The organism is Parabacteroides caecihominis (assembly GCF_023656785.1).
Classification (GTDB): Bacteria; Bacteroidota; Bacteroidia; order Bacteroidales; family Tannerellaceae; genus Parabacteroides; species Parabacteroides segnis.
In genome coordinates this window covers 115,344-173,014 of sequence record NZ_JAMOKS010000012.1, presented here as the reverse complement: position 1 = coordinate 173,014, position 57,671 = coordinate 115,344, and the positions used below count along the sequence as shown (strand labels likewise).

The window sequence follows — 57,671 nt, the reverse complement described above, 5'->3', positions numbered from 1 at the left end:
GCTCCATTATCCCTAATGAATTCTTCAGCAATCTTGTCGAGTTGAAGAGTTGTAACCCCGGGAGCAATATGCTTTGCCAATTCTCCCAGTGTCCGACCTACCAATTGATTGGCCGAACGCATCAACTCGATTTCTTCATCTGTTTTTAAATAGATCATCCTATTAATAAGCGGCAACTGAGCCTGTACGGCCTTTAATTCTTCCTGACTTCAACAAACCGTCATAATGACGCATCAACAAATGACTTTCTACTTGCTGCAATGTATCCAACACTACACCAACCAAAATCAACAAAGATGTTCCTCCAAAGAACTGAGAGAACTCCATACTCACACCAGCGATTCTTGCAAAAGCAGGCATAATAGCTACCAATGCCAAGAAGAATGCACCCGGAAGAGTAATGCGGTCCATGATTGTATCCAGATAGTCTTTGGTACTTTTTCCCGGTTTAACACCCGGAATAAATCCATTGTTTCTCTTCAAATCATCAGCCATCTGGGTCGGATTGATCGTGATAGCTGTATAGAAATAAGTAAAGAGGATAATCAATACTGCAAAGACAAAATTATACCAGAAACCGGTATTATCCATAAATGCAGCCCAAAAACCACTCTGATCACCAGTACTAGAAAATCCTACAATAGAAATAGGAATAAACATAATTGCCTGGGCAAAGATGATAGGCATTACGTTAGCAGCATTCACTTTTAAAGGAATATACTGACGAGCGCCACCATATTGTTTGTTACCTATAATTCTCTTAGCGTACTGTACGGGTACTTTACGAGTTCCCTGAACCAATAAAATAGCACCGGCAATAACAAGTAAAAGAAACAGCATTTCAAACAAGAACATAACCAGACCACCAGTTTTTTCACTTGTTCTTGAAATAAATTCCTGGAACAATGAATGCGGCAGACGGGCTATGATACCAATCAAAATGATAAATGAAATACCATTTCCAACACCTTTATCTGTAATTCTTTCACCTAGCCATAAGATAAACATACTTCCTGCAGCCAGAATAATAGTAGAAGATACAGTAAACAGAATACCCGGAGGTAAAGCTGCACCAGCGGCCTTCAACTGAACACTTAAGTTCACCAGATATGTCGGTCCCTGGAATAACAGGATAGCTACTGTAAGGTAGCGAGTCCATTGATTGATCTTTCTACGACCACTCTCCCCTTCTCTCTGCAATTTCTGGAAAGAAGGAACTGCAATGGCTAACAACTGCATAACAATTGAAGCGGAAATATAAGGCATAATACCCAATGCAAAAATAGAAGCATTAGAGAATGCACCACCTGAAAACATATCCAACAGTGCAAGCAATCCGCCTCTTGTCTGCGCCTGTAAAGCGGTTAACGCTTGAGGATCAATACCAGGAAGTACTACATACGTTCCGAAGCGATATATAGCCACCAATAAAAGAGTGGTGAGGATCCGATTTCTCAGATCCTCAATCTTCCAGATATTTTTTATTGTTTCAACTGCTCTCATGACTTAGAGTTTAACAACAGTTCCACCTACGGCCTGGATAGCTGCTTCTGCACTTTTAGAGAAAGCGTGAGCTTCAACTTCTAATTTAACAGTCAGGCTACCATTACCAAGAATCTTAACCATTTGAGATGATGAAATAAAACCAGCTTCGATCAATTCGTTAACACCTATTTTAGTTAAGTTCTGAGATTCAGCCATTAACTGTAATGTAGCGATATTGATAGCTTTATATTCAACACGATTAATATTCTTGAAACCAAATTTAGGCAAACGTCTCTGAATAGGCATCTGACCGCCTTCAAATCCGATCTTTTTTGAATAACCAGATCTTGACTTTGCTCCTTTATGACCTCTTGTTGAAGTTCCTCCTAATCCTGAACCCGGACCACGGCCGATTCTTTTTCTGGTCTTAGTAGATCCTTCAGCAGGTTTTAAATTTGATAAGTTCATATCTTATAATTTATTTTTTCAACCAATTATTACTTTTCTACTGAAACCAAATGTTTCACTTTCTCAACCATGCCTAAAATAGCCGGAGTAGCTTCATGCTCTACTACACGGTTCAACTTTGTCAGGCCCAGTGCATCAAGTGTTCTTTTTTGGTCTTTCGGGCACTTAATTCTACTCTTAACTTGTTTAATTTTAATAGTTGCCATAATTTTTCCTCCCTAATTAACCTCTAAACACTTTTTCTACAGATACACCTCTGTTCTGAGCTACAATAAACGGACTTCTCAATTCACCCAGCGCAGCAATAGTAGCTTTTACCAAGTTGTGAGGGTTTGATGATCCTTTTGATTTAGCCAAAACGTCAGTAATACCAACACTCTCCAATACAGCACGCATAGCACCACCGGCTTTTACACCAGTACCATGAGATGCCGGTCTGATCAGCACCTGTGCGCCACCGAATTTAGCAAGCTGTTCGTGAGGAATAGTACCTTTATGAACAGGAACCTTGATCAAATTCTTTTTAGCAGCTTCTACACCTTTAGCGATAGCTGTCGTTACTTCACCAGCTTTACCTAAGCCCCAACCGATGATACCGTCTTCGTTTCCTACTACGACAATAGCAGCAAAACTAAAAGTACGTCCACCTTTCGTTACTTTAGTTACGCGGTTGATTGCAACTAATCTGTCCTTCAACTCTAAGTCGTTGGTCGATTTAACTCTATTATTAACTCCTGCCATCTTCATTAAAATTTAAGGCCGCCGTTACGTGCAGCATCTGCTAATTCTTTAATTCTACCGTGATACAGATAACCATTACGGTCGAAAACAACAGCCTGAACGCCAGCTTCCTGAGCGCCTTTAGCGATCAATTCACCAACCTTGGCAGCGATTTCTTTTTTGGGAGCCTTAACATCTAATTTCAAAGATGAAGCAGCAGCCAAAGTTTTACCTGTAGTATCATCTATAACCTGTGCATAGATCTGCTTGTTGCTTCTAAACACAGTAAGGCGTGGACATTCAGTTGTTCCTGAAACTTTGCCACGTATTCCTCGTTTTATTTTTAATCTTCTTTCTTCCTTCGTTGTCATGATAATTTCAGTTTACGTAGATTACTTACCTGCTGATTTACCAGACTTTCTGCGAATTTCTTCACCCACAAACTTAATACCTTTACCTTTATACGGTTCCGGCATTCTGAATGAACGAATCTTAGCACAAATCTGACCCAGTAATTGTTTATCAGCTGATTCAAGGATAATAAGAGGATTCTTATTTCTCTCAGTCTTCGTTTCAACCTTCACCTCTTTAGGTAACTGCAAATAGATGTTGTGAGTATAACCTAAAGAAAGATCCAACAGCTGTCCTGTGTTAGTAACACGGTAACCAACACCGACAAGTTCCAGTTCTTTTTTGTATCCTTCAGATACACCGATCACCATATTGTTGATCAGAGAACGATACAAACCATGTAATGCACGATGGTTCTTATCATCTGTCGGTCTTGCTAAATGAATAACTCCATCTTCCAGAGTTACATTAATATCAGGATTAACAGCCTGAGTCATTTCGCCCTTAGGACCTTTTACAGTCACCACGCTATCCTTAATCGTAACCGTTACACCGGCCGGCACATGAATTGGTAATTTTCCTATTCTTGACATTCTTCTTTCCTCCTAATTAATAAACATAACATAATACTTCACCACCGATCTTCAGATCGCGGGCTTCTTTGTCTGTCATCACACCCTTAGAAGTCGAAAGAACGGCAATACCTAAACCATTCAATACTCTCGGCATTTCTTTGTAACCAGTGTACTTACGCAAACCTGGAGTAGAAACTCTCTCAAGTTTCTTGATTGCATTCACTTTGTTTACCAGGTCATACTTCAAGGCAATCTTGATTGTTCCCTGAGGACCTTCTTCTACAAACTTAAAATTAAGGATGTAGCCCTTTTCGAAAAGGATCTTAGTGATCTCTTTCTTTAAATTTGACGCCGGCACTTCAACAACTCTGTGCTTCGCTTTAATTGCATTACGCAATCTTGTCAAATAATCTGCAATAGGATCTGTCATATATAAATGAATTAAATTGATCCGGCCACCCGGACAATATTTAAATAAAAAAACTTACCAACTTGCTTTCTTTACACCCGGGATTAAACCATTGGATGCCATTTCACGGAATTGAATACGTGAAATGCCGAACTGGCGTACATACCCTTTCGGACGACCTGTAATTTTGCAACGGTTGTGCAAACGTACAGGAGAAGCATTTTTAGGTAAAGCCTGCAAAGCTTCGTAGTCACCAGCAGCTTTCAGTTCAGCTCTTTTAGCGGCGTATTTAGCTACTAGTTTTGCTCTTTTAACCTCGCGGGCTTTCATTGATTCCTTAGCCATAACTTAGTCTTTTTTTGCATTTTTAAAAGGCAACCCAAATTCTCTCAACAGAGCATACCCTTCTTCATCTGTTTTCGCAGAGGTCACAAAGGTAATATTCATTCCTAATATTTTAGTAATATTATCGATATTTATTTCAGGAAAAATAATTTGTTCCTGAATACCCATGGTATAATTACCTCTACCATCTAACTTACTTTCAATACCTTTAAAGTCACGAATACGCGGAAGAGCGATACGAACTAATCTTTCCAAAAATTCGTACATCTGCTCACGACGCAATGTTACCATCACGCCGATAGGCATTTTTTTACGCAACTTAAAGTTTGAGATATCCTTTTTAGATACTGTCGCAACGGCCTTTTGACCAGTAATTGTAGACAATTCGCTGATTGCGATATCGATGATCTTCTTGTCGGCAGCAGCCATACCCAAACCTTGATTGATTACAATCTTCTTCAATACGGGTACCTGCATTACAGATTTATATCCGAACTCTTTTGTCAAAGCAGGAACAATTCTGTCCTGATATTCTTTTTTAAGACTGGCAGTATTGCTCATTACTTAATTTCCTCCCCAGATTTTTTAGAATAACGAACTAAAGCACCTTCTGCATTTTCTTTACGTCCGATACGTGTCGGTTTTCCTGATTTCGGGTCAACCACGTTCAGGTTTGAAATATGAATAGGAGCTTCCTTCTTTTCAATTCCTCCTTGCGGATTCTTTGCATTAGGCTTGGTATGCTTTGATACCATATTAACACCTTCAACAATAGCACGGTTCTCGTCTACGAGCACCTGTAAAACACGGCCTGTTTTACCTTTGTCTTCGCCGGCATTAACAAAAACAATATCGCCTTTTTTGATATGTAATTTACTCATTACCTTAAATTTTACGAATTAAAGTACTTCAGGTGCAAGTGAAACAATTTTCATATTTGTTGCACGAAGTTCTCTGGCAACCGGACCGAAGATACGGCTTCCACGAATATCACCACCGGCATTCAACAATACGCAAGCGTTATCATCGAAACGGATGTATGAACCATCCGGGCGACGGATTTCCTTTTTAGTGCGAACAATGATAGCCTTAGAAACAGCACCCTTCTTCACATCACTTGACGGGATTACACTCTTAATTGCTACTACAATTACATCCCCAACAGAAGCGTAACGTTTTCTGGTTCCGCCTAATACACGGATACATAAACATTCTTTTGCGCCACTGTTATCTGCTACTACTAGTCTTGATTCTTGTTGTATCATGTTACTTAGCTCTTTCGATTATTTGAACTAATCTCCATCTCTTTGTTTTGCTCAAAGGACGAGTTTCCATAATTTTTACGGTATCACCGATATTGCACTCATTCTTTTCGTCGTGAGCATGATATTTCTTCGTTTTGTTAACGAACTTACCATAAATGGGGTGCTTTTCCTTCCATTTAATAGCAACAGTGATGCTTTTATCCATCTTGTTGCTAGTAACCACGCCCGTTCTTTCTTTTCTTAAATTTCTAGTTTCCATCAGGCTCAATTATTTGTTGTTAAGTTCTCTCTGGCGCAATTCTGTTCTCATGCGCGCAATCATCCTGCGTTGTTGTTTAATCTGTGCAGGGTTGTCTGTCGGAGAGATAGTGTGGTTAATAACCTTCTGATCGTAGGCAGCAACCTCAGCATCTACTCTTTCAAGCAATTCTTTTGTGCTTAATTCTCTAATTTCTGCAATCTTCATAACAATTACGCATTTTGATTAGCCATATCATAATCACGTCTCACAACAAATTTCGTTGTTACCGGAAGCTTCTGTGCTGCTAAGCGCAAAGCTTCTTTCGCAATATCAAAGGGAACACCTTCAATTTCGAAAATCAGACGACCTGGAGTAACAGGCGCAACAAAGCCTTCCGGGTTACCTTTACCTTTACCCATACGTACTTCGGCCGGTTTCTTTGTAATAGGTTTATCCGGGAAAATCCGAACCCAAACCTGACCCTGACGTTGCATATAACGAGTTACCGCGATACGGGCAGCTTCAATCTGGCGACCGGTAATCCATTTATTCTCTAACGCTTTTATACCGAACGAACCGAATGCCAGCTGGTTGCCACGTTGAGCTTCACCCTTCATGCGACCTTTCTGCTGTCTTCTGAACTTGGTTTTCTTTGGTTGTAACATCTCTTCTTAATTCTAACGTTTAACGATTAGCTTTTTTTCTCTTGAAGTTCTTATCTCCTCTGTTGCCACCGGCATTGTCATTTCTGCGGCCTGAATCTTTAGAGGCTGTGAATGAAGGAGCAAGATCTCTCTTACCATAAACTTCACCACGGCAGATCCATACCTTGATACCCAGCAAGCCAACTTTCGTCAACGCTTCAGCCAAAGCGTAATCGATATCTGCTCTCAGAGTGTGTAACGGAGTTCTTCCTTCTTTGTACATTTCAGAACGAGCCATTTCAGCACCGTTCAAACGACCAGATACTTGCACTTTAATACCTTCTGCACCCATTCTCATGGTAGAGGCGATAGCCATCTTAATAGCACGACGGTAAGCAATTTTTCCTTCAAGTTGACGAGCAATATTGTTTGCAACAATGACTGCGTCTAATTCGGGTCTTTTTACCTCAAAGATGTTGATCTGAACTTCTTTGTCGGTAATTTTTTTCAACTCTTCTTTCAATTTATCAACTTCCTGACCACCTTTACCGATGATGATGCCCGGACGTGATGTGCAAACTGTTATTGTGATCAACTTAAGCGTACGTTCAATAACGATACGAGATACACTAGCTTTAGCAAGACGAGCATTCAAGTATTTACGGATCTTGCTATCTTCCAGCAAAGTATCTCCGTAATTTTTGCCGCCATACCAATTGGAATCCCAACCACGGATGATTCCTAAACGATTACTAACCGGATTAACTTTTTGTCCCATCTACAATTAATTTTGACTATCGTTTTTACTAAGTGTATCAACAAACAAGGTTACATGGTTCGAACGTTTACGAACTCTGTATCCTCTACCCTGGGGAGCCGGACGCATTCTCTTCAATGTTGTAGCGCAATCTACGCTGATTGAAGAAACAAACAACTCACCAGTTTCTGCTTTACGTTCATTTTTCTGCTCCCAATTGGCAATTGCTGAACGAAGCAATTTTTCTACTCTTGCTGCAGCTTCCTTGTTAGAAAACTTCAAAACACCAAGTGCACGGAATACTTCCATACCACGGATCATGTCTACAACGAGACGCATCTTACGCGGAGAAGTAGGTACGTTACGCAACTTTGCGAAGTACATGGTCTTTTGGGCTTCTTTTCTTGCTTCAGCTGATATTCTTTTTCTAGCACCCATTTTTATTGATTCTTTTTATTTTCAGATTCCTGAATTCCTGTTACTACCGATAATTATTTTTTCTTGTTACCGGCGTGACCACGGAACGTACGAGTTGGTGAAAATTCTCCCAACTTGTGACCTACCATATTTTCGGTTACAAAAACAGGAATAAATTTATTTCCATTGTGAACTGCAATAGTATGGCCTACAAAGTCAGGCGAAATCATTGAAGCTCTTGCCCATGTCTTAACTACGGCTTTCTTTCCTGACTCATTCATAGTCAAGACTTTCTTTTCCAGCTTTACGTTAATATACGGGCCTTTTTTTAGTGAACGACTCATAGTTTACTTAATTAATCAGATTATTTCTTTCTTCTTTCAATAATATACTTTGAAGAATGCTTCTTCGGAGCTCTTGTCTTCAAGCCCTTAGCATACAAGCCTGTACGAGATCTTGGATGACCTCCGGAAGCACGACCTTCACCACCACCCATTGGGTGATCAACCGGGTTCATAACAACACCACGGTTGTGAGGACGACGACCTAACCATCTAGAGCGACCGGCTTTACCTGATTTTTCAAGACCATGGTCTGAATTACCTACACTACCAATTGTAGCCTTACATGCAGCAAGAATCTTTCTGGTTTCGCCAGAAGGCATCTTAATAATTGCATAAGCACCTTCTTTAGAAGTCAACTGAGCAAAAGCACCAGCAGAACGTACCATTTTGGCACCCTGTCCGGGACGAAGCTCAATATTATGAATAATAGTACCAACGGGAATATTTGCCATAGGCAAAGTATTACCTACCTCAGGAGCGGCATCGCTACCTGAAACCACTGTCTGGCCAACTTCCAAGCCGTTCGGAGCGATAATATAGCTCTTTGCTCCGTCAGCATAATACAATAAAGCGATACGAGAAGTACGGTTTGGATCGTACTCGATAGACTTTACTGTTGCAGGAATGCCATCTTTATTTCTCTTGAAATCGATAATTCTGTACTTTTGTTTGTGACCGCCACCAAGATAACGCATTGTCATCTTACCTGTGTTGTTACGACCACCAGTACTGCTCTTACCTACCACAAGAGACTTCTCTGGTGTACTTGCAGTGATTTTATCAAATGCACCAATAACTTTGTGTCTCTGCCCCGGTGTTGTGGGCTTTAATTTACGTATTCCCATTTCTTTTTTTAGATATTACTAAAGAAATCAATTGTTTCTCCTTCTTTCAACGTTACGATTGCCTTCTTAAAAGCTGCCTGTTTACCATTGATAATACCTGATTTTGTATAACGGCTTTTCTGCTTGCCGGAGTAGTTGATGGTGTTAACATCAACTACAGTTACATTATACATATCCTGTACAGCTTTTTTGATCTCCAACTTGTTGGCATCAGGAGAAACACGAAAACCATAGCGATTAGCCATTTTTTCAGTAATCGCTGTTTGCTTCTCTGTTACTATAGGTTTAATAATAATTCCCATTTCCTTACTCCTTATGCATTAAAAAGTTTTTCTATAACAGCAACAGAGCTTTCAGTCAAAACCAAATTAGCTGCATCAAGCACTTTGTATGTGTTTAATTCAGAGGCTGTTATAACATTTGTCTTTTCTAAATTACGAGCCGACAAATATACAAAATTATTTTTCTCCGGTAAAACCATAAGTAACTTTTTATCAGCCACTTTCAGGTTTTTAGCAATTGTTACAAATTCTTTAGTTTTCGGAGCTTCCAGAGCGAAATCTTCTACAACTACAATTGCATTATTTTTAGCTTTATAAGCCAATGCAGACTTACGAGCCAGACCCTTTACCTTCTTGTTCAATTTGAACTCATAATCTCTCGGTTTCGGACCGAAAACGCGAGCACCACCAACCAATACAGGAGAGTTGATATCACCACGACGGGCTCCACCACCACCTTTCTGACGGATCAGTTTGCGTGTACTACCAGAGATCTCACTTCTTTCTTTCGATTTGTGAGTACCCTGACGCTGGTTTGCCAAATACTGCTTTACATCCAGGTAAATGGCATGATCATTGGGTTCAATGCCGAAGATAGCATCGTTTAAAGTTACCTTTCTTCCGGTATCTTCACCTTTAATATTAAATACGCTCAGTTCCATTACTTTTCAATTAATACGATTGAACCTTTTGCTCCTGGAACAGATCCTTTAACCAATAAAAGATTATGTTCCGGCATTACCTTGATCACTTCCAGGTTCTGAACTGTTACACGTTCATTACCCATCTGTCCGGCCATACGCATGCCCTTGAATACCTTTGCAGGGTATGAACAAGCACCGATACCACCGGGAGCACGCAAACGGTTATGCTGACCGTGAGTAGTCTGACCTACACCACCGAAACCATGACGTTTTACTACACCCTGGAAACCTTTACCTTTTGATGTACCAACTACATCAACGAAACCTGCATTTTCCAGATAATCCACAGTGATCACATCACCCAGATTGTATGCAGTTTCAAAATTCTTGAACTCGGCCAAGTATCTCTTGGGAGTTACACCGGCTTTCTTGAAGTGGCCCATTTCCGGCTGAGTTGTATGTTTCTCTTTTTTGTCTTCGAAACCCAACTGTACAGCTTCATAGCCATCATTCTCCAAAGTCTTAATCTGTGTAACAACACAAGGACCCACTTCGATAACAGTGCATGGAAGATTTTTTCCCTCGGCACTGAAAACGGATGTCATTCCGATTTTTTTTCCTAATAATCCTGGCATTTCACTTAATTTTTAAATAACTCACACTTTAATTTCTACTTCAACACCGCTGGGTAATTCCAGCTTCATCAAGGCGTCAACTGTTTTTGCAGTTGAGCTGTAAATGTCTATCAATCTTTTGTAAGATGACAGTTCGAACTGCTCACGAGATTTCTTATTAACGAAAGTTGAGCGGTTCACAGTAAAGATACGCTTGTGTGTAGGCAGAGGAATCGGTCCGCTAACAACAGCACCTGTAGCCTTTACCGTCTTCACGATCTTCTCGGCAGACTTGTCTACCAGAGAATAATCGTAAGACTTTAATTTAATTCTGATCTTTTGGCTCATATTGTTATATATGTTTCTAAATTATTTGATCAAATCAGCACGACCCTGTACTTCTGTCAGTACCTGCTTAGCAATAGAAGAGGATACCTGAGCATAGTGAGAGAACTGCATTGAAGATGTTGCACGACCTGAAGTGATAGTACGCAGTGCAGTAACATAACCGAATGTTTCTGCCAGAGGCACCTTAGCTTTAACAACACGTGCACCAGTACGGCTTGTTTCCATGCCTTCTACCTGACCACGACGTTTGTTCAAGTCACCGATAACATCACCCATGCTTTCTTCAGGAGTAACAACTTCCATCTGCATGATCGGTTCCATCAAAGCAGGACCTGCCTTTTCTGATGCACTCTTGAATGCTTGGATAGCACAGATTTCGAATGACAACTGGTCAGAGTCAACCGGGTGGAATGAACCATCGATCAATGTAACTTTCAGTTTATCCAACGGATAACCGGCAAGAATACCGTTCTTCATTGCTTTTTCGAAACCTTTCTGTACTGAAGGAATAAATTCCTTAGGAATGTTACCGCCCTTCACTTCGTCTACAAACTGAAGTGTTCCTTCGAAGTCGGCAGCAGCCGGTTCGATACGAACGATGATATCAGCAAACTTACCACGACCACCAGACTGTTTCTTATAAACTTCGCGAAGTTCAACAGACTTAGTGATAGCTTCTTTATAAGTAACCTGAGGTTTACCCTGATTACATTCAACCTTGAATTCACGACGCAGACGGTCAACAATGATATCCAGGTGAAGCTCACCCATACCGCTAATTACAGTCTGACCTGTTTCTTCGTTAGTCTGAACACGGAATGTAGGATCTTCTTCAGCCAGCTTAGCCAATCCCATACCCAGTTTATCCAGGTCTTTCTGAGTTTTAGGCTCTACTGCGATACCGATAACCGGATCCGGGAATTCCATAGATTCCAGTGTAATCGGATGTGCTTCGTCACAAAGAGTATCACCAGTACGGATATCTTTGAAACCAACACCTGCACCGATATCACCACAACCGATAGCTTCCATCGGATTCTGCTTGTTTGAGTGCATCTGGAACAGACGAGAAATACGTTCTTTCTTGCCTGAACGAGTATTATATACATAAGAACCAGCAGGCAGAGAACCAGAATATACACGGAAGAAGCACAAACGGCCTACATACGGGTCGGTTGCGATCTTAAATGCCAGTGCAGTCAACGGTTCTTCGAACAACGGTTTACGTATGATTACTGTATCCGGATCACGAGGATCTGTACCTTCGATAGCTTCTGTATCAGCAGGGCTAGGCAGATAAGCACAAACAGCGTTCAATAAAGTTTGAACACCTTTGTTCTTGAAAGAAGAACCACAGATCATCGGATTGATCTGCATAGCGATAGTACCTTTACGGATAGCCACTCTGATTTCATCTTCTGTAATAGTTGCAGGATCATCAAAGTATTTTTCCATCAAAGCATCGTCGCATTCAGCCAGAACTTCCAACATCTTGTCTCTCCATTCTTCAGCTTCATCCTTCAGGTCTGCCGGAATTTCTTCAACAGAATATTCAGCACCCATAGTTTCGTCATGCCAAAAGATAGCCTTCATTGTTACCAAGTCAACTACACCTTTGAAAGTTTCCTCTGCACCGATAGGTATCTGAATAGGACAAGGATTAGCACCCAATACAGCCTTCACCTGACGAACTACTTCAAAGAAGTTTGCGCCGGAACGGTCCATTTTATTTACATAACCAATTCTGGGTACATTATATTTGTCAGCCTGACGCCAAACTGTTTCTGACTGGGGTTCAACACCACCAACAGCACAGAATGCAGCAACGGCACCATCCAGAATACGCAGTGAACGTTCTACTTCAACAGTAAAGTCCACGTGTCCCGGGGTGTCAATCAAGTTGATTTTATATTTGTCATTATCGTAATTCCAGAAAGTAGTAGTCGCAGCAGAAGTGATAGTGATACCACGTTCCTGCTCCTGCTCCATCCAGTCCATTGTTGCAGCACCGTCGTGAACCTCACCAATTTTGTGAGTCAGACCTGTGTAGAAAAGGATACGCTCAGAAGTCGTAGTCTTTCCCGCATCGATGTGCGCCATGATACCGATGTTTCTGGTATATTTTAATTGTTCGTCAGCTTTTGTTGCCATCTTTCTTTTATTCTCCTAAATTTGCTAAATTAAAATCTGAAGTGTGCGAATGCACGGTTAGCTTCAGCCATACGATGCATATCTTCTTTTCTTTTGAATGCGCCACCCTGGTTGTTGAAAGCATCTACAATCTCTGCAGACAACTTATCAGACATAGTCTTACCACCTCTCTTGCGTGAGAAGATAATAAGGTTCTTCATAGAAATTGATTCTTTACGATCGGGGCGAATTTCAGTAGGTACCTGGAAAGTAGCACCACCAACACGGCGTGACTTCACTTCGACTTGAGGGGTAATATTGTCGAGTGCAGCTTTCCAAATTTCGAGAGCAGACTTTTCTTCGTTAGGCAATTTAGCCTTAACGTTTTCCAGAGCGGAATAGAAAATTTCGAAGGCAGTATTTTTCTTGCCATCATACATTAAATGGTTTACGAATCTCGTAACCTTTACATCACCGAAAACAGGATCCGGGAGGATCTGTCTTTTCTTTGGTTTTGCTTTTCTCATTTTGTTTTCAAAAATTTCGTTTTTGTCTTTGGTTGCCTTTTAATTTTGTCTTCAACGGTTCCGCTGAACCATTTACTCAACCTTGTAGCCTATCCAAATAACTCAAACCAGCTTTAATACTTAAATTTAAATTCTCAGTTTGAAAGGGTGATTTTTACTTCTTTCCTTTTGCTGGAGCAGCACCCGCTTTTGGACGTTTTGCACCGTATTTAGAACGACGCTGAGTACGACCATTAACGCCAGCTGTATCCAAGGTACCACGTACAATGTGATAACGTACACCAGGAAGGTCCTTCACACGACCACCACGTACTAATACGATTGAGTGTTCCTGCAAGTTGTGTCCTTCTCCCGGAATGTAAGAGTTTACTTCTTTACCATTTGTCAAACGAACTCTCGCTACTTTACGCATTGCAGAGTTAGGCTTTTTCGGGGTTGTAGTATAAACACGTACACAAACGCCACGTCTCTGAGGACAAGCATCCAATGCAGGTGATTTACCTTTTACCACCAAAGTTTCCCTTCCTTTTCTAACTAATTGCTGAATTGTAGGCATTTCTTTTCTTTTTTAAACTTTGAATGTGTTATAATTTTATTTATCTCTTTTTTCTATTTCAGGCTGCAAAGATACGCATTATTTCCGTATAACCAACGAGTTACATCTGTTTTTCTGCATAATCTGCGCTAAAAACGGTGCAAAGTTACATAATAGTTCCCGTTTGTTTCTGTTCTACAACATGTGAATTCAAACTATTTATTATTATTTAACACGAAGCCCCGCCGGCTTAAAACCAACGGGGCTTGTCTTGTGTCTGTTTTCTCTCTTCACAAAGGTACTGGCAGAAGAACTTTATTTTATTACTTTAGTATTATAAACTACCTGTTCACCCTCACGGGATAATTAGCGAAAAAGAACACAGTTTATTCATCTTCTTTCACCACGTAGTTTACTTATTTGATTATAAATAATACCTTATTTAAAGGGCAGTAATCCCACCCTTTAATTTTCGATTATTCTTATTTTACAATTGCTTTAATAGCAGACTCACCATCGACAGCCACAATCACAACACCCTTCGGAGCGTTAAATTCAACTTCGTTAGAAGAAATCACTGTTTTAACAATTTGCTTTCCTAACACATCACAAACAGATACTGATTTACCTGCTGCATTACGGATAATAACCTTTCCGTTATCACCGATGACGGTTACAGCTGTTACATTAGAGTTGATGTCTTCGTTTGCAGTCGGAACGTCAAATGTGATATCAGCGATTACATTACCACCATTCAGTTTAGAGTCACTGGTAGCAATTATACCTTTCGTCGGGATTACACGACCAACACAATCCATACCTGCTGTCAATGCCGGTGTTACCCAAACGTCATAAGTTACATTGTTATGAAGTCCTTTAATTAAAGTACCATCATAAAGGCCAGACATACTTGATTTTGCCAGATCCCATGAAGAAATAAATGCTGTTTCATGTTTAGGAGAGTCAGTATAAGCTACTTCTTCTGCAAAACCAACGCGTCCCCATTCAAGTCCCATATTCCAGATATTTGTATTAGTCCACTGTGCCTGGTCATATTTACCTTGTCTGTAAGGGTCGGTCGTCTCTGTTACTTCCTGACCTGCTGCGATCAGATCATCACGTCTACCCATATGAGTTGCAGATGTTGAGAACTGGAATTGATCCATTGCAACATTACCTTGTTTCAAAGTAACAGTATATAGTGTATTAGACTTAAAGTCATGAGTAAACCATTCTGCTATTGCCCCGTAAGGTTCAACAATATCATATTGCGAAACAATCGGTCTGGTCTCAACTACTTTACCAGATTCTTCGAGAACCAGATAATAGTTAGGAGAAGCGATATCAAATATATCTTTATTCAATTTTGTTGCCGTACCATTGAATAATTCAACAGCCAGAATTCCATTATCAGCATACACTTCAGAGATAAAGATAGAAGAAGATTTCTTATTATACTTAACAAGCCCAACAACAACTTCATGTTCAACTTCACCCTGTTTAAATCCAGGTTTCCATGTCAGATTAGCACGATCACCCTGAATATCGCCAGGTTTGAATGCGTTCAGCTCCGGACCGACTAATACAGTTTGGAATGAAACATTGATTGTGCTGTCTACAGAACAAAGCACCGGAACGTTCACAGTCAGCGATGTTAATGTATCACAAGGAGCAGTTACAGACGGCTTCGCTTTGATTGTAACAGGAACAGTTACATCGCCACCAAGAACAGTCATCAAATCTTTGATACGGTATTTAGCATCTTTTACAGGATAAATATCCTTATTGCTATTTGTAAAGAAGATAGTCGAACTATTTGCTTCATCTACCGGCCAAACAAGATCTTCAAACGGAAGTTCACGACCTACAATATTAATTGTTTTTTCTCCAGTCGTACCAAACACGATCTCACCCATTTGCATTGGCTTCTTGGCCGTATTGATAACTGCACCATTTTCATCAGTAAACAACAGAACCGGTTTCTTAGCATCACCATGAACAACAGAATACAAAGAATCTGCCTGATAAGTATAACCAGCGGCATAGAACAGGTTGGATTCGAAATCGCTTACCTTCTCTACATCATCTCCAAGATTTCCTTGATATTTATCACTTACCTTAATTTTAGCCCCCATCACATCACGTGTGTTGAAAAGGGTATCCTTAACCAGGTAGATCAAATCACCCATACCATAGAATTTCGTATCTTTATGAGCGCTACGTTTTCCAATACCGAATTTCAAATCTTCATAAACGAACTTCCTCAAGACTTCAGCTTTATGTCTAGGTTCATAAATCAATGTATCAATAGCTTTATTATTATCTGTAGGAGCAAATTTCACATTGATCTTTGCATAGATTTCACCGTATTCGTTAGGTACAATAGTCAATAAATGTTTTTTATTATCTACTTTCAATGTACCATAGGCAACAGAAGCTTCATCCTGTGTATAAACAAATGATGCATCCTGATTTGATTTAGTAGAAATCTTAACCGTATCGATCACATTAATACCGGCAATAACAAATGAAGTACTGTCCCCATTAATACAGGTATTGATATAAGAAGTTCCAAAATCGTTCGGGAACTGTTCATCATAAATCTCATCACTACCTGATTTGTCTTCCCATTTCTGGAACTTATACCAATCCTTATAGTTCTGAGCGTAAATATTTGTAACGACACCACGATCTGTTATACCCTTAACTGGTAATACATTATGTCCTTTTGTATCGGCTGTGATAATTTTAAATATCTGTTGTTCACCACCGTTGTAATCAGTTCCTACCCAGTCTTCAGTGTCTGCGATATACTTCATATTGATTTCAAGACCTTTTTCTTTGACAGCCTTAACCATAGCTACATTATTCAGGTCTATTTCAAAATACAAAGTATCGGTGTAAGCACCGCCACGGAAGTTTTCATTGGCAGCAATCTTGGCACCGGTAACAGGGTTCTTGAAGTAAGCAACATCAACTCCGTAAGAATCAGCAGCTTTATAACGGAAGTCGTTAGAAGCTTTGTCGCCGCCTTTCTGATCAATAGCAAACTTCACAATAGCTTTATTATCAACAATCGGCACCAATTCACTAGCATGAATGAAAATAGTATCAACACGTGAAGTACGTGCACTTTCAGGGGCATTAGCCTCAAACGGAGCATAGAAATAACGTTGGTAATGTCCTTTCAAATCACCGTCGTTCAATACTTCACCGTCAGGCAATTGCATAGCTTCTGCAACTGAACCGTTAGATCCATAAGTAAACCATACGTACTGATTATTACCGGTTACGTTCAGGTCATTCGGATAAATAGCACCTAATTTCTTTTCAGCCAGATCTTTACCTGTATAATCATTTGCATCGATATTACCTTCAAATTTCAAGGCTCTGTTCAAACCAAATACTTCCTGGAAATCAACAGATTGTTCAAGATCAGTTGAAACGTTTCCTCTTTCGTATTTAACGGCAAGCGTAATTGTCTTATACTTTTCAGTATTCAAATTTCCGGAATTAGTCAGGAATGTTTCGTCAAACTGGTCATTTTTTACAAAATCCTTTGCATCAGACTTTCCATCATTATTTATATCGATCAATTTACCATCCTTATCATAAGCATAGTAACCAACGGCTTCACATTTTGGCTGTAATGGTTTTTCGCTATTTTTTGTTAAGTTAGCGATCCAATCCACATCATTTGTATATTTAGGTAGGTTCTTCACTTCCAACCCAGCTTCTTTTGTCTGGTTATATTCATCAAATGCCATTGTTGAAGGTTTAATGATAAATGAAGGAACAGAAGTACCATCCAACTGAGCTTCAGCCAAAGAAGCATCACGTGCTACAATTTCAGCATTGATATATTTAGATGCATCGAAATCTTTTACCTGCTTCGGAGCAAATTTGAAATCGAATGTAGCAGTTATATATTTCTTGTTACCATTCTTTCCGTCAAATGTTTTATCCAGAGTGAACAAACCGTCAGTGGCACCACCAGCTGTTAGTTTTGTATTATCAATTTTGATCCAATAAGTAGCGACAGAGCCTTCTTTCAGAACATCAGGAACATCTGAATCCAAAATAAAATCTGCCAATTTATCTGTGTTCAATTCAAACGGATAAGCTACCGACAACTTATAAACAGATAATACATCTAAATCCAAATTAGCTGCAGTAAGGTCTATATCTTCAGCCGGGTTGAAATACTCGATACGAGTATACAATTTATTAGATACTTCATAACCAGCACCTGCATTGGCCTCCTCTGTATAAATAGCCGGGGTCACAAATTCGTCGATTTTTCCAGTTGTAGAGAAAAGAACTTCAGGACGTTGATAAGTAAAGTTCAAACCTTTGATAACTGTAACAGGTTCGTTTTTATCCTGTGCTTCATTATCGTCAGCTTCCGATGCTTTTGCATTAGTAATTTGGAATACAATTACTTTATTAGCCAAACTATTTTTACCGCCATTTGCATTTTCATTCAAACGGATGGTATATTTAGAGCCAGCCAAAATACCAGCATTGTCTGCTGTATATTCTATAGACTCTGTTGCATCAAGCTGTTGTCCGGAAGCTGTTACAGCTGCAATATTCAGATCTGCTGCATCACCCGCGCCATCCAAAGCATAAGACTTAGCCGTAATTGCCCATTTAATATTACGGTTGGGAGTCTTACCTTCATTAACTTTAGCAGCATAAATATCAAATTCAATACTTGTCGGGTTAGACAATCCTTGTGTGTTAAGAGTCAGAAAAACTTCCCCCCTGTTCTGCATGCCAGGAATAATACCCAAACCACCATCAAAAGAACCGTAGACAGGTGTAATCTTTTCCCAACCTGCTGCACCTTCTGCCAATTTTGTACCGGCAACAACATTAGCTGTAGGTGCCCCATTTTTATCATCTGTATCAAATGCTACAGAAATACCAGGAACAAGGCTGTTCAAGTTGTTACTGAATTTATAACGATCAGTTCCGGCAGCTGTAACGTTATCCTTATTCAAACTAAAACCTGGAACCTTTCCTTTAACGGCAAAATCAGCAGTCTCAGGCCATGCAAAATCGGCTTGAGAGGCTTTATACCATTTAGGAAGATCTTGTGCATTTACTGAGAACGCAGTTCCCAGCAAAAGACATCCTACAAGAGTAGAAAACTTTTTGTTCATAATTCTAAATTTAATATTAATACTAATGTTCGTAATAGTTCAGTTTGAGAACGTCTTCAAATGTTAATGACTAGCTAAAACGTTCCTTTTTTTTAGTCATTTTTCTGTGGTTCGTGAGAAATAAAAGGTATTTCGTACAAACTTTGCTATTCGGTTGATAAGAAAGGATATAGGAAATAAAAAAAATAGCAAAAAAGGATTGCGCTTTCAAAAGTTATAATTAATTTTGTTGACTAGAAAAAAGGAACGTTTAAATTAGTCATTCATTTTAAGACCTTAAAGCGTACTATATAACTATATATCAAATAATTATATCGTACATATTTATAATATAGTCAAATGTTAAATCAGCATTTAATAATATATTAATGTACGTGTACATATATAATACAACAAATCACCTTTCAGGTTTCAGCCGATATATCACGCTGACTATCAAGCCAAAACAATGAAAGATGATTTATCAAGAATCTTTCTCTTATCCAACCTCATTTTCCCCATTTTTCAGAGTCAAATGTTAATTGGCCCTTTTTCCGCCTTAAAAGACCATTTTACACCAGTGCTACCACCCTATAAAAATTACCGGATTCGGTATGTTTCCGTTCAATCCCCAGTGAAGAAAGGAACTTTCCGAAATTACCTGCCGATACCGAGCGCATAGCTGCCGGATTATACTTTTTCAACCGCTGGAAAATCTCCGCAGCAGAAAGCATCAATGCCTTCTCACCATATCCGGCCGGACGAAAACAACTCCTAAACACATCTTCTTCGACAGGATGCTTGTAATACGATTCGTTGGCCGCCATGATCTCCGCTTCCTCTTCAGAAGTGAACCAATACCGTTCGCCCGCCAGTAATTCGGCTTTCAGTTGAGCATAAAGCTGACGATAATCAAGCGGAGAACAGTCTATTTTATTTTCTATTTCAACACACAGGAACCGACGACTTCCGGTTGGATCGGTCAGCAACTCTTTCTGATTCGACGTTGCGATGAAAGATGCGACACGGGGTAACGGACGGTAATTTTTCTGGTGTGCTTTGCGAACACATGGATTGACAACCTGCATCAGGTTCTTCAACAATGCCATCTTGCGAGGAGTAAACTTATCAAATTCATCCATATTGATCAAGCCGAATTCCGTTAGCTTACATTCTGCCGCTGATTGGGCGGACAGATCGTAGCTGTCCGTATAATACCTCTGCAACTCACGGGGAAGCAATAATTTACAAAACGTAGACTTCTGTTTTCCCTGTGTACGACTGACTAACACCGGCGATACACTGTTTGCATGCAGACGGTCTGTCTCCAACCATTGCGCCGCCATCCCCAACAACCAGCGATGAAAACATTTTACCCGCAACGGAACAGAAGAAACCCTGCGTGCCAGACTATCGATCCGGTCAGTCCTATCCCAGTCCGGTAACTCATCCATATATAGGCGGAACGGATGATATTCAGGAATGCTATCAGAAAACACATAACGCGACACATCCCTGTCCCAACAATCTATCCCTTGCTTTCGTGCTTCTATACAGAAACTGTTCAACTCGCGCTGCCCCACAGGCTGGAAGCAGGTTCCGGAAAGATTCCGTTTCCTGAATTCCGTCTCCGACGTCAGCTTGTTGAAACGGAGATCGTACTGTTCACCCAGAAATTGCTCCATCGCCATCATCGTCCGGGTCGTTTTTTGCAAAGAGGTATCCGTTGCTGCAAGGGGCACAACATTACCTGCATTATTCACAACCGGCACTTCCGGTATCATTGCCGGTTGTTTTTCCGGTAGCTCTTTTGTTGCCACTACCGGCATCACCTCCGATACTGCATTTGCTATCACTTCCGTTTCATCCGAAAACCGTCCGTGCATCACCAGGTCACACAGCTTTTCAATAAGATTTTTAATCGCATTCATATTCGTTTTTTTTAGTTATTTTCAGCGAATATAATACCGTATATCAAGGTTTTACAAATTAACAGACTACTATTTTCCAACAATCTCATCTACCGGAAAAGTAGGCAAAAAGTATTGCTTAAGTCATATACAACTGTTACCTTTGTAGTCATTCAATAATCACTCCACAGTTGTAGGGCGTAAGAACCACATCTGTTAAGCAATAGCCTTACACTTGTGAGTCTTACGCCCTACAATTGTCAAGCGATGAATAGGCAAGCATTTAAACAGGAGTTATTCATTAAACAAGCAAGAATATGTCAGCAGAATACGACTTCTATAAAAACCCCATACCGAAAGGGAGTAACCGCAAACCACGCCTGCATGCCCGGATTGTGCCACGAGGAGTTATCACTACCGAAATGCTCTCAGAAGAGATACACGATGCCAGCAGCCTGACAACCGGTGATGTAGAAGCAACTATAACCATGTTAAGCAAAGCGATCATCCGCAATCTGAAACAAGGGAAAAGAATACATATCAAAGGACTGGGTTATCTGGAAATGACACTGCAATGTCCGCCTATAAAAGATCCGAAAGAGATACGGGCCGAATCCATCCAGTTCAAGTCGGTGGCGTTCCGTCCGGAAAAAGCGTTAAAAAAGGAATTGAGTACCACCCGGTTTGTCAGGGCAGTACATAAAAATCATTCGAAAAGTCGCTCGGAAACAGAAATTGACAACTTATTAACCATCTATTTCTCAACCCATGAATATATCACCCGCCTGGAGTTCCAGCAAGTTTGCAGATTTACGAAAGGGACAGCCAATCGTCGTCTGACAGAAATGGTAAAAGCCGGGAAATTAAAGAAAGAAGGATTGGATAGATTCCCGATTTATGTACCTGTGCCCGGGAACTACAGAAAATAAGGCTAATCAGCCACCCTTCAGCCAAACATATTGTTTTACAAGGCTGAAAGGTGGCTGAAAGCTGAAATAATCGTTTTATAAATATACGGTAATCACTAAACGACTACATTAAAAACTACGGCATAGGAAGAAAGCCCTCCGTTTTGACTACCCAGCTTCCATCGCAAGGAAATCCCGGAGTTTCACCTGTCGAGCCGTCCCAACCAGCCGCCATCATGGCTACTGCGGTCAGCAAAGCTCCGTTGGAGGGAAGGTAAGGAAATGGGCCGCCTGTTGCCAGTCCATGTTCATCAAATTGAAATCCTCCGGCCGGATGAAGCAGAAAGTCAACAGCCTGCTCCGGTTTGCCACAGCGGGCAGCCGCCATTGCCAGCATAGGGAAATCCCATCCCCATGTACGGTCGAAATTCCAGGTTGAAGTTATTTTATCCAAAGTCCGGGCAAGTATTTCCGCATCCACACCATCACCCGGCAACATTCCGTAAGTACCGATCAACGCCGGATGCTCAAATGCAAAATCCGACCACATATTCCGGATACCTTCATGGGTAACGTATAGTCCGTCTTCCACGGGTAATGATGCCAGTTTTGCCAAAACATCCTCCCACTTCGCATCGACCGGAAGCGACAAACGCTTACGCCATTCGGCAGCCATACGCAATCCGTAACGCCAGTATCCCAGTTCAAATGCAGGATTTATTGTTGTCTCGGGAACCGTATTCTCAGAAACAATGAAAACGGGAGGCCCGAGCACATAACGGTCCTGCGCCTCGTCATAATGAGCATAATCTGCCATAAAATCTGCCGTAGCAGTTATAATCGGTTCCCATTTTTCTAATGTTTCACGGGTTGGATGCAACCGGTAATCAAGATCGGCAAAATAAATTGGATGCGGTTGCTGCCAAATCAAAGTTGCATGTATGATATGAGGCCATTCCCGGTCAAAATCGGCGGTACATTTAGGCCAACGGGCACCTTTATACCCCTGACGCCCGGCACGTTCCCGTGATGTCGACAGATAGTTCTGATAAACAGTCAAACTTTTCTCCAGTAATGGCCACCGATTCCACAATGCATAATGCACGCCATGCCACCATATCATCTCAAAATGGAAACGACCATACCATCCGTTATTCACCAACCCGCTTTCCTGCGGAGGCAACGACCCGGCTTCATTCACTTTCATCAGATACTGCGACAAAACGATCCTGCGCTCCAACTCTTTCCAACGCGGATCTTTACTGCCGGACAAATCGATGACCGCTCCCGACTGCCAGAAACTTTGCCATTCGCGGGCACTTTCATCAAAAACATCAGCGACAACAGGAATATCATCTGCTTTCTTACGGGAGAAAAGACAAGTAAAAGACAGCTTTTCCGTATTTTCCGGACGTAGTTCAAAACGATGGGATGAATCCGCTCCTGATTTTATAAAAGAAGCAGGAGTATCCCAATGCAGGGATGTATAATAAGAGACATCATCCATCTCCCTGGCAATCGATACCGTTTTATCTTTTTGCTCTTTAATGACCGACCTGTGAGCCTCCGGTCTGTCATAAGTTCCCACATAATCATTCATCTGCCCATCTTCTGCATAAGGGAAATCCAGAAAAACGGTAAGTTTTCCTTCCCGGACCAACTGACTCTCAACAGTGACACCAACCGCGTCCAAAGAAGGATGACAAGCTGTTTTAACAGATACGGGTATTCCGTCCAGTATAAAAAAACTGTGAATGATACCTGTCCACATATCTACCTCCTGGCGCGTATCAGACAAATCTTCCGCGACAGCTTCCGAACCGTCCGGACGAAGTAATCTAAAACCAATACGTCCCAGATTAAAACGATGGGGATTAGCTGCCAGCCAATTTGATAATTCAGGTTGCCGGGGATTAGGAATATCGTAAGGCACCGGCTTTCCATAAGTATCGATAACTGGCTTTTCAAAATCTTCAACGTGCATACCGTCAGGCAACGGAAAACTATGCCAACTCCATTGTGCCATCGTATTGAATGGGACAAAGGTCTGTAAACCTGTGATATCCACACCGAACGCAAACTCCCCGTTGCCGACCTGGGCCGGACTAACCGGGTTCGTCTTAGTCGTTACGATACGATGCCGGTCTACCAAGACTTTCCGGTCGATATGCGACTGATTACATGTAGCAAACAGTAAAAGAATTCCCACAAGGGAAAAAAGATGATACATTGGTCTCCACATTGTATTTCAATTTAAGTAAGTGAAACACAAATATAGGAATAAAAATGATATGCCCTTCTTATCTGAACCGTTTCTCCAGTTCTTCGTCAGTCAGCATCGAAATGATCGTCTTTCCGTCGGGGGTCAGGTTGGAATCCGGGCAGGAGAACAAGGTTGCGATCAGGTGATCCATCTCATCGGCAGACAATGTTTTACCCGGACGGATAGCTGCTGCTTTTGCCAGAGACAAAGCGATTGCTTCACAGATCTCTTCATGTACTTCACATCCTGTCTCGATAGCACGGTTGACAATATCCTTTATCAGAACCAGCTGGTCTACATTCTCAAGTCCGGCAGGCAGGCCATTGATCGCATAACTGTTATTTCCCAGATTCGACAAGTCGAAACCGATAAAACGCATATCTTCCAACAGAACAGGCAAGACAGCTGCTTCTGCTGCCGTGAACTCGATAATCTCGGGGAAAAGAACCTGCTGCGATGCACCTTTCTGCTGTCGCATATTATTCAGATACTGGTCGAACAAGATACGCACATGAGCCCTGTACTGGTCGATCAGGGCCAGGCCGGACTTCAGTGAAGTAACGATATAACGACCTTTGTACTGATAGCATGGAGTAGTCGTTTCGGCAAACAGGGCTTCACCTCCAACAACAGAAGCTACCGGTTCCGGCTTCTCATCAGCATCCGTCTCAATCACCTCTCCCATCATTTCCAAATCTTTACGTACGGCATCACGGTCGCTTTCAAACCCCTGATAGAGTTGCGACCAGTCGAACTCCGACTTCCCGGAAGACGAAGGGGATGGCGAAGACGGAGAATAAGAAGACGGGGTAGAAGATGCCTTGAAGGGATTATAACCCGAATCAAGCTGCACGGTCGGTGCTCTAAATCCGTCCGGTTCTTTGACCGGGTTGTAAACGGGGATGTCTATCGCATCTTCCACATCAAAATCAATAGTAGGGATAGCACTCGACTTTGCCAGCGCCTCACGGGTTGCCGCCATCAGTATCTGCCAGATAGGCTGCTCATTCTCAAACTTAATCTCGGTCTTAGTCGGGTGGATATTTACATCGATCGTAGAAGGATCAAGCGTGAAATAGATAAAATAATTGGGTTGTTCGCCGGGAGGGATCAACTGTTCATAAGCCTGCATAACGGCCTTATGAAAATAGGGATGCTTCATGAAACGTCCGTTCACGAAGAAATATTGCAGTGCACCACGCTTCTTGGCAGAGTCCGGGCGACCTACAAAACCGGAAATAGTGACCAGCGAGCTTTGTGCATCCACTGAAAGCAACTTCTGGTTCAGGTTCTTGCCATATACATTTATAATACGCTGGCGGAGACCTGACTCCGGTAAATTAAAGATCTCGGTATCATTGTGGTTCAACACCAGGGCTACCTGCGGGTTGACCAAGGCGATACGTTCAAATTCATTGATTATATTACGGAACTCCGTTTCATTCGATTTCAGGAATTTACGTCGCGCGGGTACGTTAAAGAATAGGTTCTTGATCGAAAAAATACTTCCTTCTGTACAAGCATCGGGGCTAATATCTTCCAATGTGGAACCGGCGATGGATAGCTTCGTACCCAACTCAGTACCTCTCAAACGGGTACGCAGTTCCACATGGGCAACCGCAGCGATAGAAGCCAGCGCCTCTCCGCGAAATCCCATCGTATGGAGGGAAAACAGATCTTCGGCCGAAGAGATCTTGGAAGTAGCATGCCGTTCAAATGCCATGCGGGCATCTGTCTCAGACATACCTTTCCCGTCATCGACCACCTGGATCAATGTACGCCCGGCATCCTTAATGTTCACCTGGATATGTGCGGCTCCGGCATCGATCGCATTCTCAACCAGCTCCTTTACAACGGAAGCAGGCCGTTGAATGACTTCACCGGCCGCTATCTGATTGGCTATACTATCGGGTAATAAATGAATTATATCGCTCATGACCAAAACAAAAACCAGAGTAAAGCACCCAGGACTGCGATCCCCACGATCAGTTTTGCACTCTTATATTTACGGCTACGCGCATCGTCGCCTCTGTCAAGGCTTTTCTTCAGATGCGAAGTACCCTCAATAAAAGTTCCTTTGATCTGCGGCTTGTAATCTTCCAACGATTCTTCCATGCCCATCTCGCGTTTCATTTTACGCACACGTTCTTCCAACGCCTCTTTATGGGGATCCCAATAAATAGGTTTATGATTGAACTGCCGGGGTTTACGTACATTATAAAATGAGAAAAGTGCCATAACTCAACAAATTTAATAATAAATGCTATTGCTCGTGCTTAAACTTATTGCTTCGAACCGGTGCGTCTTCGACTCTCCTCTTCACTACCTGATAAATATCATCTTTATTTTTCGGACGCAAGTAATCAAACCAATAAAAATCTTTCAGTGTTTTCTGTTCCGGCTTCAGATCGGGTATGGGGGTAAGACTTCCCTGCGGACTGGGCCATATCTTCAGCCGTTCCAACGCATTGTCTTTCACCCAAATTGTCAGGAATCCGCTCTTGGTTTCATTCAAACCGATCATCGCACCGTTATCCAACGGATAGAAGATGGATTCCGCATTCCCTTCGACATCGATCTGCCGGACAGCCTGACCTTCAAAATATGCTTTCAGGTCATTCCCTTTCAATTGATTATAATAAGTCGAATCGAGATGCTGCACTGCAAATGCATATTGTATCACATGTGCATAATCGATCGTACTGTCATTCATATAGATAACTATCGTATCACCGGATATCTGGTACTGCTCATTCCACAGAATCGGATCCCTATACATATATAATATGGAATCACGCGTATTAAACTGCATGGAATCGCAAACACCCTGCATATCGGTGCGATAGAAACGCACACCATAAAATGCCTTTATTTCGCGGGCCGTCGAATCGATCGACATCATTTCCAGCGTATCGGCATGCAGATATAACGTGTCGCCCTGCGAATATTCAAGGAAACGGGCACTGTCGGTTGCAAACGCATATTCCGTCCGCTCGTTATAAAAACCGTACTGTCCCTCCAGCATTACTTTCTGAGCCGTATCCTGCAAACACATATTCCCGAAGGCTTCACCGAAACCGGCATCCTGGTCATATGATATAGAATCACCGATCAGGACCCTGTTGCCCGAATAAACTTCGGAACGGTCGAGCAACAGCGAAGTGTTAGCTTCCGTATTGTACCATCCGCGGGAAGAGTGTATCGTTCCGCTGTCTGAAACAATGATGGAAGGCCCCAGTATTGTTGCAATCTTCGATTCGGTATCGTAATGAAGCGTATCCGAATAGAGTGTAAAATTCGGATTCTCCAGACGCACACTATCATTAAATATAGCCAGTTTCGTGCCCGGAGAATATTGACCGTAGAAAGAGGACAACTGATTCAGCGAGTCAACGATCAAACCACCGTCAAAATAATAACCGATATCGGGAATACGCTCATAGTTCAAACTATCGGTAAAAAGCGTTACCTGCCCGTTCTCCATCCGGACATTTTCACGCAGATAAGCAATCTGGGTATCCCCGTCATAAAACAGGTAATTGCCGTATACAAACAAAGTATCTCCTTGTTCCATACGGACATTACTGAAAGCTTCCAGCGAATTAGTCGCCTCAAAAAAGTATGCACTGTCGCAATACATATACGAACTATCGTGCCGGAAACTGACATTTCCCTCCAGAAACTGTGCATCAGCCTTCATCACTTCCTTATCATAGGATACAGTATCGGCATGCAGCAGATAAACCAGTGTCTTTTTAGTCGTGACCGTATCGGCTGTAAGAGTCTCTCCCTGCTTGACGGATATGGAATCCTGCGTTTGTGCAAAAACACAAACAGCCAGCAGACAAAGCAGTCCTGTAAGAAAAAACTTTTTTACAATCTTCATTCTTTAACCCAACCCGGATATTTGAAATCGCAGTTACGCCATCCTTCGGCAATACGGACATACGTAGTTTTTTGCTTTTTCTTAATCCACTCATCCAACAATTCTTCTCTTTTCTGTTGTTCCACCATATTCTTCATTGCCTGGAAGTCATCAGAAAGATTCGCCTTATGTTGATCTGTACGGGATTTCAATTTAACGATGGCAACCACTTCCTTCTGTTTGTTGGAAATCATAGTAAACGGTTTGGAGATCTCCCCCACCTGCATGTTGTAAACCATTTTACCGACTTCCTGAGGAAGTTCCTGCATTTCAAACTTCGGAGTACCGAAATTGTTTCCTTCATGATTCTGGTTAACCATCAACCCTTTGTTGTTACGGGTATCCTTATCATATGAAACGAATGTTGCAGCTTCCTCAAACGAGAATTTGTTTGCCTGCAAGTCAGCATATAATGAGTCCATGCGGGCAGTCGCTTCCGTCAATTCCTTTTCTGACACTTTCGGTCTTAACAGGATATGACGGCAGTTGATACGGTTACCGCGTTTCTCGATCAGCTGGATGATATGATATCCGTATTCTGTCTGTACAACCTGAGATACACGCTTCGGATCAGAAAGGTTGAATGCCACATTGGCAAACTCCGGCACCAGGTCAGTCTTGCTCATAAATCCCATCTCACCGCCACGAGCTGCAGAAGCTGGATCTTCGGAATACAGGCGGGCCAACGTAGAGAACTCCATCTTACCGCTGTTGATCTGTTCTGTAAAATCACGCAGTCGTGCTTTGATAGCATCCGTCACATCAAACGGAATCTTCGGTTCGAAAGTAATGATCTGGACTTCCACTGTTGTCGGGATAGTCGGCAGACTGTCCTTCGACAACTGATTATAAAATTTACGGATTTCAGAAGGAGTCATCTTGATCTCCCCGATCAGTTTGCGCTGCATTTCTGAAACGATCTGCTGTTCACGGAACTTTTCCTTCTGTTCATCCCTGATCTGTGAGATTTTCTTTCCGAAATATTCCTCTACTTTTTCCCTTGATCCGATCTGGTTGATTGCCCAGGTTATCCACTGGTCAGCTTGCTGTATCACCTGGCTTTCGCTGGCCTCGATACTGTCTATCTTCGCCTGGTTCAGGTACAGTTTCTGTATCGCTATCCGTTCCGGAATCACACAATAAGGATCACCATCCAGACGCTCGCCTTCGTTTTGCATATACAAACGCTGCGTTTCTACGTCCGAACGTAAAATAGCATCATCTCCTACCACCCACACAATCTCATCAATCACATTATCCTGTGCCATTGCCGCACAAGATAAGCAGGCAAGAAAGAATACAGTTAAAATCTTTTTCATCATTTCTACTTTATAAGTTACAAATTACGGTTCAGTAAAAAACTTTACATCACCTCCTCTGATTCCATCTTTATATAATTCTTCTTCAAACGTCTTCAAAAAATCTACTTTCCGCTGATTGATCAGCATCTCCGTGATTTGCGAACTCGCATAATCATAGGGAGCCACGCTTCCTTCCGGCAGATACTCTTTGATATTCAGCAGATAACAGTAACTACTATCAGCCACTTCCACAAACTTATTCGCCTTCAGATAAGCGTTTGGGTTGGATACATGAACAGGTATATTATCCATCACCTCGTCAAAATCCACCCATTTGTCGTAAAAGTAGTCATAAATAGTGGCATTTTGCACACTATACTTCTCAATTTTTTCTAAAGAGGCTTCAGAAGTCGATTTGTACCACCCTTTTACCTCCGACAAACCGGGGGCATCCACCGGTATTTTCAGGAAAAGTCCCTTGATCAGGGCTTTATCGAGTGTAAACTTTTTCTGATTCTCCTCATAATAGTTCAGCTTATCGCTTTCGCGGATATCAGCCGACAATTTCTCTTTGATCAGGCGCTCCTGATAACGATAACGAATCAGCGAGTGGCGGTATTCTTCTACCAGCTTGTCGACCTCTTCCTTTTCGTCCCCCAGGTTTCGCTGGGCAACTTCGTAAACAAGGGCATCTTTCACCCATTTCTTTACAAAGCTTTCGGCTAACAACAAACTATCCGCAGAGGACGTCCCCCGCGGAATCAGACTAACCACTTCCGAACGTTTCAACGTCCGGTCCTTCACTCTTACCAGCACATCCGCATCGTCGGTTTGCTGGGTTCGCTTACAAGAACACAGCAAAGATACGAATGCTATAAAAATGAAGCAATACTTCATAACCTTCTCTTTCTTATTTCTTTAGTTTTTTCAACAATTTCCAGTTAATCGTAACAGGATATTCCTTATTCAGCTCCTGCAACCAGGCTTTTTCCAACTCCGGCTGTTCAGCAGCTGGCTTGCTCCACACTTTCTGATTACTGATATTGAACAACAGGATACCATCCCGATATTCCTGCATCAGATGTGTAAATTCAGGATGCTTAGTTTCCAGATTCTTGCGCTCGGTTGTCGTTACAATATCACGAATGAACAGATCGAACACTTCCTGCATAAAATCACCGGCATACGTTTTTGTCGAGAACGGACAACGCTGGATATAATAAGCGAATTCGCTCTGTGGGAAATCCGTATCCACCAGATGGATCAATGTCTTATTCATATCCTTGGCCTTTTCATAGAAGTCCTTGTCGGAAGGAAAATGATCATTGCACAAAGCGACCAGTTCAGCATAAGCCTCCGGATAGAACACATAACCATACTCTTTTTTCATACGTTCATCGAACGCCTTATAATATTCGAAATTACGTTCACCCTGTGCCATCACACGAGACCATGATTTCTTTTTTTCTTCAAAAGATGGGATGCCTCCCTTGTCGAGTAATTTGATAATATGATAACCGAACCGTGTTTTAACGGGTTCAGACACTTCACCCGGAGTATTTAAAGCAAACGCGCCTTTTTCAAAAGGTTCCACCATTTCTCCGACACCAAACCAGGGAAGTTCTCCCCCTTTGCGCGCAGAAGCGGCATCCGAAGAGTTTTCTTCTGCTAACTGTCCGAAGTCTGCTCCATCCTGTATCTTCTGATAAACCTCTTCAGCCAAAGCCAACGTTTCACTATCACTACGGGTTACCGAATCTTTCTGGAAAGGGATCAGAATATGGGCAACACGGCGCATCCCCGGATTGGGTTTGCGGCTATGTAGTTTAATAATATGATATCCCAGCGTAGTACGTACCGGCATGGATAATTCGCCCGGTTTCATAGAATAAGCATAATTCTCGAACGCTTTTATCGTCTGCATAGGCAACAGGCAACGTGCATATTCATATCCGGTCTGTTTGGTAGAATCCTGCTTTGCCAGCTCCTGACCAACGGTTGCCATGTCTTCCCCGTTTTTTATACGTTCATAGACCTTCATCGCCTTTTCATAAACAGCGAGCGTATCCCTTGAAAGAGTCTTCCCCGGCAGACGGAATAAAATATGACTCAATTCCAGTACTTCGCCCAGACGGTCATATTCCACACGGAGAGCTGCTTCTTCCCCGTCTCTGTCAGATAAGTAACTTGATGTCAGCTGAGCGCGGTATCCTTCCAGTTCATTGGTAAAATCTTTTGTCTTGTCAAGACCGGCGGTTTCTGCATCGACAACTTTCAACTTAAAGTTTTTATACAGTTCCACATAATTTTCCAATGATTTACGATCAGATAAATTAACTTCACCATTCTTTCTGGCCATAAAAACAAATTCATCCAGAGATACCTGTTTTCCGGCCACAGTCATCACTACAGAATCAGCCTTATTAGCGGCTTCTCCGGTTAAACAAGCGAATACTAAAGATAATACAAGCAACTTTTTCATCAAAATTCCGTTTATCATACTACGTACACATTACAAAAATAACACTAATCTAACGGATAGCATCCCCAAAAAGTATGCTATCCAATTAAATTAGTGTTTTTTATATAACGGGATTTATGCACATTTATTATTCGCCACGGCTATAATTGGGTGCTTCCTGTGTAATTGCCACGTCATGCGGATGACTTTCCTGTACACCGGCATTGGTAATACGGGTGAATTTAGCCTGATGCAGTTCTTCAATATTATGCGCTCCGCAATATCCCATACCGGCACGCAATCCGCCAACCATCTGGTAGATCACTTCGAATAAAGAACCTTTATAAGGAACACGCGCGGCAATACCTTCCGGCACAAGTTTCTTCACATCATCTTCCACATCCTGGAAATAACGGTCTTTCGATCCTTTCTGCATCGCTTCCAGCGATCCCATACCACGATAGGATTTAAACTTACGTCCGTTGAAAATGATCGTTTCACCCGGTGATTCTTCCACTCCAGCCAGCAAGGAACCCATCATCACGGATGATCCGCCGGCAGCAATCGCCTTCACGATATCACCGGAATAACGCAATCCGCCGTCGGCTATCAGAGGAATACCTGTACCCTTCAATGCTTTTGCAACATCATAGATTGCAGACAACTGGGGGACACCGACTCCGGCAATAACACGGGTCGTACAGATAGAACCCGGTCCGATTCCTACCTTAACGGCATCTGCTCCGGCATCCGCCAGATATCTGGCAGCATCGCCCGTAGCAATATTACCAACCACGCAATCGATACCCGGATACTGTGCCTTAATTTGTTTCAACACATCGACCACACCTTTGGAATGTCCGTGAGCCGTGTCGATAACCAAGGCATCGGCACCAGCCTCTACCAATGCAGCCACACGTTCAAATGTATTGAATGTCACACCCACACCGGCTGCCACACGCAAACGGCCTTTGGCATCTTTGCAGGCAGAAGGTTTATCTTTTGCTTTAGTGATGTCTTTATAGGTAACAAGCCCGATCAACTTATTATGGCTGTCCACCACCGGCAGCTTTTCAATCTTGTGTTGCTGAAGGATCTGGGCTGCCGCTTCCAGGTCTGTAGACTGATCCGTTACGACCAGGTTTTCCTTCGTCATCACCTCATCGATCGAACGGTTCATGTCTCTTTCAAAACGAAGGTCACGGTTGGTAACGATTCCGACCAGATAACCGCCTTCATCCACAACAGGTATACCGCCGATCTTATATTCTGCCATCATAGCCAACGCATCGGCCACACGTTTTCCCTTCGTGATTGTTACGGGATCATAGATCATTCCGTTTTCAGCACGCTTAACGCTTTGAACCTGCTTAGCCTGTTCTGCAATCGTCATGTTCTTATGAATAACACCGATACCACCTTCGCGGGCAATAGCAATTGCCATCTTTGCCTCGGTAACCGTATCCATAGCGGCCGATACCATCGGGATATTCAATGTAATGTTTCGTGAAAACTTTGTCGTAAGGTCGACATTTCGGGGAAGAACTTCTGAGTAAGCGGGGATCAACAATACATCATCGAATGTTAATCCGTCCATAACTAACCTGTCTGCAATAAATGACATAAAACGTATGCTTTAAAAATTATTGCGCGCAAATATACGAATAATATGCCAATAAAACAATATGCCAATGTGCCAATAAAAAAACAACGATATATTATCTCTATTGGCATATTGGCATATTAACCTTATCGGCATATTATTAATTTGCCATTTCCGATAAGAATTTTATACGTACCAGACGGATCTCTTCTTCCGTATAATCACCACCCAACTCTTCGATCGCATCTTCCAGATCATCCGTTTCGGAATCTTTGAAATATTCATAGATATCTTCCACATGATCTTCATCCATCACATCGTTTACAAAGTAATCGATATTGATACGTGTTCCCGAATAAACGATCGCTTCGATCTCATCCAGCAGTTCGTTGAATTCAAGACCGTTTGTCAACGCTATCTCGTCCAAGGCGACTTTGCGGTCGATACGCTGGATAATGGAGACTTTCAGTTTCGACTTGTTTGCAACCGTACGAACACGCAAGTCTTCCGGACGTTCGATCTCATTTTCTTCTACGTGTTTTTTGATCAATGTAATGAATTCCTGTCCGTAACGTTTTGCCTTACCGGCACCGACACCGGGAATATTCTGCAACTCATCCAGAGTCACCGGATAAGTGGTAGCCATCGCCTCAAGCGACGGGTCCTGGAAAATCACAAAAGGAGGAACTTCCAATCGCTTGGACAGCTTCTTACGCAAATCCTTCATCATAGAATAAAGGACCGGGTCAACCGCACAGGTTGCTCCGCCACGTACCGGCACTTCAGATTCTTCCTCTTCCTCAAACTCGTTATCCTTCGTTATTTTGAAAGACACCGGCTTCTTCATGAAATCTTTTCCCTTCGGAGAGATTTTCAGCAGGCCATAGTTCTCGATATCCTTTGTCAGATAACCGGCAATCAGCGCCTGACGGATCACTGCGTTCCAGGTCTTGTCGTCTTCATCCGTTCCCGAACCGAAGACTTCCAGTTCATTGTGTTTGTAAGATTGAATTTCGGAGGTCTCATTACCGACCAACATGTTGACAATATAATCTGCCTTAAATTTTTCTTTCAAAGTACTTATCACTTCAAGTACCGCACTCAATAATTCTTTCGCTTCCACTTGCTTTTTGGGGTTCAAACAATTATCACAATTTCCACAATTTTCTTCCAGGTATTCCTCACCGAAATAATGCAACAAGACTTTGCGCCGGCATACGGAAGTTTCGGCATAAGCTGCTGTTTCAAGCAACAGTTGCTTACCGATTTCCTGTTCCGCTACAGGCTTACCCTGCATGAATTTCTCCAGCTTCTGCAAATCTTTGTATGCATAAAAGGCAATACACTGGCCTTCGCCACCATCACGGCCGGCACGACCTGTTTCCTGGTAATAACCTTCGAGGCTCTTCGGGATATCATAATGAATCACATAACGTACGTCCGGCTTATCGATACCCATACCGAATGCGATAGTAGCCACGATAACGTCGGCTTTTTCCAACAGGAACGCATCCTGATTGGCCGACCGTTGCCCTGAATCCATTCCGGCATGATACGCAAGCGCTTTGATTCCGTTCGCTTTCAGAATATCGGCAAACTCTTCCACCTTCTTGCGGCTCAGACAATAGACAATACCCGATTTACCTTCGTTGGCCTTAATATATTTAATGATCTCGCGGTCTACATTTTCATCCTTCGGACGAACTTCGTAATATAAATTAGAACGGTTAAAGGAGGATTTGAAAACTGAGGCATCAATCATACCCAGGTTTTTCTGGATATCGTGCTGAACTTTCGGAGTGGCTGTTGCTGTCAGCGCAATCAGCGGACGCTTACCTATTTCATTGATGATAGGACGTATCCGGCGATATTCCGGACGGAAATCATGTCCCCATTCTGAAATACAATGCGCCTCATCTACTGCATAAAACGAAATATTCACATTGCGCAAAAATTCGACATTCTCCTCTTTTGTCAGCGACTCAGGAGCAACATACAATAATTTCGTGCGGCCAGCCATTATATCAGCCTTCACCTGGTCGATCGCCGACTTATTCAGTGAAGAGTTAATAAAATGAGCGACTCCGTCTTCTTCACTAAAATTACGCATGGCATCCACCTGGTTCTTCATCAAAGCAATCAGGGGAGATATAACGATCGCAGTACCTTCCATCATAATAGAAGGCAACTGGTAACAGAGGGACTTCCCTCCGCCGGTGGGCATCAACACAAAGGTATCATTCCCGGCCAGCACATTTTCAATGATTGCTTTCTGATTCCCTTTAAAGGTATCAAAACCAAAATGAGTCTTTAAATGCTCAGTTAAATTATCCTTCTTCGCCATACTTATTATATTTTACAAACCGCAGGCATTACGCTATCTGCAAACGGTTTACATCTGATTTTTCAAACTTCTCCTTCGCATACTCCAAAGTAACATGGAGTTTCTTTTTCTTGTCAGACGGCATGCTGAACATAGCATCCATCATGATAGCCTCTACGATCGAACGCAGGCCACGGGCTCCCAGCTTAAATTCCAAAGCTTTATCTACAATATATTCGTAAACATCTTCATCAAACGTCAGTTTAATGGAATCCATCTCAAACAATTTGATATACTGCTTGATGATCGAATTCTTCGGCTCTGTCAGAATGCTGCGAAGCGTGCTCCGGTCAAGCGGGTTCAGATAAGTCAGAATAGGCAGACGGCCGATGATCTCCGGAATCAGCCCGAACGACTTCAGGTCGGTTGGCGTAATGTATTTCAGGAAGTTATTCCTGTCCACCTGAGCAGTATCCTTGCTGGCAGAATATCCCACAACACGAGTGTTCAGACGTTGTGCAATTTTCTTCTCGATACCGTCAAACGCTCCGCCACAGACAAAAAGAATATTTTTAGTATCTACCGCTATCATTTTCTGTTCCGGATGCTTTCTTCCGCCCTGGGGAGGTACGTTTACGATCGAACCTTCCAACAGCTTCAGCAAACCCTGCTGTACTCCTTCTCCACTTACATCACGGGTTATAGACGGATTGTCACTTTTACGCGCGATCTTATCTATCTCATCAATAAATACAATTCCCCGCTGAGCTGCATCCACGTCATAATCGGCAGCCTGCAACAGACGGGTCAGAATACTTTCAATATCTTCTCCCACATAACCGGCTTCGGTCAGTACCGTAGCATCCACGATAGCAAACGGCACATGCAGTAATTTTGCGATCGTACGAGCCAGCAGGGTTTTTCCCGTACCGGTTGCGCCGACCATAATAATATTAGATTTCTCGATCTCCACGTCATCCGAAGTGACTTTCTGGAGTAATCGTTTGTAATGGTTATACACCGAAACAGAAAGGTAACGCTTGGCGTCATCCTGTCCGATCACATATTGATCCAGAAAGTTTTTTATATCCTCCGGTTTCGGCAGTTCCGCCTGGTCAAGTCCCAGAGAACTTTTCCTGGCAGGTTGTTGTTCTTTTACAATTTCATACGCTTGCTGTGCGCATTCATCACAGATGGCACCGGATATCCCATTTATCAGCATATTAACGTCCCGACTGCTTCTTCCACAAAACGTACAAACGTCGCCTGTTTTGGCCATAGATATTTTGTTTATTTATTTGTCGAAAAAGACAAGGCACAAAGGCCTTGTCTCTATGTTTGTTATTTACTATTACGGACCAGGATCTCGTCTACCATTCCATAAGCTTTCGCTTCTTCGGCAGTCATCCAGTAGTCGCGATCGCTATCGCGTTCTACCTCTTCATAAGGTTTTCCTGAGTGAGTTGAAATAATAGTATACAGTTCTTTCTTTACCTTCAGGATTTCACGAGCAGTGATCTCGATATCCGAAGCTTGTCCCTGTACACCGCCCAGAGGTTGGTGGATCATCACGCGAGAATGCGGCAAAGCCATACGTTTGCCCTTCGTTCCGGCTACCAGCAATACGGCAGCAAAAGAAGCGGCCATACCTGTACAGATAGTAGAAACATCACATCCGATAAACTGCATGGTATCATAAATACCATAACCTGCATATACCGAACCGCCCGGCGAATTAATATAAATAGATATATCCTTGCCGGGATCGCTGGAATCCAGATATAATAATTGCGCCTGAATCACATTGGCCGAATAATCGTCGACCTGTGTTCCCAGGAAGATAATACGATCCATCATCAAACGGGAAAACACGTCCATCTGCGCAACATTCAGCTGGCGCTCTTCAATAATTGTCGGAGAAATATAACTGCTGGTGATATTCATATAACTATCCAGCGCATTACTGTTCATCCGCAAATGCTTTGTTGCATACTTTCTAAAATCGTCCATAGTTTACTGTTTATTGTATAACCGAAAGTCATAAAAAAAGGGATTTCCCTCTGACTTATCGGAATAACAAAGTTATAAATAAATTTCTGAAAGAAACAACTTATTTGCTATCCGCTAAGATATTTTTTAGAGAGGAACCCCTTTTTCTTGCTGAAACCTTAGTAAATACTACGATTTCTGAAGAATAATATTATTCAAAGAGTTTGTTGAACTCTTCTGCTGAAACTTCTTTTACGTCCAGTTCTACCTGTTCTTTCAACCAGGCAGCCAGTTTTTCTTCTACTGCACGGTCGATAACATTCTGTAAAGTCTGTTTGTTTTTCAACATATCTTTTGCATAGTTGGCCAATACATCTTCAGGAACAGAAAGCATGCCGTACTGTGCAAACTGAGCTTTTGCCACACGTTTTGCAAAGTTTTCAATATCTGCATCTTCTACCTTCAGGTTATTGCCTTTCACCAGGTTTTCTTTGATCAACTGGTATTTCAGGTCTTCGATAATCTTCGGATACTCTTCATCCAGTTTTTCAGCCGTATTCTTTTCATTTGCAGCCAGCAACCAACGTTTCAACAGGTCGTCGGCAAACTTCAGTTCGCCTGCTTTCTGTACCAATACTTCACGGGCATCCAACAGGAACTTGAAGTCGCTCTGAGGAGTGAACTGTTCTGCCAATGCATCCTTAATCTTATTCTTGAATTCTTCTTCGCTGGAAACAACACCTTCACCGAATACTTTGTCGAACAATTCCTGGTTCAGTTCTGCCTTTTTATGACGTGTGATTTCTTTAATCTCGAAGCTGAAATCTCCGGTAAGACCGGCAACAGCTTCTTTGTCAACCTTCAGCAAAGAAGCGATCTCTGCTTCAGCACCTTCGTAAGCCTTATTCGGGTTGAACACGATTACAGTGTTAGCTTTTGCACCGATGAATTTAGCTTTTTCAGCTTCATCCTTCAGATAAGAAGGCATCAGCACTGCATCTTCCACAACGATACCACCTTCTTTCGGAGAACCGTTTTCAAGTTCGGCAATAGTACCTTTAACCAGGTCTTTTTCTTCTACTTCTTCAGCAGTGTCATAAGATCCGAAGTTTGCAGTATAAGCGTCAACCTGCTGGTTCAACATCTCTTCGTCGATGGCAACCTGATAATAAGGAAGCTTGTCGCCCTTACTCAGTTCGATTTTGATTTCCGGAGCCAAAGCTACGTCAAAACAAAATTCGAAATCTTCCTGTGTATCGAAATTAATAGGCTGTTGTTCTGTTTCGTTAGGCATCGGTTCGCCTAAAACGTTCAACTTATTCTCGTTGATATATTTGAACAGATTTTCGGAAACCAACTTGTTGACTTCTTCAACCAGTACATGTTTTCCATACATCTTTTTCACCATACCCATCGGTACCATTCCCTTACGGAAACCCGGTACATTTGCTTTCTGACGGAAGTTGCGCAGGCTCTTTTCAACCTGTTCAGCATAGTCAGCCTTCACTATTTCTAATTTCACAATACCGCTAACGGCATCAATGTTCTTAAGCGAAACGTTCATTCTGAATGATTTATTTAATTAATAGTCGTATCGAATTTTAGGCTGCAAAATTAGAGTTATTCTTTTAATCTCGCAAATTGTTTACTTAATTTGTTATAAGTAAGCCAAAATTAGACACATATTAATTTTTTCAACCTAAAATCTTGTATTTCTAAAATAAATGTATTCCTTTGTAATGTGAAAGGGGATTTACCTTGAACGTAAATAACATTGTTTTTTATTTCTTCATTTACTTGTTACTTGTCGATTTATCTATCACTGTTACGAAATTCCGGTTTATTACTTTCATCAGTAACAATTTTATTTTTTAATTATTTCTATTTTTATGAACATTTACATTGGTAACCTGAACTATCGTGTTCGGGAAGAAGATCTGAAACAAGTAATGGAAGAATACGGAGTGGTAGATTCTGTAAAGATCATCAAAGACCGTGAAACAGGTAAATCAAAAGGCTTTGCTTTTGTTGAAATGCCTGATGATGCAGCAGCTAAAAAAGCTATTGGAGAATTGAACGAGGCTGAATTCGAAGGTCGTCAGATGGTTGTAAAAGAAGCCAGACCAAAAATGTAATTCATTCTTTCCTGAAGAAATAAAAACTTCTACCTATATTTGGGCAGAAGTTTTTTTATGTCCGTACATCAAATATTATAGATATGGTATTAAAAGGTATATATGCCGGAAAACCGGCCATGTTCCAGTTATGGCTCCTGCTGGTCAGTCTTTTGTTCGGAGCAGTCCTGTCATCCCTGATCGGAACGGGAATCTTTGTTTTATCGCACGGTGTATCCGTCAATATAACGCAATACCCCGGTATGATGCGGATGATGCAGTTGTTGTCAGCCATCGGGACTTTCCTGTTCCCGGCACTGGCGGTAGCCTGGCTGTGCAGTGCGGACCCGGCCGCCTACCTTTGTATAAAGCGCAAAGTGGATACCAAAATCCTGTTGCTAGCACTAGTCAGCATGTTCCTGATGTCGCCGGCGATCACACTGACAGCTTTGCTGAACAAACAAATGATATTACCGGAGTTCATGGCCCCGGTCGAAAGCTGGATGAAAGCGCAGGAAGCCCTCGCCGAACAAATTACCAATACACTTTTAGCCGGCGACGGTATGCTCACATTCCTGTCGAATCTGTTTGTCATCGCTATAATGGCCGGTATTACTGAAGAATTTCTGTTCCGTGGTGCCCTACAACGGATTATAGGCCAATGGACATCCAATCATCATATAGTCATCTGGTCTGCCGCTATTCTATTCAGCGCATTCCATCTGCAGTTCTACGGGTTCCTTCCCCGTATGTTACTGGGAGCATATTTCGGTTATTTGTTATATTGGAGCAGAAACATCTGGATCCCGGTCTTCGCCCATTTCGTCAATAACGCTTTTGCCGTTATCAGCATGTCGGATATCCATCTGCGGGAGAATGAATTCATCACCGGAGATATATCCAATGCAAACCTGTTGCCTTACTCGGCATTAGCCGTAGTGACATTAGTCCTGTTCTTCTTATGCACCCGGCACATCAGGAGACTTTTGCAATAAAATAAGTTGAATTTATAAATCTTTTTTCCGCAGCACGAAATCTTTCCCCAAATATTTTTCGCGTACGATCTCGTTTTCTGCCAACTGCTCAGCCGTTCCCTGGAAAAGCACTTTTCCTTCGAACAGCAAATAAGCACGGTCGCAAATGCTCAATGTTTCGTACACATTATGGTCGGTAATCAGGATACCGATATTCTTATGCTTTAACTTGGCAACGATCGTCTGGATATCCTGCACGGCAATCGGGTCGACACCGGCAAACGGTTCATCCAACATAATAAATTTAGGGTCGATCGCCAGACAGCGGGCAATCTCAGCACGACGGCGTTCACCACCAGACAACTGGTCTCCCAGGTTCTTTCTAACCTTGTTCAAGCCAAACTCAGCGATCAGGCTTTCCAGTTTTTCTTTCTGATATTCGGGAGTGGTTTCCGTCATTTCCAAAACAGAACGGATATTATCCTCAACTGTCATTTTACGGAAGATAGAAGCCTCCTGCGCCAGATAACCGATCCCATTACGGGCACGTTTGTAAACCGGGAATTTCGTAATTTCCATATCATTCAGGAATATCTTCCCCTCATTAGGAGTCACCAACCCCACAGTCATATAGAATGTAGTCGTCTTTCCCGCCCCATTCGGACCGAGCAATCCAACAATCTCCCCTTGTTTCACATTAATAGAAACATGGTTCACCACCGTTCGCGTTCTATATTTCTTCACCAGGTCCTCCGTCCGGAGCACCATCTGTTGTTCGTCTGCCATATCCTAATAATTTACGGGTACAAAGAAACGCAATTAATTAGTTTTCCACAAGACTATTATCATTTCTTACAATTCCATTACCACCAACTATCCAACCAACCGCTTTCATGACCACTTCTCCTATTCTATTGACCTAAAAATATTTTTTTCAACACACAGATTATTGCAAATAAACCGAAGATCAGAGGATTAAAGATACCCCAGCCACCCATTTCGCCAAAAGAAAACAGATTATATAAAGCCGTTAACGAACCGGAAGATACGAACATGATTTTACGCTTTATCAGATCTTCATATTTAACCCAATTTTCTCCCGAATACCCGGAACTTCCTTCCGGGACATAAATAGCTTCCAATGAAAAACAATTCTCAAATACATTCTCTCCAAAACGGGCAGGTGCCTTTGATGACAGAAAAGTAACATCTGTCAATTCGGAACAACATTGAAACACCTCTTTCCCAATCGCTTTCACAGAAGATGGGATTATAACTGAGGTAAGATATGTTTGGGAAAAAGCAGCACGTTCAATATCCGTGACAGATGCCGGAATTACAACAGATTTAAGAGCGGAATGGGAAAAAGAACCTGCACCAATCGTTTTCACGGAAAATGGAAGTTCTACGGAGGACAAAGCCGTTCCGTAAAAACCACCTGCTCCGATCTTCTCTAATTCCGATTTTTCGGCAAACGTCACTGACGATAATTTTCTGCAACCAGTAAAAGCAGCCCCTCCGATTGCCGTTACGGAAGACGGAACCATTACCGATTCAAGAGGTGTTTTAGCAAAGGCACCCGCTCCAATCGTAGTAACCGAAGAAGGTATTGAGAATGAAGCCAGTGCAGTTTCTGAAAAAGCCCACTCACCGATCGCTTTTAAATTATCACCGCCAAACGTCACCAACGTCAATCTCCTGCAATACCTGAAAGCCCCCTCCCCAATCGTTACAACAGAAGATGGGATCATAACAGAATGAAGCCTCGTCCCGGAAAAAGCCCCAGCACCAATCGTCCTCAAATTCATGTCTCCCGTAAAAGTTACGGACGAAAGTCTCTTACACTCCGTAAAGGCAGCCTTTCCTATAGTAGTTACGGAAGCCGGAATTACAACCGATTCCAGAGACGTCTCACAAAAAGCCCATTCACCGATTTCCTTTAGCTTCTGGTTTCCGGCAAATATAACCGACGACAGATTATAGCAACATCTGAAAGCAGCCTTTCTGATCGCGGTAACAGACGCCGGTATTACAACAGACTCAAGGGCTGTTTCATAAAAAGCATACTTACCGATCGTTCTCAACTCCGAATCTTTAGCAAACACCACAGATGACAAATTGCTACATCCCGCAAAGGCAGCCCCACCTATCATCGTCACCGAAGCAGGAATCGTTACCGCCCCAACACGCGGCAAATCTTTAAATATCAAATTCGGAATAACGGGAACACCCTCTTCTATATAAATTTCAGTCACTGCCCTTTTATCATTTTCACTGGCATTCTTCTTCCAATCGGCATAACCGCCATACATCAGAATAGTCAGCTTCCCATCCTGCAACTCATAACCGAAGTCTTCCGCTGATAGGCTCCCCATCGAAAGCAACAACAAAACAAATATCCAGATACAGTGTCTCATAATCATTTCTTTTCTGGTTAACAATTTATCATTTTCGCAAGGTACACACTTATACGAACAATCCGTGATACAAAGGATTAAAGTTATTTAAATCCGTTAAGATTTTCGTAACAGGCAAACAGAACGTTTCCCATGCTAATTACTAATAACTCATTCCAAGAAGTTATAACATCATAATTTACCCTCGTCTGATTAAAAATGCACTCTCATAGTGCAATACAAACAAAAGTATCTATTTTATCCGTCGCAATTTTCGTAGCAGACAGATTAAAATGATCAAAACAAGAATTAATATCCACCAGACAATCCGGCTCGTTTTTCTTCTGGTCACTTCCTGCTCGACAGAGACGGATGAAGTAACACCCTGCTCATTAACCGTATTGGCAGACACAGACACCAACCCTGTCGAATCTGCCATTCCCCATTCTTCAGTAGCATATACAATACGTTCTACATACTGTTTACCGGTACTGTCGGGTACGGAAAGGGAGACCTCCTTCAAACGAGACCAACCCCGCAACTGCATCCCACGATTATAATGCAGGCAAGAAGTGTCCAACTGTGTATACGATATCGAATCCCTGAACGAACGAAGTTCTCTCCTGCTTCCGGGATTACGCGATGCACAGCCGGACAATCCTGCTATAAGTAATAAAAAACAAATACCTCCTCTCATTTGATTATCACCTGGCGACGGTTCTTACCCGTCAATTTCAATGACAAATGGATAAAACCACGGCGACGGTAATAAATCGCCTGATCAAAATTCAACCGGCTTTGCTGTAAAGCCTCCAGCAAACGACAACTGCCGAACGTATAAATATCCGCCGCCTCCCCTTTCAGATGCTGGGAATCGGCTACACCACCCACCAGATGATTCAATTCTTCACAACGATACCCACTGGAGATATGCATCCCCATAGGACAATCCGCATACTCCCGAAGCGGTTCCAATAATTTTCTAACCAGATTTCTGATTGCCCGCTGCGCTTCCGGTGGCGGCGTATTGTCCAGGCCCTTCTCCACAGCAACCGCACTGTAGATAAACTCACCCATGTAAAAATGATCACTGATCCAATCCGGATGATTTCTTCTCCACTTCATTTGCTCCGACGTCAAATGTTCCTCTATTGCATATTGACAAAATTTCGTTTTCATTCTTTTCTTATTTTATATGAATAATCCACTCCAAACAAGGCTCCGGCAAACGTACTGATCTCCCCGAAAGCGACTAAAACGCTATTATGTATTTCCCCTGTCGGAGCCACCCAAAAACCGGAAAAGATCAGGATAAGACCGGCTGCACAAAGCAGCACGGCCATTACCAATTGAACATTCGTTCTTTTCATCCTCAACCGGTTTACTCGATTTCCGGACGATCCTCACCTCCTCCGGGATTCTCCGTTTTTTCAACTTCCGGAGTAATCAAAGAATAACCCATCGTTTTCTTAGTCTCACGCAAATCAAACCCGGGAGTGAAAACAATCTTTGGAGCACGAATCATACTTGCAGAGAACTTCTTTTTATCCTCCACGCCCTCGCTTCCGACCGTAATACGGAAATTACCGAATTCCCCCAACTGAACAATACGACCATCCTGCAATTCCAGATCCAGAACATAATTCAGGTTATCCAGTACCGCCTTCACATCCGCACTCGACACCGTACTTCTCGCAGCGATCAGCTTACACAAACGTCTGATATCCGTAAATCCCGTACTTTTAGATACCGCATAATACAACTTCTTGGAATCTTTGACTCCCGGTTCCGACGGGCGCAGAACCAACTTGTAACCTTGTGCCATAATTAAAAATGTTTTTAGTGAATAATTAAGTACAACACAAAGATACGGCGGTAAAAAAGAGGCAATAAGCAATAAGAAGAGGAAGCACAAATAATATAATCACATAAGAATCAAGCCGTTGATCTTTTAAACGATCAATAAAGAGATTATAATCCCGGTTCTTACTGCTTTTCTGAAACGCCCATATTTTATATTCTTTAAATATAAACTTCAGCTTAACTTTACTTTCTCAATCAACTCAAACAACTCAACCAGATCATCCGTATCCACCTTGGCGTACCTGATTTTGTCAGATAATCCCTTGACTTCCAAGTCTATCTTAAACCCTAGCAAGAAAGAAAAAGCCAACTTGGAATAAGAAATCTTATGCTTTTTAGACGGTCGCTCCAACAGATTTAATATTTTCACAAACAACTCTTTATCTTTCAGATCGTACAGGAATTCCCCCAGAACCGTATCCTTGCGAACAAACTCCACAAACTGCTGTCGTTTACTCTTTATCAATGCGACCAAAAACTCACGGTAAGCAACATTCAGGTTTCCCCACTCAGAGAAAGCCAACCCGAAAGTACCTTTCACAAAACCGGCTTTTTCACTCTCCGGAAGATTTATCACTATTTCATTAAAATGCTGGACGGTAGGCTTGGCACCCAGCTGTGCCATCAGTAACTTTTTCATACGAATCCGGGAAGGGGATTGTTCATCCTTCCCGGCTCGAAAGCCACTAAACGAGACAAAAGAGACAACAAAAAAACTTCAGAACCCTTCTTTCAGTATCTTTTTCAGTGGCTGGAAGAAACGTTCTATCAAACGTACATCATCGGTTACAATTTCGGCTGTGGCTTTCATTTCATAAGAAACAGGCAGATTCTTCCTATAATTGGTGGTCAGTCCGTCCGGGAAGGCAATCTCCACCATATAATTGTCTTCCGAAGGCACCAGCGAAACAGACGACAAACGCCCGTTCACGATACCGAACTCCTGATCCGGAAAATTCGTAAACCGCACGATCACCCGCTGCCCGACCTTCACCTTTCCGGACCGCTGAATCGGCAATAAGGCCCGCCCGATCCAGGTCTCCCCGCCCTCAGGCACCATACGGGCAAAAATATCTCCCGCCGACAAATACAGGTTCGGAGCCCCTTGCACAAGCAACTGTACCTTTCCATCCGACGGCGACACCAGGCAGTAAGACATCTCCCAGACACGGATCGCCGCCAGTAACTGTCCGACCGAAGCCCGGTAATCGCGGGCAGAAATATCTTTCGATGCCAGACTCATATAAGCCGGCTGAATATCCCCCAGCAGCCACACATCCTGCAACAGATAATAGCTCAGACGTTCCGGCTGCTCCTGATAACGTGCCAACAACTTCTTCAGCCGGAACACATCCTCCGTCTTGGCCGGGTTCTCAACCACCGCCAACGGAGCGCCCATCTTTACCTCCTGTCCGTTAAACACATAAAGCTCATTTATCTTTCCCGACGAGCGAGCCACCACCTCCGCCACCGGATGCCGGCTTGTCAATGTCATCTCCGTCGTGATCACATCCGGATATCTAAAGAAATAGCTACCCACCAAAAGCGCCAGCACCACGATAAACAAGATCGTAATCCCCCACCGCACAATCCAGGTCGGGATCTGCCCCATCACTTCCTGAACCTCTTCGCTGCGTAATTCTATTTCTTTTCCTTCCATTGTTCCGATTATTAATTACCCGAGAACAGTATAAATCTGATCCATTATTGCAGATTCATTAAACAATTCAGCCCTTTCCAATGCCTTGTTTCGTAAATCATCCCTTAATGCCACATTTTCTATTACAGCTTTTAAAGCCTTATACAACAGAAACTCATCTTGTTCTGTTAGCAAACCATATTTTCCCTTGCTTAATACTTCTTCCGAGCCAGCATTCTTCGTTGCAACAACCGGTAACCCCAGACATAAAGCCTCACAAATTACAAGGGGAAAACCTTCAGACAAAGAAGAGGAAACAAAAATATCTGCTTCTTTCAAAAAAGGTATCGGATTTTTATGATACCCTTGCAAGAAAACAACATCATCTAATGAAAACTCTTTGATCAGTTCTTCCAACTTTACCCTTTGTTCACCTTCTCCTACAATCCATAAATCAAAATCTAATCCATCCTCAACTAAATGTCGAACAGCATGTATCAATAACAAATACCCCTTTACCAGAGTCAATCTTCCAATACTACATAATGTAAATTTCCTTTTCGTTATACCCACACAATCCCATTTGCTCAAGAGTTCCGACCGATCAATAAGATTATAAATTACTAATAATTCAGATTTAGCATCTCCAAACAACTTAATATACTGCTCCTTTACATTATCACTCACAAAAACGATTTTATCCATTCTTTGAAAAATGCTATATTCATGTTCATCATTCTCATAATATCGCTTTGTCCAATGATAATTACACAAATCTGCATGAACCCAAGCTACCTTAACAGCAACGCTACCCCTTTCTGCAATATATTTTACCGCCAGTCCTTCCAAAAAAGCAACCTCTATATCATAAAATCGGTTTTTAACTTTTTCACTGCCCGGAAAGAACCACGAAACCTCCTCCGGTATATCTGCAAAATAAATTCCTTCTTCAAATAGGACTAAAAGGTCAACGGCATATTTCTCATAATCAAATCTTTTCAATATATCGATCAATAATTTTTCAGCACCACCACCTCCTAATGTATCGATACAAAACAATATCCTGATTTTACCATCCTTTAAATGTATCTCTTCTTTTTCTCTAGTATGAATATATATACTACGAACAAGTCCTTTACACTCCTCAAAAGTCAATTTATTACTATTCTGTAATTCAACTGCACTATTCAAAAAATCAAAATACGCAGGATCAAGCTCAATGATCTTATTCATTAAATAATCCAGATAACAACATTGGACATATCTTAGACCTACTCGTTGTAAACTTGGATCAGAAAATAAAGACACATTTTCCCCTGTTCGCACTTTCAACAACACCTCTGGAATATTAGCAAAAATATATCCCTTTATTATTAAGTCAGTCCATATCTCATAATATTCCACACATTCATGTCTCTGTATTTTCCCTAAACACGTTTTTAGAAACTCTCCAAAAACAGACTTGCGCATTATCACCGACTGAGTATATATAGCTTTAGAAAACAGCATCTCAATGACAATATCATTATGCCGTACCTGATAAAAATGATTTACTCCGGAATTTCCATTTTCCGTTACCCAGGTACCACAAACATCAACATCTCTATGGTCCTCCATAAAAGAAAATTGGGTATGAAGTTTCCAGGGAACCATTAAATGACCAGCATCCATTAAAACAACATATTTCCCCTTTATGCTTTCCATTACCTGCCCCCATACTCCCGGTTCCTCAAATGATACAACATTCAAAATTCTCAAACGCATATCAATTGTATCCATACCATCCAGAGTATCCTCGTAATTAGCCCCTTCCTTCAACACAAGAAGTTCAAAATCTGAAAACGATTGCATAAAGACATTATTCACAGCTTCCTGCAAATACCCATTTCCATCATCTACTTTCAGAATAACACTAATCTCCGGCATATCAGTACATTTTATGACCCCAATTCTAATTGATTCTTCACCAGCTTATAATATACACCCCGTCGTGCCGTCAGTTCCTCATGCGTTCCTTCCTCCACGACCTGTCCTTTATCCAGTACCACTATATTATCCGCATCCCGCACCGTACTCAGCCGGTGAGCCACCACCACTACCGTCCTTCCTTTATAGAACTGATGCAGATGTTCCATTATTTCCCGTTCATTATTGGCATCCAAAGCATTTGTGGCTTCATCCAAAAAGATAAATTCAGGATTCTTATATACAGCACGTGCAATCAGGATACGTTGCCGCTGTCCCTGGCTTACACCATTTCCTTCCATACCTATTTTTGTGTTATAGCCCAATGGTAGCGAATCTATAAAATCCCGGATATTAGCCACAGTCACGGCATGCAACAGCCGTTCTTTATCGATCACTTCCGCACCTATAGCGATATTCTTCGCTATCGAATCCGAAAAAATAAACCCATCCTGCATCACACATCCCGTACGGGCACGCCATACATGCGGATTCATATTCTTCAATGACAGATCACCTACTTTGATATTTCCCTTGTTCGGCTCGTAAAACCCAAGCAACAACTTTATTAATGTCGTCTTTCCGCTTCCGCTGGCCCCGACAATAGCCGTCACTTTATGTTGTGGGATCGTCAAATTAATATGTTCCAACACATAATCCCGGTCTGCCCCGTCATAACTAAAACTCACATCCTCGATCTGCAAAGCCCTGTTATCCGGTAAAGCATTTACTTTCAATGCCAAGGTCTGTTCTTCATCTTCCCGCTGATGGATCTCTCCTAAACGTTCCAAACTAATCTTTGCATCCTGAAACGAACGGGCAAAACCAATAAACTGTTCGATCGGAGCAGTCAACTGCCCCACAATATAGGTGAGCGACATCATCATACCTAGAGTCATCTCACCGGAAACAACAGCCCGGGCTGCGGTGAAGGAGATCAGGATATTGGTGGTTTGGTTAAAAAACACCGACCCGAGCTGTTGATATTGCCCTAAAGCTAACCCTTTAATACTTATTTTAAATAATTTCACTTGAATACGTTCCCATTCCCAACGTTTTTCAGTCTCACAGTTATTCAGCTTGATTTCCTGCATGCCGGTTACTAATTGAAATAAATTGCTCTGCTCGCTGGCTGCTTGTGCAAAACGTTTGATATCCAATTCTCGCCTATATCTCATAAAAGCTAATACCCAAGCAACATACAAGCCATTCCCAAACAAGAACAATCCTAATATAGTAAGATCATAATATGCCAGCACAAAGCCGAATACAATAAAATTGACAAAAGAGAATAATGCACTAATAGACGAACCCGTCATAAACGATTCTATTCTGTTATGGTCTCCGATGCGCTGCATAATATCCCCCACCATCTTCGTATCGAAGAAATGAAGGGGTAAGCGCATAAGTTTTGCCAAAAAATCAGAAATTAAAGCGATATTAATCCGGGTATTCATATGCAATAAAATCCAACTACGGATAAAGCCAACTGATAATTGCGCAACAAAAATTACTACCTGCGCAATCAGTATCAGGGTAATAAAACTTAGATTACCATCCCGTATTCCTGTATCCACCAGGCTTTGAGTAAGAAAAGGCATGATAAGCTGTAAGATACTACCTGTTAGCATTCCCAATATTAACTGGAAAAGCTCCCTCTTATAGGGAGTGAGATAACGGAAAAAGAAGGATAACTCTCTTTTCTTATCTTTTACATCTTCCTCTCGATCGTAAAATTCTGGTCCAGGCTCTAGTAATAGAGCCGTACCCGTATCTTTTCCCTCTACTTGTGTACTAAACCAACAATGCTCAAATTCTTCCTTCTCATAAACTAACCGTTTACTGGCAGGATCAGCAATATAATATTTACCGTTCTTTATTTTGTAGCAAACAACGAAATGACGTTGATTCCAATGAAGAATACAAGGTAAAGGTAGTTCCGTATTCAATTGTCCCAACGTAACCCGAACCCCCATTGTACGAAATCCTATTTGTTCAGCCGCATCACTGATCCCCAACATCGATACCCCTTCTCTTGTTATGAATGCATGCTCACGCAGATATTGTAAAGAATAACTACGACCATAAAACTTTGTAATCATACGGAGACAAGTAGGACCACAATCCATAGAGTCCAGCTGAATATAATGAGGAAATTGACTTAGCATAAACAATTACAATTTTCTATAAACTTCGAGCATTTTTTGTTTGAATAATCCGATTTGAAAATTATTTATATACCGTTCATAAGCATTAATAGAATAAACTCTCCGTTTTTCATCATCTGTCAATAACTCAGTTATAGCAGCTCTCAACAAGTCTATCGACTTTTCACTGTCATTCTCAAAATATAAATCCAATAATATACCAGAAATGCCATTTTCTATTATTTCGGCCATCCCGGTTGTATTATTTGCGATGACAGGTAAACCATGCATCATCATTTCAACCAACACATAGCCGAATTCTTCATAAATAGATGGAATTACTCCTATATCTGCAATTTCATATAAAGAATTAAGTTCCTCCTGATCTATAAATCCGGTAAATATAATATTTCGATTATTGGGATATGCATAATAAAGAGGCAGATCATAATTTCCTTTTCCTACAACCATCAAACAGACTTTCTCATTATTCTGAAATACTTTATTAAAAGCTCTTACAAGTAAAGACAAATTTTTATTATCGTCTAATCTCCCAACAAAAAGAATAATTTTTTCATCAGAGGAGATATGCATTCTTTGCTTTATGGATAACTTGTCAAGTTTTCGTATGCAGTGATCTGGTAGTGCATTATAGACTAGAGAAATCCTATCCGATGAGAAATTGAGATATTTACATAAAAAGGTTGAAGCATGATTAGCTACCACTACTAAATGATCGCAATACTTACTCAATATTTCTATTTCTTCTTTCAATATATCGGAATAGACAAGTTCCTTTTCCGATAAGGAAATATTATTAGTAATATTATCCATTACCCTTTCTATTTCTTCCGGAGAGAAATAATCAATCCAACTGGCATAATGCCATGTCAATATAAATTTAAAATGAAAATATTCTTTTAACATCAAAAATAATTCAGTCCCTTTGCGATAATTCATATGAAGAATATTTTCATCATTGGAATCAATATAAGGATAAAGTATATAAAACACATTTCGATAATAATAATTAGATTTATGATTTGCGCGAACAGCTGGTATATGAATATAACGAATATTGTTTTCAGAAACAATCTCAACACTCTCTTTCCGATTAAATAATGTAACCATTGTCACCAATATTGGTTCATCCTTCAATACACGAATAAGATTATTCAAATAAGTACCAACACCAAAAATCGTACCATTAAAATTATTATCAAGTATATAAATGTGTTTCATATATTCATCAAATTTAAGCCATATCCAGCAAGCCCATTTTTTAATCCCAAAGACATACGATAGATACTATCAGTTATCTTAATCTCTTTTCCTCTTAGAAAATCAGGCAATGAACATATGCTATCTTTCATAGGTTTTTCCGAAAGAAAATCAATATATTGGAAGAATACATCTTTTACAGAAAGATTATGCCAGGCATTGTAATTATTTTTTATCACATATAATAAATCTGATAAGAATAAAGAATCAAATGGTCTCTGATCGCCTTGCTGTATCATTAATCGTGAATTTACATAATACACAAGTCCGCCCAAACCTCTATCGAAATCAAAGTCATTTATCCTACGGACATCATATCTCATTAAGTTTTGATCCAAATCGAATAATACGTCATTTACGTCACCGGATAAAAAATGGTGACACAATAAATAATTCACTCCCCATCCGATTCCGCTTAATCCAATTTCAAAATTAGAAGAAAAAGAATTATCCAAATCTTTAAAAATTTCTTTTACCAAAGAATGTACTAAATCCAAATATATATCCTGATTACTATAACGAGCATAATGTGCAAGAAAAATAGAGACGCCCATTTTTCCCCCGTATAAACCTACATCAGACAAACTGCTTGCATTTAGAATCAGCACATCTCTTATTTCTTCTAACTCCTGTTCTTTCTGCATATCGGAACTATTCTGTATAACACAAATTTTGCTTATTCAATACCAGCTCGTAATTTGAAGGAGATGGGCATAACCACTGATACTTGCAATCGGAGCAAGGTTGTTCTGAACGGGTTCTGAACCATAAATCGCCATTTATCAATTCGTATCGAATCAATGAATGGATAGAGTCTATTGCTATTTTTCCACAAGATGGAAAATTTATATTTACAAAAACAGTTCCTTGAGGAGAAATAGTAAACTTACCAAAATCATTTGTATTTATAATTTGATTCGCAAATATCTGGCGTTTATTCAGACGAGTATTTCTAATATCTTCCTCTGTCAGAAAAACAAACTCAGAAAAGAAATCCAAATTATCTCCTGTAAAAACAGGCTTTACACTATATTTATCCAAATGATACCGTTCAATTTGTTCCTGAATTATATAATATTCATCTTTTGATGTAACATAAAAACTCCATTTAACATGTAAGCGCTTTTCAAGCACATTAGCCATAACCGATTCCTCTAATGGATGTTCTCGATCTACTATAATTACATATTCAAATTGTTCAGCTAAAGCAATTCTATATTTATCCTGAAAGTCTTCCAATTGAGCGCAATAGACATAAAGACTTTTCATTGCATGAATTCGATCTAATGCATCCAATAGCTTATTCCACTGGGGATATTGAAAAATATTATATCCACATATACGTATATTAGAAATAGAAGAATTAGCAATATACTTCAAAAAAAGACTTAATTCCGTATAGTCTAAATCCTCACCTTTATCCAAAAAATAAGGAAATTGTTTAGCATACAGATTATCACATAACCCAGTTCCATTCACATAAATAGTAAGTTCATTCAAATAAACCATATAATTTTCAAAAGCAACCATTTCCGGTCTTTTCCTGAACTTTTCTTTTGAGCGTTGAACTCCAGGAAAAGGACAAAAAGAAACAGGAGGCTCTGAATTTTCATTTTGAGATATCAAATCAACGCATTCGGCTTCTAGCAAAATATTTACAACACTACATAAATTATTGCTATTCATATCCTCCTCTGTCAATTCAACCACATACAAATTTTCCGGATTCACCAATAATTCATATAGTTTATCAAACTGCTCAAAAGTCTCAAACTCCCTGATTTCAAAATTATCAGAATTATAAACGAAGACAGAAGTTCCTTTTTTCCATATAAAGACATCAGGATTAACAACTAGCCAATATTTTTTCATTTCCATATCCTTAATAAATTGATAATTCTTCCATAATTCGCCGATACAATTGAGGATTTTTTCGCAAATATCTCTTTTGACTCAATACAAATTGATCAAACTCTTCCTTATTCATAAACCCATGACAAACTCCCCCTTCTTCCACATCAGAGATATAGAACATACACTGTTGACAAAATTTATTTCTATAACATTTATTACATTGCTTCTCTATCTTTTCAAAGACAGTATTGTAGAATAATGCAATCTTATCAAAATCTAATACTACTTTTTCTTCATCAACCATTCCTAACACATACTTCTGATCAATACGTTCACACGGTAATATTTTACCATTAACAGTCAAAAATATTTTTTTAGAAAACGGCAAACAAGTACCAGTAGGTATATAAGGTATTTGCGATTTATCTACTAATAAATCCGTGTAATATCTATAAAGATTACCACTAAATTGCTCCAAATATAAATAAAGCATCTTTGTATCAGCTACATCATAAAACATTTCATTAATAAGCTGTGGATAATCAGACAATGCGCGGTAAAAGTCAAGCTGCTTGCTTTGAAACACTTTCGAGAATTCATTTCGTTTATCCTCCCTTATTCCACTCGTATTTAATTCTGACAACATGCTGTTTTTTCCAAACTCATGCTTCATAAACCGATAAATATCAGTAGTATTATTGCGATCGTGGAGTACTGAGTTAAAATTCACATTCGTTTCAAAGTAGTCCGGATATTTTTCTTGTAAAAGTTTCACATTTTTGAATACCCGATCAAATGAATTTGTTCCATGATGATCTACACGATACCCTTGTGACTCCCTATCCCCATCCAAACTAATTAATAAAGAGAACTTATGCTCTACCAAATAATCCATATATCGATCCAAAAGGATCGCATTGGTTGTCATGGAATATTTAATATCCAAATAATCAATATAAGTAGTTTCCAGATATTCTTGAATCTGCTTAATAAAAGAAATATTCAACAAAGGCTCTCCACCATAAAAACTGACAGTCAAAGCACGATTATAAAAATCCACATTAGAATCTTTCCATAATGAGAAAAGATAATCAATCAGCGACTTTGCTTTTTCAAATGACAAATTTCGTTCTTCTCTTTTATCATAGCTACCATAGAACTCTCCATAACCACAATATTTACATTTCAAGTTACAGCTATCTGTCACTTCAAAAACGATTTGCCGTAAATTTAATAGCTGCTGCTTTATCGTATCAGATGTTAGTTTAACAAATTCCATATTTCTAACTATTTTGACTTTGCTTTTATAGTACACTTTTCTTTAATTTCATCAATATCAGTACTTGATCACCATCCTCCTTCATTTCCGGAAGCATCTTTTTCAATTCTTCCTGCTGTTCCAAATTGTGAACATTTTTACGTTTCTCAAAATGCTCTTTGGTCAAAAGTTCTTTCATCTGATATGATTCAATATAACTTACCCAATAGTTACCTTCCGAACTCATTATCATTGGATAAGTATCAACCCCACCATCCAAGTCATTATAAAAGCCTAAATTGTTTATTGGAATATAAGGATCTCTATTTTCATCTGCTACATAATTATAAATAACAGAACACGATTTATTTAAATATTTATCATGTATAACTATGTACTCAACTCCCCTTTTACGTAATTTTATAATAAAATACCTCAATGTCTCATAAGCCGGATTCATTATGAATATAGAATGATACATTACATACTTACGCTCTTCTCCATATGACCATAGTTTTGATAAATCCGGTTTATCATCTCCATAATCCAACAAATATCTAGGCTTCACTTTATTATCAATCTCAGTAAATATTGTATCCGCCAAGCCACTAGGTACTAAAAGATTATCACCTTTAAACCGGGTCATCTGATAATTAAACATCAGTCCTACATATTTATCCTTTTTCGTATCCAATTGAGCACATTGAGGAGATGTACAATCGAGCATCCTCCCTAGCGTATCTAAAACACCATAGCCGTATAAACGATCTTTTAGAGGCTCCATTTTATAAGTATACGCTTCTGATATAGACACAAAATTATCATTATTATAAAACATAAGTGCTGCCCTATATTTATCAGTAACGGTTAAAACACTAAACATTTTTTTTAAGAAATTCCCATTATAATCAAAACGAAACATAGCTCCCATTTGAGCAGAATACAAATAAACATATTTATTTTTTTTATCTATTGATACATTGGAAATATTTGCCAGTTCTCCAGGACCTCCTCCTATTCTTCCTATAATATGTAAAAATTCGCCTTTTTTATTAATTACAAGCACCCTGTTATAATCACCTATAAAAAACAAACCACTTTCTTCATCATAATCATAGATTTGAAAAAATCTAATGCCGTATTTATTCGGAAGTTTCAAAGGTATATATTCTACACTATCAACAAATGAACTTAAAGTAATGGTATTATCTACATTTTTCATTGCCTCTTGCAATGAAACTTTTACAGGATAACTAACGTTCTTGTTCAAAGAGTCAACTTTTACTTCTTCTTGAGGTGAGCTTGTTTTAGAACTACAACCTATTAAAACCACCAATAATGCTATTACAAATATTTTCATATCCAACGATTATTAACAATTTAAATTCAAACTAAAGCCAAAACAAAAACATATATATTTTTGCTTTGGCTTTGAATTAGGATAAATTCAATTCATGAAAAGCAGCTCTTTACAGCTCAGGACTAATGCGTTGCCGCACTAGTGGGAACACCATTACCACATGCAACATTTCCCCCATAAGATTGAGTATAACCATTTGATACATTGGCGTTATAATTATCACCTTGTGAAGAACCTCCAAGTCCTACATAATTACAACCGCATCCACAATTATACCCACCCCGCAAGGCATTCATTTGCCTTTGCTCCAATTCCTCAGCATTTAGCTGATTCAATTTTAAACGACTTAGTGTTTTCATTTTATTCAAATTTATATGTTAAACAATAAAGATTCTTTTCTTTGACAAAATCAAGTAAAAATACTTTGCTGACTTCTGCAATCCTTCCAGATATATACTGATTTCTTTACTTTCACACCATCTATAAATAAGAAAGACATTAAAACTACTCTACGCAACAACAGAAACACTTCTTTTTAAAGTATAGATTTTAGGTTAACTATAATCACTAATCCAAAATCCGACTTGTATATACTAATGCGTTGGCGCAGTAGTAGGAACGCCATCTCCACACGCAACATTTCCTCCATAAGATTGAGTATAACCATTTGATAGATTGGAGTTATAACTCTCACCTATTGGATATCCGCCAGTATCAATATAATTACATCCACATCCACATTTATACCCACCTCGCAAAGCATTCATTTGCCTTTGCTCCAACTCCTCAGCATTTAGCTGATTCAATTTTAAACGACTTAGTGTTTTCATTTTACTTAAATCTATATGTTAAACAACTTAGAAAGAAGACCTTTTGAATAAGCCCCCAAAGCATTTCAAGCCAACATTACAATGTTAAGCATTCCCATTCAATCCATCAAACAAATTTCAATTCAAGTTCCCGAACGCATGATTTATGGCGCTGAACGCATTCTTTATACCGTATACAAAAAAAATGCAGCTCGAACAGCCTTTTCTCGACGTTC

General features: G+C 40.8%; 61 protein-coding genes (2 of these 61 cut by a window edge). 3 read left to right on the top strand and 58 right to left on the bottom strand.

Annotated elements, in window-relative coordinates:
• The 28 genes from map to NBH14_RS12165 all read right to left on the bottom strand — a co-directional run.
• Positions 1 to 158, bottom strand: the 5' portion of a protein-coding gene (map, locus tag NBH14_RS12300) for a type I methionyl aminopeptidase (protein WP_186959401.1). 628 nt of this gene lie to the left of the window's left edge; 158 of the gene's 786 nt are visible here — the first part of the coding sequence; it begins with the start codon at positions 156 to 158; its stop codon lies beyond the left edge, outside the window.
• A 4-nt stretch (positions 159 to 162) separates the two neighbouring features.
• Positions 163 to 1,503: a preprotein translocase subunit SecY gene (secY, locus tag NBH14_RS12295; RefSeq protein WP_122357143.1), complete on the bottom strand. Its 1,341-nt coding sequence runs from the start codon at positions 1,501 to 1,503 to the stop codon at positions 163 to 165.
• 3 nt (positions 1,504 to 1,506) lie between these two features.
• Entirely contained in the window at positions 1,507 to 1,953 is a 447-nt protein-coding gene (gene rplO / locus NBH14_RS12290) for a 50S ribosomal protein L15 (protein WP_128133246.1), read from the bottom strand.
• A gap of 29 nt (positions 1,954 to 1,982) precedes the next feature.
• Complete coding sequence (gene rpmD, locus NBH14_RS12285) at positions 1,983 to 2,159, bottom strand: 50S ribosomal protein L30 (protein WP_009859531.1); 177 nt, start codon at positions 2,157 to 2,159, stop codon at positions 1,983 to 1,985.
• Between the two features lie 16 nt (positions 2,160 to 2,175).
• Entirely contained in the window at positions 2,176 to 2,694 is a 519-nt protein-coding gene (rpsE, locus tag NBH14_RS12280) for a 30S ribosomal protein S5 (RefSeq protein WP_009859532.1), read from the bottom strand.
• A gap of 5 nt (positions 2,695 to 2,699) precedes the next feature.
• On the bottom strand, positions 2,700 to 3,044 hold the full coding sequence (rplR, locus tag NBH14_RS12275) for a 50S ribosomal protein L18 (RefSeq protein WP_186959402.1): 345 nt from the start codon (positions 3,042 to 3,044) through the stop codon (positions 2,700 to 2,702).
• A 21-nt stretch (positions 3,045 to 3,065) separates the two neighbouring features.
• Positions 3,066 to 3,617, bottom strand: coding sequence for a 50S ribosomal protein L6 (rplF, locus tag NBH14_RS12270; protein WP_009859534.1), 552 nt, complete (start codon positions 3,615 to 3,617; stop codon positions 3,066 to 3,068).
• A 16-nt stretch (positions 3,618 to 3,633) separates the two neighbouring features.
• Entirely contained in the window at positions 3,634 to 4,029 is a 396-nt protein-coding gene (gene rpsH / locus NBH14_RS12265) for a 30S ribosomal protein S8 (protein ID WP_009859535.1), read from the bottom strand.
• Between the two features lie 54 nt (positions 4,030 to 4,083).
• On the bottom strand, positions 4,084 to 4,353 hold the full coding sequence (gene rpsN / locus NBH14_RS12260) for a 30S ribosomal protein S14 (protein ID WP_009859536.1): 270 nt from the start codon (positions 4,351 to 4,353) through the stop codon (positions 4,084 to 4,086).
• 3 nt (positions 4,354 to 4,356) lie between these two features.
• Positions 4,357 to 4,914 (bottom strand): 50S ribosomal protein L5, encoded by a 558-nt coding sequence (rplE, locus tag NBH14_RS12255; RefSeq protein WP_010800552.1) that lies wholly within the window; start codon positions 4,912 to 4,914, stop codon positions 4,357 to 4,359.
• Positions 4,914 to 5,234, bottom strand: coding sequence for a 50S ribosomal protein L24 (rplX, locus tag NBH14_RS12250; protein ID WP_009859538.1), 321 nt, complete (start codon positions 5,232 to 5,234; stop codon positions 4,914 to 4,916). The genes rplE and rplX overlap by 1 nt, the downstream gene beginning before the upstream one ends.
• Positions 5,235 to 5,252: 18 nt before the next feature.
• Positions 5,253 to 5,618 carry a 50S ribosomal protein L14 gene (gene rplN, locus NBH14_RS12245; RefSeq protein ID WP_010800553.1) on the bottom strand — a complete coding sequence of 122 codons (366 nt, stop codon included), beginning with the start codon at positions 5,616 to 5,618 and terminating at the stop codon, positions 5,253 to 5,255.
• Between the two features lies 1 nt (position 5,619).
• Complete coding sequence (rpsQ, locus tag NBH14_RS12240; protein WP_009859539.1) at positions 5,620 to 5,877, bottom strand: 30S ribosomal protein S17; 258 nt, start codon at positions 5,875 to 5,877, stop codon at positions 5,620 to 5,622.
• A 9-nt stretch (positions 5,878 to 5,886) separates the two neighbouring features.
• Positions 5,887 to 6,084 carry a 50S ribosomal protein L29 gene (rpmC, locus tag NBH14_RS12235; protein WP_009859540.1) on the bottom strand — a complete coding sequence of 66 codons (198 nt, stop codon included), beginning with the start codon at positions 6,082 to 6,084 and terminating at the stop codon, positions 5,887 to 5,889.
• A gap of 5 nt (positions 6,085 to 6,089) precedes the next feature.
• The gene (rplP, locus tag NBH14_RS12230; RefSeq protein ID WP_005634742.1) at positions 6,090 to 6,524 is read right to left on the bottom strand and encodes a 50S ribosomal protein L16; all 435 of its coding nucleotides are present in this window, start codon (positions 6,522 to 6,524) and stop codon (positions 6,090 to 6,092) included.
• A gap of 19 nt (positions 6,525 to 6,543) precedes the next feature.
• The gene (rpsC, locus tag NBH14_RS12225) at positions 6,544 to 7,281 is read right to left on the bottom strand and encodes a 30S ribosomal protein S3 (RefSeq protein ID WP_009859541.1); all 738 of its coding nucleotides are present in this window, start codon (positions 7,279 to 7,281) and stop codon (positions 6,544 to 6,546) included.
• Positions 7,282 to 7,287: 6 nt separating this feature from the next.
• Positions 7,288 to 7,698 (bottom strand): 50S ribosomal protein L22, encoded by a 411-nt coding sequence (gene rplV, locus NBH14_RS12220; protein ID WP_046146310.1) that lies wholly within the window; start codon positions 7,696 to 7,698, stop codon positions 7,288 to 7,290.
• Positions 7,699 to 7,751: 53 nt separating this feature from the next.
• On the bottom strand, positions 7,752 to 8,021 hold the full coding sequence (rpsS, locus tag NBH14_RS12215) for a 30S ribosomal protein S19 (RefSeq protein WP_122357134.1): 270 nt from the start codon (positions 8,019 to 8,021) through the stop codon (positions 7,752 to 7,754).
• A 20-nt stretch (positions 8,022 to 8,041) separates the two neighbouring features.
• On the bottom strand, positions 8,042 to 8,866 hold the full coding sequence (rplB, locus tag NBH14_RS12210; protein ID WP_009859543.1) for a 50S ribosomal protein L2: 825 nt from the start codon (positions 8,864 to 8,866) through the stop codon (positions 8,042 to 8,044).
• Between the two features lie 8 nt (positions 8,867 to 8,874).
• Positions 8,875 to 9,168: a 50S ribosomal protein L23 gene (gene rplW / locus NBH14_RS12205; protein ID WP_009859544.1), complete on the bottom strand. Its 294-nt coding sequence runs from the start codon at positions 9,166 to 9,168 to the stop codon at positions 8,875 to 8,877.
• An 11-nt stretch (positions 9,169 to 9,179) separates the two neighbouring features.
• The gene (rplD, locus tag NBH14_RS12200) at positions 9,180 to 9,809 is read right to left on the bottom strand and encodes a 50S ribosomal protein L4 (protein WP_009859545.1); all 630 of its coding nucleotides are present in this window, start codon (positions 9,807 to 9,809) and stop codon (positions 9,180 to 9,182) included.
• Positions 9,809 to 10,426: a 50S ribosomal protein L3 gene (rplC, locus tag NBH14_RS12195; RefSeq protein ID WP_186959403.1), complete on the bottom strand. Its 618-nt coding sequence runs from the start codon at positions 10,424 to 10,426 to the stop codon at positions 9,809 to 9,811. Before rplC ends, rplD begins: the two co-directional genes overlap by 1 nt.
• A gap of 21 nt (positions 10,427 to 10,447) precedes the next feature.
• Positions 10,448 to 10,753 (bottom strand): 30S ribosomal protein S10, encoded by a 306-nt coding sequence (gene rpsJ / locus NBH14_RS12190; protein WP_005634728.1) that lies wholly within the window; start codon positions 10,751 to 10,753, stop codon positions 10,448 to 10,450.
• Positions 10,754 to 10,774: 21 nt separating this feature from the next.
• Positions 10,775 to 12,904, bottom strand: a complete 2,130-nt coding sequence (fusA, locus tag NBH14_RS12185) for an elongation factor G (RefSeq protein ID WP_186959404.1) — start codon at positions 12,902 to 12,904, stop codon at positions 10,775 to 10,777.
• A gap of 29 nt (positions 12,905 to 12,933) precedes the next feature.
• Complete coding sequence (gene rpsG / locus NBH14_RS12180; RefSeq protein ID WP_028730651.1) at positions 12,934 to 13,410, bottom strand: 30S ribosomal protein S7; 477 nt, start codon at positions 13,408 to 13,410, stop codon at positions 12,934 to 12,936.
• Positions 13,411 to 13,564: 154 nt separating this feature from the next.
• Complete coding sequence (gene rpsL, locus NBH14_RS12175; protein ID WP_009859549.1) at positions 13,565 to 13,966, bottom strand: 30S ribosomal protein S12; 402 nt, start codon at positions 13,964 to 13,966, stop codon at positions 13,565 to 13,567.
• A 461-nt stretch (positions 13,967 to 14,427) separates the two neighbouring features.
• Positions 14,428 to 19,113: a DUF6383 domain-containing protein gene (locus NBH14_RS12170; protein WP_186959405.1), complete on the bottom strand. Its 4,686-nt coding sequence runs from the start codon at positions 19,111 to 19,113 to the stop codon at positions 14,428 to 14,430.
• Positions 19,114 to 19,664: 551 nt separating this feature from the next.
• Positions 19,665 to 21,023: a VapE domain-containing protein gene (locus tag NBH14_RS12165; protein WP_186959406.1), complete on the bottom strand. Its 1,359-nt coding sequence runs from the start codon at positions 21,021 to 21,023 to the stop codon at positions 19,665 to 19,667.
• Positions 21,024 to 21,319: 296 nt separating this feature from the next.
• On the opposite strand from NBH14_RS12165, the gene NBH14_RS12160 reads away from it, so the two are divergent.
• A complete protein-coding gene (locus NBH14_RS12160; RefSeq protein WP_128133254.1) occupies positions 21,320 to 21,931 on the top strand; it encodes an HU family DNA-binding protein in 612 nt (203 codons plus the stop codon).
• Between the two features lie 115 nt (positions 21,932 to 22,046).
• Here the strand turns inward: NBH14_RS12160 and NBH14_RS12155 are convergent, their stop codons facing one another.
• From NBH14_RS12155 to tig, 12 genes are all read right to left on the bottom strand, one after another.
• Positions 22,047 to 24,152 carry a hypothetical protein gene (locus NBH14_RS12155; RefSeq protein ID WP_250817472.1) on the bottom strand — a complete coding sequence of 702 codons (2,106 nt, stop codon included), beginning with the start codon at positions 24,150 to 24,152 and terminating at the stop codon, positions 22,047 to 22,049.
• A 58-nt stretch (positions 24,153 to 24,210) separates the two neighbouring features.
• Positions 24,211 to 26,109 (bottom strand): DNA mismatch repair endonuclease MutL, encoded by a 1,899-nt coding sequence (gene mutL, locus NBH14_RS12150; protein ID WP_186959407.1) that lies wholly within the window; start codon positions 26,107 to 26,109, stop codon positions 24,211 to 24,213.
• Entirely contained in the window at positions 26,106 to 26,411 is a 306-nt protein-coding gene (locus tag NBH14_RS12145) for a hypothetical protein (RefSeq protein ID WP_186959408.1), read from the bottom strand. Before NBH14_RS12145 ends, mutL begins: the two co-directional genes overlap by 4 nt.
• A 25-nt stretch (positions 26,412 to 26,436) precedes the next feature.
• Positions 26,437 to 28,059: an OstA-like protein gene (locus NBH14_RS12140; protein WP_128133256.1), complete on the bottom strand. Its 1,623-nt coding sequence runs from the start codon at positions 28,057 to 28,059 to the stop codon at positions 26,437 to 26,439.
• A complete protein-coding gene (locus tag NBH14_RS12135; RefSeq protein WP_186959409.1) occupies positions 28,056 to 29,420 on the bottom strand; it encodes a peptidylprolyl isomerase in 1,365 nt (454 codons plus the stop codon). Before NBH14_RS12135 ends, NBH14_RS12140 begins: the two co-directional genes overlap by 4 nt.
• A 21-nt stretch (positions 29,421 to 29,441) precedes the next feature.
• Complete coding sequence (locus NBH14_RS12130; RefSeq protein WP_128133258.1) at positions 29,442 to 30,296, bottom strand: peptidyl-prolyl cis-trans isomerase; 855 nt, start codon at positions 30,294 to 30,296, stop codon at positions 29,442 to 29,444.
• Positions 30,297 to 30,309: 13 nt separating this feature from the next.
• The gene (locus tag NBH14_RS12125; protein WP_186959410.1) at positions 30,310 to 31,899 is read right to left on the bottom strand and encodes a peptidylprolyl isomerase; all 1,590 of its coding nucleotides are present in this window, start codon (positions 31,897 to 31,899) and stop codon (positions 30,310 to 30,312) included.
• A 109-nt stretch (positions 31,900 to 32,008) separates the two neighbouring features.
• The gene (gene guaB / locus NBH14_RS12120; protein ID WP_009859574.1) at positions 32,009 to 33,484 is read right to left on the bottom strand and encodes an IMP dehydrogenase; all 1,476 of its coding nucleotides are present in this window, start codon (positions 33,482 to 33,484) and stop codon (positions 32,009 to 32,011) included.
• Between the two features lie 139 nt (positions 33,485 to 33,623).
• Complete coding sequence (gene recQ / locus NBH14_RS12115; RefSeq protein ID WP_186959411.1) at positions 33,624 to 35,807, bottom strand: DNA helicase RecQ; 2,184 nt, start codon at positions 35,805 to 35,807, stop codon at positions 33,624 to 33,626.
• A 28-nt stretch (positions 35,808 to 35,835) separates the two neighbouring features.
• On the bottom strand, positions 35,836 to 37,065 hold the full coding sequence (clpX, locus tag NBH14_RS12110; RefSeq protein ID WP_186959412.1) for an ATP-dependent Clp protease ATP-binding subunit ClpX: 1,230 nt from the start codon (positions 37,063 to 37,065) through the stop codon (positions 35,836 to 35,838).
• 62 nt (positions 37,066 to 37,127) lie between these two features.
• Complete coding sequence (gene clpP / locus NBH14_RS12105) at positions 37,128 to 37,796, bottom strand: ATP-dependent Clp endopeptidase proteolytic subunit ClpP (protein ID WP_009859577.1); 669 nt, start codon at positions 37,794 to 37,796, stop codon at positions 37,128 to 37,130.
• Positions 37,797 to 37,986: 190 nt separating this feature from the next.
• Positions 37,987 to 39,339, bottom strand: a complete 1,353-nt coding sequence (tig, locus tag NBH14_RS12100; protein WP_129698372.1) for a trigger factor — start codon at positions 39,337 to 39,339, stop codon at positions 37,987 to 37,989.
• Between the two features lie 325 nt (positions 39,340 to 39,664).
• On the opposite strand from tig, the gene rbp reads away from it, so the two are divergent.
• Complete coding sequence (gene rbp, locus NBH14_RS12095) at positions 39,665 to 39,910, top strand: RNA-binding regulator (protein ID WP_009859579.1); 246 nt, start codon at positions 39,665 to 39,667, stop codon at positions 39,908 to 39,910.
• Positions 39,911 to 39,993: 83 nt separating this feature from the next.
• Entirely contained in the window at positions 39,994 to 40,884 is an 891-nt protein-coding gene (locus NBH14_RS12090; protein WP_186959413.1) for a CPBP family intramembrane glutamic endopeptidase, read from the top strand.
• Between the two features lie 12 nt (positions 40,885 to 40,896).
• On the opposite strand, the gene lptB is transcribed toward NBH14_RS12090, so the two are convergent.
• From lptB to NBH14_RS12000, 18 genes are all read right to left on the bottom strand, one after another.
• A complete protein-coding gene (gene lptB / locus NBH14_RS12085) occupies positions 40,897 to 41,649 on the bottom strand; it encodes an LPS export ABC transporter ATP-binding protein (protein ID WP_009859581.1) in 753 nt (250 codons plus the stop codon).
• Positions 41,650 to 41,774: 125 nt separating this feature from the next.
• The gene (locus NBH14_RS12080; RefSeq protein ID WP_250817468.1) at positions 41,775 to 43,280 is read right to left on the bottom strand and encodes a leucine-rich repeat domain-containing protein; all 1,506 of its coding nucleotides are present in this window, start codon (positions 43,278 to 43,280) and stop codon (positions 41,775 to 41,777) included.
• Between the two features lie 232 nt (positions 43,281 to 43,512).
• A complete protein-coding gene (locus tag NBH14_RS12075) occupies positions 43,513 to 43,956 on the bottom strand; it encodes a hypothetical protein (protein ID WP_186959415.1) in 444 nt (147 codons plus the stop codon).
• Positions 43,953 to 44,438: a D-Ala-D-Ala carboxypeptidase family metallohydrolase gene (locus NBH14_RS12070; protein ID WP_250817466.1), complete on the bottom strand. Its 486-nt coding sequence runs from the start codon at positions 44,436 to 44,438 to the stop codon at positions 43,953 to 43,955. The genes NBH14_RS12075 and NBH14_RS12070 overlap by 4 nt, the downstream gene beginning before the upstream one ends.
• Positions 44,435 to 44,629: a hypothetical protein gene (locus tag NBH14_RS12065; RefSeq protein WP_128135585.1), complete on the bottom strand. Its 195-nt coding sequence runs from the start codon at positions 44,627 to 44,629 to the stop codon at positions 44,435 to 44,437. The genes NBH14_RS12070 and NBH14_RS12065 overlap by 4 nt, the downstream gene beginning before the upstream one ends.
• Before the next feature lie 11 nt (positions 44,630 to 44,640).
• Complete coding sequence (locus NBH14_RS12060; protein WP_128135584.1) at positions 44,641 to 45,084, bottom strand: HU family DNA-binding protein; 444 nt, start codon at positions 45,082 to 45,084, stop codon at positions 44,641 to 44,643.
• A gap of 210 nt (positions 45,085 to 45,294) precedes the next feature.
• Positions 45,295 to 45,762: a hypothetical protein gene (locus NBH14_RS12055; protein ID WP_250817464.1), complete on the bottom strand. Its 468-nt coding sequence runs from the start codon at positions 45,760 to 45,762 to the stop codon at positions 45,295 to 45,297.
• Between the two features lie 78 nt (positions 45,763 to 45,840).
• The gene (locus NBH14_RS12050; protein WP_186959416.1) at positions 45,841 to 46,782 is read right to left on the bottom strand and encodes a beta-barrel domain-containing protein; all 942 of its coding nucleotides are present in this window, start codon (positions 46,780 to 46,782) and stop codon (positions 45,841 to 45,843) included.
• A gap of 15 nt (positions 46,783 to 46,797) precedes the next feature.
• A complete protein-coding gene (locus NBH14_RS12045; RefSeq protein WP_186959417.1) occupies positions 46,798 to 48,687 on the bottom strand; it encodes a glycosyltransferase in 1,890 nt (629 codons plus the stop codon).
• 11 nt (positions 48,688 to 48,698) lie between these two features.
• Positions 48,699 to 50,894, bottom strand: a complete 2,196-nt coding sequence (locus NBH14_RS12040) for a peptidase domain-containing ABC transporter (RefSeq protein ID WP_186959418.1) — start codon at positions 50,892 to 50,894, stop codon at positions 48,699 to 48,701.
• A gap of 6 nt (positions 50,895 to 50,900) precedes the next feature.
• Complete coding sequence (locus tag NBH14_RS12035; RefSeq protein WP_186959419.1) at positions 50,901 to 52,115, bottom strand: glycosyltransferase; 1,215 nt, start codon at positions 52,113 to 52,115, stop codon at positions 50,901 to 50,903.
• Positions 52,112 to 52,798: a lanthionine synthetase LanC family protein gene (locus tag NBH14_RS12030; protein ID WP_186959420.1), complete on the bottom strand. Its 687-nt coding sequence runs from the start codon at positions 52,796 to 52,798 to the stop codon at positions 52,112 to 52,114. The genes NBH14_RS12035 and NBH14_RS12030 overlap by 4 nt, the downstream gene beginning before the upstream one ends.
• A gap of 7 nt (positions 52,799 to 52,805) precedes the next feature.
• Positions 52,806 to 54,032 (bottom strand): TIGR04150 pseudo-rSAM protein, encoded by a 1,227-nt coding sequence (locus NBH14_RS12025; protein WP_186959421.1) that lies wholly within the window; start codon positions 54,030 to 54,032, stop codon positions 52,806 to 52,808.
• A 4-nt stretch (positions 54,033 to 54,036) separates the two neighbouring features.
• Complete coding sequence (locus NBH14_RS12020) at positions 54,037 to 55,287, bottom strand: radical SAM peptide maturase (protein WP_186959422.1); 1,251 nt, start codon at positions 55,285 to 55,287, stop codon at positions 54,037 to 54,039.
• A gap of 25 nt (positions 55,288 to 55,312) precedes the next feature.
• Positions 55,313 to 56,626 (bottom strand): DUF4934 domain-containing protein, encoded by a 1,314-nt coding sequence (locus NBH14_RS12015; protein ID WP_186959423.1) that lies wholly within the window; start codon positions 56,624 to 56,626, stop codon positions 55,313 to 55,315.
• A gap of 122 nt (positions 56,627 to 56,748) precedes the next feature.
• Positions 56,749 to 56,985 carry a TIGR04149 family rSAM-modified RiPP gene (locus NBH14_RS12010; protein WP_186959424.1) on the bottom strand — a complete coding sequence of 79 codons (237 nt, stop codon included), beginning with the start codon at positions 56,983 to 56,985 and terminating at the stop codon, positions 56,749 to 56,751.
• Between the two features lie 234 nt (positions 56,986 to 57,219).
• Complete coding sequence (locus NBH14_RS12005; RefSeq protein WP_186959425.1) at positions 57,220 to 57,456, bottom strand: TIGR04149 family rSAM-modified RiPP; 237 nt, start codon at positions 57,454 to 57,456, stop codon at positions 57,220 to 57,222.
• A gap of 164 nt (positions 57,457 to 57,620) precedes the next feature.
• Positions 57,621 to 57,671, bottom strand: partial view of a LytTR family DNA-binding domain-containing protein gene (locus NBH14_RS12000; RefSeq protein WP_186959426.1) — the end only. It continues 300 nt past the right edge of the window; 51 of the gene's 351 nt are visible here — the last part of the coding sequence; the start codon falls outside the window, past its right edge; it ends in the stop codon at positions 57,621 to 57,623.

Bases quoted from the DNA above. Each gene is read 5' to 3' on its own strand.
- NBH14_RS12020 (WP_186959422.1), bottom strand. From the start codon at position 55,287: ATGGAATTTGTTAAACTAACATCTGATACGATAAAGCAGCAGCTATTA.
- NBH14_RS12075 (WP_186959415.1), bottom strand. From the start codon at position 43,956: ATGAGAGGAGGTATTTGTTTTTTATTACTTATAGCAGGATTGTCCGGC.
- rplO (WP_128133246.1), bottom strand. From the start codon at position 1,953: ATGAACTTATCAAATTTAAAACCTGCTGAAGGATCTACTAAGACCAGA.
- rpsL (WP_009859549.1), bottom strand. From the start codon at position 13,966: ATGCCTACAATTCAGCAATTAGTTAGAAAAGGAAGGGAAACTTTGGTG.
- rpsE (WP_009859532.1), bottom strand. From the start codon at position 2,694: ATGGCAGGAGTTAATAATAGAGTTAAATCGACCAACGACTTAGAGTTG.
- secY (WP_122357143.1), bottom strand. From the start codon at position 1,503: ATGAGAGCAGTTGAAACAATAAAAAATATCTGGAAGATTGAGGATCTG.
- rplR (WP_186959402.1), bottom strand. From the start codon at position 3,044: ATGACAACGAAGGAAGAAAGAAGATTAAAAATAAAACGAGGAATACGT.
- NBH14_RS12005 (WP_186959425.1), bottom strand. From the start codon at position 57,456: ATGAAAACACTAAGTCGTTTAAAATTGAATCAGCTAAATGCTGAGGAG.
- clpX (WP_186959412.1), bottom strand. From the start codon at position 37,065: ATGGCCAAAACAGGCGACGTTTGTACGTTTTGTGGAAGAAGCAGTCGG.
- rplP (WP_005634742.1), bottom strand. From the start codon at position 6,524: ATGTTACAACCAAAGAAAACCAAGTTCAGAAGACAGCAGAAAGGTCGC.
- NBH14_RS12040 (WP_186959418.1), bottom strand. From the start codon at position 50,894: ATGCTAAGTCAATTTCCTCATTATATTCAGCTGGACTCTATGGATTGT.
- rpsJ (WP_005634728.1), bottom strand. From the start codon at position 10,753: ATGAGCCAAAAGATCAGAATTAAATTAAAGTCTTACGATTATTCTCTG.
- NBH14_RS12010 (WP_186959424.1), bottom strand. From the start codon at position 56,985: ATGAAAACACTAAGTCGTTTAAAATTGAATCAGCTAAATGCTGAGGAA.
- NBH14_RS12030 (WP_186959420.1), bottom strand. From the start codon at position 52,798: ATGCAGAAAGAACAGGAGTTAGAAGAAATAAGAGATGTGCTGATTCTA.
- rplN (WP_010800553.1), bottom strand. From the start codon at position 5,618: ATGATACAACAAGAATCAAGACTAGTAGTAGCAGATAACAGTGGCGCA.
- tig (WP_129698372.1), bottom strand. From the start codon at position 39,339: ATGAACGTTTCGCTTAAGAACATTGATGCCGTTAGCGGTATTGTGAAA.
- rpsS (WP_122357134.1), bottom strand. From the start codon at position 8,021: ATGAGTCGTTCACTAAAAAAAGGCCCGTATATTAACGTAAAGCTGGAA.
- NBH14_RS12055 (WP_250817464.1), bottom strand. From the start codon at position 45,762: ATGAAAAAGTTACTGATGGCACAGCTGGGTGCCAAGCCTACCGTCCAG.
- rplW (WP_009859544.1), bottom strand. From the start codon at position 9,168: ATGGGAATTATTATTAAACCTATAGTAACAGAGAAGCAAACAGCGATT.
- NBH14_RS12135 (WP_186959409.1), bottom strand. From the start codon at position 29,420: ATGATGAAAAAGATTTTAACTGTATTCTTTCTTGCCTGCTTATCTTGT.
- rpmD (WP_009859531.1), bottom strand. From the start codon at position 2,159: ATGGCAACTATTAAAATTAAACAAGTTAAGAGTAGAATTAAGTGCCCG.
- lptB (WP_009859581.1), bottom strand. From the start codon at position 41,649: ATGGCAGACGAACAACAGATGGTGCTCCGGACGGAGGACCTGGTGAAG.
- rplV (WP_046146310.1), bottom strand. From the start codon at position 7,698: ATGGGTGCTAGAAAAAGAATATCAGCTGAAGCAAGAAAAGAAGCCCAA.
- NBH14_RS12140 (WP_128133256.1), bottom strand. From the start codon at position 28,059: ATGAAGATTGTAAAAAAGTTTTTTCTTACAGGACTGCTTTGTCTGCTG.
- rpsH (WP_009859535.1), bottom strand. From the start codon at position 4,029: ATGACAGATCCTATTGCAGATTATTTGACAAGATTGCGTAATGCAATT.
- rplD (WP_009859545.1), bottom strand. From the start codon at position 9,809: ATGGAACTGAGCGTATTTAATATTAAAGGTGAAGATACCGGAAGAAAG.
- rpsQ (WP_009859539.1), bottom strand. From the start codon at position 5,877: ATGGAAACTAGAAATTTAAGAAAAGAAAGAACGGGCGTGGTTACTAGC.
- recQ (WP_186959411.1), bottom strand. From the start codon at position 35,807: ATGGCGAAGAAGGATAATTTAACTGAGCATTTAAAGACTCATTTTGGT.
- NBH14_RS12025 (WP_186959421.1), bottom strand. From the start codon at position 54,032: ATGGAAATGAAAAAATATTGGCTAGTTGTTAATCCTGATGTCTTTATA.
- NBH14_RS12065 (WP_128135585.1), bottom strand. From the start codon at position 44,629: ATGAAAAGAACGAATGTTCAATTGGTAATGGCCGTGCTGCTTTGTGCA.
- rpmC (WP_009859540.1), bottom strand. From the start codon at position 6,084: ATGAAGATTGCAGAAATTAGAGAATTAAGCACAAAAGAATTGCTTGAA.
- NBH14_RS12060 (WP_128135584.1), bottom strand. From the start codon at position 45,084: ATGGCACAAGGTTACAAGTTGGTTCTGCGCCCGTCGGAACCGGGAGTC.
- guaB (WP_009859574.1), bottom strand. From the start codon at position 33,484: ATGTCATTTATTGCAGACAGGTTAGTTATGGACGGATTAACATTCGAT.
- clpP (WP_009859577.1), bottom strand. From the start codon at position 37,796: ATGGACGATTTTAGAAAGTATGCAACAAAGCATTTGCGGATGAACAGT.
- NBH14_RS12160 (WP_128133254.1), top strand. From the start codon at position 21,320: ATGTCAGCAGAATACGACTTCTATAAAAACCCCATACCGAAAGGGAGT.
- NBH14_RS12080 (WP_250817468.1), bottom strand. From the start codon at position 43,280: ATGAGACACTGTATCTGGATATTTGTTTTGTTGTTGCTTTCGATGGGG.
- rpsN (WP_009859536.1), bottom strand. From the start codon at position 4,353: ATGGCTAAGGAATCAATGAAAGCCCGCGAGGTTAAAAGAGCAAAACTA.
- rpsC (WP_009859541.1), bottom strand. From the start codon at position 7,281: ATGGGACAAAAAGTTAATCCGGTTAGTAATCGTTTAGGAATCATCCGT.
- rplX (WP_009859538.1), bottom strand. From the start codon at position 5,234: ATGAGTAAATTACATATCAAAAAAGGCGATATTGTTTTTGTTAATGCC.
- fusA (WP_186959404.1), bottom strand. From the start codon at position 12,904: ATGGCAACAAAAGCTGACGAACAATTAAAATATACCAGAAACATCGGT.
- NBH14_RS12070 (WP_250817466.1), bottom strand. From the start codon at position 44,438: ATGAAAACGAAATTTTGTCAATATGCAATAGAGGAACATTTGACGTCG.
- NBH14_RS12035 (WP_186959419.1), bottom strand. From the start codon at position 52,115: ATGAAACACATTTATATACTTGATAATAATTTTAATGGTACGATTTTT.
- rplE (WP_010800552.1), bottom strand. From the start codon at position 4,914: ATGAGCAATACTGCCAGTCTTAAAAAAGAATATCAGGACAGAATTGTT.
- NBH14_RS12015 (WP_186959423.1), bottom strand. From the start codon at position 56,626: ATGAAAATATTTGTAATAGCATTATTGGTGGTTTTAATAGGTTGTAGT.
- NBH14_RS12130 (WP_128133258.1), bottom strand. From the start codon at position 30,296: ATGAAGTATTGCTTCATTTTTATAGCATTCGTATCTTTGCTGTGTTCT.
- rplC (WP_186959403.1), bottom strand. From the start codon at position 10,426: ATGCCAGGATTATTAGGAAAAAAAATCGGAATGACATCCGTTTTCAGT.
- rplF (WP_009859534.1), bottom strand. From the start codon at position 3,617: ATGTCAAGAATAGGAAAATTACCAATTCATGTGCCGGCCGGTGTAACG.
- NBH14_RS12145 (WP_186959408.1), bottom strand. From the start codon at position 26,411: ATGGCACTTTTCTCATTTTATAATGTACGTAAACCCCGGCAGTTCAAT.
- rplB (WP_009859543.1), bottom strand. From the start codon at position 8,866: ATGGGAATACGTAAATTAAAGCCCACAACACCGGGGCAGAGACACAAA.
- NBH14_RS12045 (WP_186959417.1), bottom strand. From the start codon at position 48,687: ATGCCGGAGATTAGTGTTATTCTGAAAGTAGATGATGGAAATGGGTAT.
- rpsG (WP_028730651.1), bottom strand. From the start codon at position 13,410: ATGAGAAAAGCAAAACCAAAGAAAAGACAGATCCTCCCGGATCCTGTT.
- rbp (WP_009859579.1), top strand. From the start codon at position 39,665: ATGAACATTTACATTGGTAACCTGAACTATCGTGTTCGGGAAGAAGAT.
- NBH14_RS12165 (WP_186959406.1), bottom strand. From the start codon at position 21,023: ATGAATGCGATTAAAAATCTTATTGAAAAGCTGTGTGACCTGGTGATG.
- NBH14_RS12170 (WP_186959405.1), bottom strand. From the start codon at position 19,113: ATGAACAAAAAGTTTTCTACTCTTGTAGGATGTCTTTTGCTGGGAACT.
- NBH14_RS12050 (WP_186959416.1), bottom strand. From the start codon at position 46,782: ATGGAAGGAAAAGAAATAGAATTACGCAGCGAAGAGGTTCAGGAAGTG.
- NBH14_RS12125 (WP_186959410.1), bottom strand. From the start codon at position 31,899: ATGATAAACGGAATTTTGATGAAAAAGTTGCTTGTATTATCTTTAGTA.
- NBH14_RS12090 (WP_186959413.1), top strand. From the start codon at position 39,994: ATGGTATTAAAAGGTATATATGCCGGAAAACCGGCCATGTTCCAGTTA.
- mutL (WP_186959407.1), bottom strand. From the start codon at position 26,109: ATGAGCGATATAATTCATTTATTACCCGATAGTATAGCCAATCAGATA.
- NBH14_RS12155 (WP_250817472.1), bottom strand. From the start codon at position 24,152: ATGTGGAGACCAATGTATCATCTTTTTTCCCTTGTGGGAATTCTTTTA.